The organism is Bacillus sp. FSL M8-0256 (genome assembly GCF_038005765.1).
In the GTDB taxonomy this organism is placed as follows: Bacteria; Bacillota; Bacilli; order Bacillales; family Bacillaceae; genus Bacillus; species Bacillus safensis.
The window spans coordinates 1-57,671 of record NZ_JBBOTU010000001.1; the positions used below are offsets into that span (position 1 = coordinate 1).

48 protein-coding genes, 5 tRNA genes, 6 rRNA genes, 1 other RNA gene, 1 pseudogene and 1 other annotated feature (1 of these 62 running past the window's edge) are annotated in these 57,671 nt (G+C 42.8%); of the genes and pseudogenes, 54 read left to right on the forward strand and 7 right to left on the reverse strand.

The window, feature by feature from the left end; translation table 11 throughout:
• The 12 genes from dnaA (at position 1) to rrf (NSQ76_RS00060) (ending at position 14,522) form a co-directional block, all read left to right on the forward strand.
• Positions 1–1,341: a chromosomal replication initiator protein DnaA gene (gene dnaA / locus NSQ76_RS00005; protein WP_024424073.1), complete on the forward strand. Its 1,341-nt coding sequence runs from the start codon at positions 1–3 to the stop codon at positions 1,339–1,341.
• 196 nt (positions 1,342–1,537) lie between these two features.
• On the forward strand, positions 1,538–2,674 hold the full coding sequence (dnaN, locus tag NSQ76_RS00010) for a DNA polymerase III subunit beta (protein ID WP_024424074.1): 1,137 nt from the start codon (positions 1,538–1,540) through the stop codon (positions 2,672–2,674).
• A 150-nt stretch (positions 2,675–2,824) separates the two neighbouring features.
• Complete coding sequence (gene yaaA, locus NSQ76_RS00015; RefSeq protein ID WP_008360916.1) at positions 2,825–3,040, forward strand: S4 domain-containing protein YaaA; 216 nt, start codon at positions 2,825–2,827, stop codon at positions 3,038–3,040.
• 16 nt (positions 3,041–3,056) lie between these two features.
• On the forward strand, positions 3,057–4,169 hold the full coding sequence (gene recF, locus NSQ76_RS00020; protein WP_024424075.1) for a DNA replication/repair protein RecF: 1,113 nt from the start codon (positions 3,057–3,059) through the stop codon (positions 4,167–4,169).
• A gap of 17 nt (positions 4,170–4,186) precedes the next feature.
• On the forward strand, positions 4,187–4,432 hold the full coding sequence (gene remB / locus NSQ76_RS00025; protein ID WP_056766786.1) for an extracellular matrix regulator RemB: 246 nt from the start codon (positions 4,187–4,189) through the stop codon (positions 4,430–4,432).
• 57 nt (positions 4,433–4,489) lie between these two features.
• On the forward strand, positions 4,490–6,406 hold the full coding sequence (gene gyrB, locus NSQ76_RS00030; RefSeq protein WP_024424077.1) for a DNA topoisomerase (ATP-hydrolyzing) subunit B: 1,917 nt from the start codon (positions 4,490–4,492) through the stop codon (positions 6,404–6,406).
• A gap of 232 nt (positions 6,407–6,638) precedes the next feature.
• Entirely contained in the window at positions 6,639–9,128 is a 2,490-nt protein-coding gene (gene gyrA / locus NSQ76_RS00035; protein ID WP_341051654.1) for a DNA gyrase subunit A, read from the forward strand.
• 377 nt (positions 9,129–9,505) lie between these two features.
• Positions 9,506–11,054, forward strand: a 16S ribosomal RNA gene (locus NSQ76_RS00040).
• 95 nt (positions 11,055–11,149) lie between these two features.
• Positions 11,150–11,226 (forward strand) — tRNA-Ile (locus tag NSQ76_RS00045).
• A 14-nt stretch (positions 11,227–11,240) separates the two neighbouring features.
• Positions 11,241–11,316, forward strand: a tRNA-Ala gene (locus NSQ76_RS00050).
• Between the two features lie 98 nt (positions 11,317–11,414).
• Positions 11,415–14,345: ribosomal RNA gene (locus tag NSQ76_RS00055) — 23S ribosomal RNA — on the forward strand.
• Between the two features lie 61 nt (positions 14,346–14,406).
• Positions 14,407–14,522: ribosomal RNA gene (gene rrf, locus NSQ76_RS00060) — 5S ribosomal RNA — on the forward strand.
• Together the 16S, 23S and 5S rRNA genes with 2 tRNA genes alongside form the textbook arrangement of a ribosomal RNA operon.
• 11 nt (positions 14,523–14,533) lie before the next feature.
• On the opposite strand, the gene NSQ76_RS00065 is transcribed toward rrf (NSQ76_RS00060), so the two are convergent.
• On the reverse strand, positions 14,534–15,502 hold the full coding sequence (locus NSQ76_RS00065) for a YaaC family protein (protein ID WP_025092696.1): 969 nt from the start codon (positions 15,500–15,502) through the stop codon (positions 14,534–14,536).
• A gap of 121 nt (positions 15,503–15,623) precedes the next feature.
• Between NSQ76_RS00065 and guaB the strand changes: the two genes are divergently transcribed.
• Entirely contained in the window at positions 15,624–17,090 is a 1,467-nt protein-coding gene (gene guaB / locus NSQ76_RS00070) for an IMP dehydrogenase (RefSeq protein WP_025092697.1), read from the forward strand.
• Positions 17,091–17,250: 160 nt separating this feature from the next.
• A complete protein-coding gene (locus NSQ76_RS00075) occupies positions 17,251–18,576 on the forward strand; it encodes a D-alanyl-D-alanine carboxypeptidase family protein (protein WP_024425754.1) in 1,326 nt (441 codons plus the stop codon).
• A gap of 42 nt (positions 18,577–18,618) precedes the next feature.
• Here NSQ76_RS00075 and pdxR read toward each other — a convergent pair whose 3' ends face one another.
• Complete coding sequence (gene pdxR, locus NSQ76_RS00080) at positions 18,619–20,097, reverse strand: MocR-like pyridoxine biosynthesis transcription factor PdxR (RefSeq protein WP_171463868.1); 1,479 nt, start codon at positions 20,095–20,097, stop codon at positions 18,619–18,621.
• A gap of 246 nt (positions 20,098–20,343) precedes the next feature.
• On the opposite strand from pdxR, the gene pdxS reads away from it, so the two are divergent.
• The 5 genes and pseudogenes from pdxS (at position 20,344) to NSQ76_RS00105 (ending at position 24,783) form a co-directional block, all read left to right on the forward strand.
• A complete protein-coding gene (pdxS, locus tag NSQ76_RS00085; RefSeq protein WP_024425756.1) occupies positions 20,344–21,228 on the forward strand; it encodes a pyridoxal 5'-phosphate synthase lyase subunit PdxS in 885 nt (294 codons plus the stop codon).
• Positions 21,229–21,248: 20 nt separating this feature from the next.
• Positions 21,249–21,839: a pyridoxal 5'-phosphate synthase glutaminase subunit PdxT gene (pdxT, locus tag NSQ76_RS00090; protein WP_025092700.1), complete on the forward strand. Its 591-nt coding sequence runs from the start codon at positions 21,249–21,251 to the stop codon at positions 21,837–21,839.
• Positions 21,840–21,892: 53 nt separating this feature from the next.
• Positions 21,893–22,109 (forward strand) — a binding site (T-box leader).
• 49 nt (positions 22,110–22,158) lie between these two features.
• Positions 22,159–23,433, forward strand: coding sequence for a serine--tRNA ligase (gene serS, locus NSQ76_RS00095; protein ID WP_024426746.1), 1,275 nt, complete (start codon positions 22,159–22,161; stop codon positions 23,431–23,433).
• A gap of 599 nt (positions 23,434–24,032) precedes the next feature.
• A pseudogene (locus NSQ76_RS20925) lies at positions 24,033–24,365 on the forward strand (methyl-accepting chemotaxis protein); the annotation flags it as partial.
• Positions 24,366–24,690: 325 nt separating this feature from the next.
• A tRNA-Ser gene (locus NSQ76_RS00105) sits at positions 24,691–24,783 on the forward strand.
• 88 nt (positions 24,784–24,871) lie between these two features.
• Here NSQ76_RS00105 and NSQ76_RS00110 read toward each other — a convergent pair.
• From NSQ76_RS00110 to NSQ76_RS00125, 4 genes are all read right to left on the reverse strand, one after another.
• Positions 24,872–25,531, reverse strand: coding sequence for a deoxynucleoside kinase (locus NSQ76_RS00110; protein ID WP_149126080.1), 660 nt, complete (start codon positions 25,529–25,531; stop codon positions 24,872–24,874).
• The gene (locus NSQ76_RS00115; RefSeq protein WP_024425759.1) at positions 25,528–26,151 is read right to left on the reverse strand and encodes a deoxynucleoside kinase; all 624 of its coding nucleotides are present in this window, start codon (positions 26,149–26,151) and stop codon (positions 25,528–25,530) included. The genes NSQ76_RS00110 and NSQ76_RS00115 overlap by 4 nt, the downstream gene beginning before the upstream one ends.
• Before the next feature lie 85 nt (positions 26,152–26,236).
• A complete protein-coding gene (locus NSQ76_RS00120; RefSeq protein ID WP_229137482.1) occupies positions 26,237–27,484 on the reverse strand; it encodes a glycoside hydrolase family 18 protein in 1,248 nt (415 codons plus the stop codon).
• A 99-nt stretch (positions 27,485–27,583) separates the two neighbouring features.
• Complete coding sequence (locus tag NSQ76_RS00125) at positions 27,584–28,138, reverse strand: isochorismatase family cysteine hydrolase (protein ID WP_024426742.1); 555 nt, start codon at positions 28,136–28,138, stop codon at positions 27,584–27,586.
• A gap of 79 nt (positions 28,139–28,217) precedes the next feature.
• Between NSQ76_RS00125 and tadA the strand changes: the two genes are divergently transcribed.
• The 25 genes from tadA to rsmI all read left to right on the forward strand — a co-directional run bounded on the left by tadA (position 28,218) and on the right by rsmI (position 47,262).
• Positions 28,218–28,694 (forward strand): tRNA adenosine(34) deaminase TadA, encoded by a 477-nt coding sequence (tadA, locus tag NSQ76_RS00130; RefSeq protein ID WP_024426741.1) that lies wholly within the window; start codon positions 28,218–28,220, stop codon positions 28,692–28,694.
• Between the two features lie 76 nt (positions 28,695–28,770).
• Positions 28,771–29,035, forward strand: an RNA gene (gene ffs, locus NSQ76_RS00135) — signal recognition particle sRNA large type.
• Between the two features lie 330 nt (positions 29,036–29,365).
• Positions 29,366–31,078 (forward strand): DNA polymerase III subunit gamma/tau, encoded by a 1,713-nt coding sequence (dnaX, locus tag NSQ76_RS00140; RefSeq protein ID WP_025092703.1) that lies wholly within the window; start codon positions 29,366–29,368, stop codon positions 31,076–31,078.
• A gap of 26 nt (positions 31,079–31,104) precedes the next feature.
• Positions 31,105–31,428 carry a YbaB/EbfC family nucleoid-associated protein gene (locus NSQ76_RS00145; protein ID WP_008342011.1) on the forward strand — a complete coding sequence of 108 codons (324 nt, stop codon included), beginning with the start codon at positions 31,105–31,107 and terminating at the stop codon, positions 31,426–31,428.
• A 15-nt stretch (positions 31,429–31,443) separates the two neighbouring features.
• Positions 31,444–32,040: a recombination protein RecR gene (gene recR / locus NSQ76_RS00150; protein WP_003218094.1), complete on the forward strand. Its 597-nt coding sequence runs from the start codon at positions 31,444–31,446 to the stop codon at positions 32,038–32,040.
• Positions 32,041–32,058: 18 nt separating this feature from the next.
• Entirely contained in the window at positions 32,059–32,283 is a 225-nt protein-coding gene (locus NSQ76_RS00155; protein ID WP_024425764.1) for a YaaL family protein, read from the forward strand.
• A 66-nt stretch (positions 32,284–32,349) separates the two neighbouring features.
• Positions 32,350–32,613 carry a pro-sigmaK processing inhibitor BofA family protein gene (locus NSQ76_RS00160; protein WP_024425765.1) on the forward strand — a complete coding sequence of 88 codons (264 nt, stop codon included), beginning with the start codon at positions 32,350–32,352 and terminating at the stop codon, positions 32,611–32,613.
• Positions 32,614–32,932: 319 nt separating this feature from the next.
• Positions 32,933–34,481: ribosomal RNA gene (locus NSQ76_RS00165) — 16S ribosomal RNA — on the forward strand.
• A gap of 95 nt (positions 34,482–34,576) precedes the next feature.
• Positions 34,577–34,653, forward strand: a tRNA-Ile gene (locus NSQ76_RS00170).
• A 14-nt stretch (positions 34,654–34,667) separates the two neighbouring features.
• Positions 34,668–34,743: transfer RNA gene (locus NSQ76_RS00175), tRNA-Ala, on the forward strand.
• A gap of 98 nt (positions 34,744–34,841) precedes the next feature.
• A 23S ribosomal RNA gene (locus NSQ76_RS00180) occupies positions 34,842–37,772 on the forward strand.
• Positions 37,773–37,833: 61 nt separating this feature from the next.
• Positions 37,834–37,949 (forward strand): 5S ribosomal RNA (gene rrf, locus NSQ76_RS00185).
• A gap of 171 nt (positions 37,950–38,120) precedes the next feature.
• On the forward strand, positions 38,121–38,312 hold the full coding sequence (locus NSQ76_RS00190) for a sigma factor G inhibitor Gin (RefSeq protein ID WP_024425620.1): 192 nt from the start codon (positions 38,121–38,123) through the stop codon (positions 38,310–38,312).
• A 128-nt stretch (positions 38,313–38,440) separates the two neighbouring features.
• Positions 38,441–39,055 (forward strand): 5-bromo-4-chloroindolyl phosphate hydrolysis family protein, encoded by a 615-nt coding sequence (locus NSQ76_RS00195; protein ID WP_034624452.1) that lies wholly within the window; start codon positions 38,441–38,443, stop codon positions 39,053–39,055.
• Positions 39,056–39,073: 18 nt separating this feature from the next.
• Positions 39,074–40,138, forward strand: a complete 1,065-nt coding sequence (locus NSQ76_RS00200; protein ID WP_327823327.1) for a toxic anion resistance protein — start codon at positions 39,074–39,076, stop codon at positions 40,136–40,138.
• Positions 40,139–40,215: 77 nt separating this feature from the next.
• Positions 40,216–41,625: an aminotransferase class I/II-fold pyridoxal phosphate-dependent enzyme gene (locus NSQ76_RS00205; protein ID WP_327823328.1), complete on the forward strand. Its 1,410-nt coding sequence runs from the start codon at positions 40,216–40,218 to the stop codon at positions 41,623–41,625.
• Positions 41,622–42,260 (forward strand): dTMP kinase, encoded by a 639-nt coding sequence (tmk, locus tag NSQ76_RS00210; RefSeq protein WP_024427207.1) that lies wholly within the window; start codon positions 41,622–41,624, stop codon positions 42,258–42,260. The genes NSQ76_RS00205 and tmk overlap by 4 nt, the downstream gene beginning before the upstream one ends.
• Positions 42,261–42,339: 79 nt before the next feature.
• Positions 42,340–42,669 carry a cyclic-di-AMP receptor gene (locus NSQ76_RS00215; RefSeq protein ID WP_024425625.1) on the forward strand — a complete coding sequence of 110 codons (330 nt, stop codon included), beginning with the start codon at positions 42,340–42,342 and terminating at the stop codon, positions 42,667–42,669.
• A gap of 12 nt (positions 42,670–42,681) precedes the next feature.
• Positions 42,682–43,122 (forward strand): YaaR family protein, encoded by a 441-nt coding sequence (locus tag NSQ76_RS00220; RefSeq protein WP_024425626.1) that lies wholly within the window; start codon positions 42,682–42,684, stop codon positions 43,120–43,122.
• Between the two features lie 11 nt (positions 43,123–43,133).
• Positions 43,134–44,123: a DNA polymerase III subunit delta' gene (gene holB, locus NSQ76_RS00225; RefSeq protein WP_327823329.1), complete on the forward strand. Its 990-nt coding sequence runs from the start codon at positions 43,134–43,136 to the stop codon at positions 44,121–44,123.
• Between the two features lie 2 nt (positions 44,124–44,125).
• Complete coding sequence (locus NSQ76_RS00230) at positions 44,126–44,953, forward strand: PSP1 domain-containing protein (protein ID WP_327823330.1); 828 nt, start codon at positions 44,126–44,128, stop codon at positions 44,951–44,953.
• Between the two features lie 14 nt (positions 44,954–44,967).
• Positions 44,968–45,321: a DNA replication initiation control protein YabA gene (yabA, locus tag NSQ76_RS00235; RefSeq protein ID WP_024425629.1), complete on the forward strand. Its 354-nt coding sequence runs from the start codon at positions 44,968–44,970 to the stop codon at positions 45,319–45,321.
• 55 nt (positions 45,322–45,376) lie between these two features.
• On the forward strand, positions 45,377–46,120 hold the full coding sequence (locus NSQ76_RS00240; RefSeq protein WP_024427205.1) for a tRNA1(Val) (adenine(37)-N6)-methyltransferase: 744 nt from the start codon (positions 45,377–45,379) through the stop codon (positions 46,118–46,120).
• A complete protein-coding gene (locus NSQ76_RS00245) occupies positions 46,107–46,406 on the forward strand; it encodes a GIY-YIG nuclease family protein (protein WP_024425631.1) in 300 nt (99 codons plus the stop codon). Before NSQ76_RS00240 ends, NSQ76_RS00245 begins: the two co-directional genes overlap by 14 nt.
• Positions 46,381–47,262, forward strand: coding sequence for a 16S rRNA (cytidine(1402)-2'-O)-methyltransferase (gene rsmI / locus NSQ76_RS00250; protein ID WP_172881266.1), 882 nt, complete (start codon positions 46,381–46,383; stop codon positions 47,260–47,262). The genes NSQ76_RS00245 and rsmI overlap by 26 nt, the downstream gene beginning before the upstream one ends.
• Positions 47,263–47,307: 45 nt before the next feature.
• Here the strand turns inward: rsmI and NSQ76_RS00255 are convergent, their stop codons facing one another.
• Entirely contained in the window at positions 47,308–47,598 is a 291-nt protein-coding gene (locus NSQ76_RS00255; protein WP_087975202.1) for an AbrB/MazE/SpoVT family DNA-binding domain-containing protein, read from the reverse strand.
• Between the two features lie 520 nt (positions 47,599–48,118).
• Between NSQ76_RS00255 and metG the strand changes: the two genes are divergently transcribed.
• The 10 genes from metG to purR all read left to right on the forward strand — a co-directional run.
• Entirely contained in the window at positions 48,119–50,119 is a 2,001-nt protein-coding gene (gene metG, locus NSQ76_RS00260; RefSeq protein ID WP_341051689.1) for a methionine--tRNA ligase, read from the forward strand.
• A gap of 81 nt (positions 50,120–50,200) precedes the next feature.
• Positions 50,201–50,968, forward strand: a complete 768-nt coding sequence (locus NSQ76_RS00265) for a TatD family hydrolase (RefSeq protein ID WP_135033207.1) — start codon at positions 50,201–50,203, stop codon at positions 50,966–50,968.
• A gap of 244 nt (positions 50,969–51,212) precedes the next feature.
• Positions 51,213–52,415: a G5 and 3D domain-containing protein gene (locus NSQ76_RS00270; protein ID WP_135033208.1), complete on the forward strand. Its 1,203-nt coding sequence runs from the start codon at positions 51,213–51,215 to the stop codon at positions 52,413–52,415.
• Positions 52,416–52,576: 161 nt separating this feature from the next.
• Positions 52,577–53,137, forward strand: coding sequence for a ribonuclease M5 (rnmV, locus tag NSQ76_RS00275; protein ID WP_017359323.1), 561 nt, complete (start codon positions 52,577–52,579; stop codon positions 53,135–53,137).
• Positions 53,130–54,008 (forward strand): 16S rRNA (adenine(1518)-N(6)/adenine(1519)-N(6))-dimethyltransferase RsmA, encoded by an 879-nt coding sequence (gene rsmA / locus NSQ76_RS00280; protein WP_025093515.1) that lies wholly within the window; start codon positions 53,130–53,132, stop codon positions 54,006–54,008. The genes rnmV and rsmA overlap by 8 nt, the downstream gene beginning before the upstream one ends.
• 134 nt (positions 54,009–54,142) lie before the next feature.
• Entirely contained in the window at positions 54,143–55,027 is an 885-nt protein-coding gene (gene yabG, locus NSQ76_RS00285) for a sporulation peptidase YabG (RefSeq protein WP_024427198.1), read from the forward strand.
• A 213-nt stretch (positions 55,028–55,240) separates the two neighbouring features.
• A complete protein-coding gene (veg, locus tag NSQ76_RS00290) occupies positions 55,241–55,498 on the forward strand; it encodes a biofilm formation stimulator Veg (RefSeq protein WP_024425637.1) in 258 nt (85 codons plus the stop codon).
• 163 nt (positions 55,499–55,661) lie between these two features.
• The gene (locus NSQ76_RS00295; RefSeq protein ID WP_017366434.1) at positions 55,662–55,847 is read left to right on the forward strand and encodes a small, acid-soluble spore protein, alpha/beta type; all 186 of its coding nucleotides are present in this window, start codon (positions 55,662–55,664) and stop codon (positions 55,845–55,847) included.
• 146 nt (positions 55,848–55,993) lie between these two features.
• The gene (gene ispE / locus NSQ76_RS00300) at positions 55,994–56,863 is read left to right on the forward strand and encodes a 4-(cytidine 5'-diphospho)-2-C-methyl-D-erythritol kinase (protein ID WP_019743558.1); all 870 of its coding nucleotides are present in this window, start codon (positions 55,994–55,996) and stop codon (positions 56,861–56,863) included.
• Positions 56,864–56,918: 55 nt separating this feature from the next.
• A protein-coding gene (gene purR / locus NSQ76_RS00305; protein ID WP_024425638.1) for a pur operon repressor crosses the window boundary here: on the forward strand, positions 56,919–57,671 show its 5' portion. The gene runs 81 nt beyond the window's last position; 753 of the gene's 834 nt are visible here — the first part of the coding sequence; the start codon lies at positions 56,919–56,921; the stop codon falls past the right edge of the window.

Below are 57,671 nucleotides of genomic sequence, written 5' to 3' on the forward strand. Positions count from 1 at the left end.
ATGGAAAATATTTTGGATCTGTGGAATAAAGCACTTCAAAAAATAGAGACAAAATTGAGCAAACCCAGTTTTGAGACATGGATGAAATCGACAAAAGCCCATTCTCTTCAGGGAGATACGCTTACAATTACGGCACCTAATGAATTTGCTAGAGATTGGCTAGAGTCAAGATATCTTCACTTAATTGCTGATACCATCTATGAACTAACAGGTGAAGAGCTCAGCATTAAATTTATTATTCCTCAAAATCAGGATGAAGAGGAAGCCATGCCAAAGTCTCCTATCAAAAAAATGTCTAAAGAAGAGCCCGTTGACATTCCACAAAATATGCTGAATCCAAAATATACATTTGATACTTTTGTTATTGGTTCAGGCAACCGTTTTGCTCATGCCGCTTCACTTGCAGTCGCGGAAGCACCAGCAAAAGCATATAACCCGCTTTTTATTTATGGGGGCGTTGGTTTAGGAAAGACTCACTTGATGCATGCGATTGGTCATTACGTGATCGACCATAATCCATCAGCCAAAGTGGTCTATCTATCATCTGAAAAATTTACTAATGAATTTATCAACTCAATCCGAGATAACAAAGCTGTCGACTTCCGTAACCGCTATCGGAATGTAGATGTGCTTTTGATAGATGATATTCAATTTTTAGCAGGAAAAGAACAAACACAAGAAGAGTTTTTCCATACATTCAACACACTTCACGAAGAAAGTAAGCAAATCGTCATTTCTAGTGACCGGCCTCCGAAGGAAATTCCGACACTTGAAGACAGATTACGCTCTCGATTTGAATGGGGCTTAATTACAGACATTACCCCGCCAGATCTAGAAACGCGTATCGCGATCCTTCGAAAAAAAGCAAAGGCAGAAGGCTTAGACATTCCAAATGAAGTCATGCTGTACATTGCCAATCAAATCGACAGCAACATTCGTGAGCTGGAGGGTGCTTTGATTCGTGTCGTTGCTTACTCATCTTTAATTAATAAAGACATTAATGCAGATCTAGCAGCTGAGGCGCTAAAGGACATCATTCCTTCATCAAAGCCTAAGGTCATTACAATTAAAGATATTCAAAGAATTGTAGGGCAGCAATTTAATATTCGATTAGAGGATTTCAAAGCAAAGAAACGAACAAAGTCAGTTGCTTATCCAAGACAAATTGCCATGTACCTCTCTAGAGAAATGACCGATTCCTCTCTGCCTAAAATCGGAGAAGAATTTGGCGGTCGTGATCATACGACTGTCATTCATGCTCATGAGAAGATTTCGAAATTAATTGTTGAAGATGAACAGCTTCAGCAGCATGTCAAAGAGATCAAAGAACAATTAAAATAATCAAGCTGATATAATGAGTACGGGAAAATGTGAATAACTAGAGCATAGTCATACACAGTCTGTCCACATGTGGATAGGCTGTCTTTCCTTTCTTTTTCTCGACTTATCCACATATTCACAAGCCCTACTATTACTTCTACGATTTTTATTAATAAAATATATATACATGTCATTAAGAAAATTTAGGAGGACCACTATGAAATTCACGATTCAAAAAGATCGTCTTGTCCAAAGTGTCCAAGATGTATTAAAGGCCGTATCCTCTAGAACAACGATTCCTATTTTGACAGGGATTAAAATTGTTGCGTCTGATGAAGGGGTTTCTCTAACAGGAAGCGATTCTGATATCTCAATTGAATCTTTCATTCCTCAAAGAGATGGAGATTTAGAGGTTATCACCATTGATCGTCCGGGAAGTATTGTGCTTCAAGCCCGCTTCTTTAGTGAAATTGTAAAGAAACTGCCTATGTCTACTGTCGAAATTGAAGTAGAACAAAATCACCTGACGATCATCCGCTCTGGTTCAGCGGAATTTAACTTAAACGGCTTAGATGCTGAAGAATATCCGCATCTTCCACAAATTGAAGAGCATCATGCATTTCAAATTCCGACAGATCTGCTTAAAAACTTAATTCGTCAAACTGTTTTTGCAGTGTCCACCTCAGAAACACGACCTATCTTGACAGGTGTAAACTGGAAGGTTGAAAAAGGTGAATTAATATGCACAGCAACGGATAGCCACCGTCTTGCTTTAAGAAAAGCGAAGTTAGATATTAACGAGGAAAGTTCGTATAATGTCGTGATTCCAGGGAAGAGTTTAACTGAGCTAAGTAAAATTCTTGATGATGGACAAGATCTTGTGAGCATCGTCATTACAGAAACACAAGTTCTTTTTAAAGCACAAAACGTGCTGTTCTTCTCAAGGTTGCTGGATGGAAATTATCCAGATACGGCCCGTCTGATCCCGCAAGAAAGTAAAACGGATGTCGTGGTCAACACGAAAGAGTTCCTTCAAGCCATTGATCGTGCATCACTTTTGGCAAGAGAAGGACGTAATAATGTCGTGAAACTGTCAGCTGATCCTGAACAAAGCCTTGAAATCTCTTCTAACTCGCCTGAGATCGGTAAAGTGGTGGAGACGGTTCAAGCAGATGACATTAAAGGGGAAGATCTTAAAATCTCCTTCAGTCCAAAATATATGCTGGATGCGTTAAAAGTATTAGAGGGAACAGATATTCATGTAAGCTTCACTGGTGCAATGAGACCGTTCCTGCTGCGTACGCCGAATGATGATTCTATCTTGCAATTGATTCTTCCGGTAAGAACGTATTAATTCAATCTAAAATGGCTGCTGTGTGAGTGCACAGCAGCTTTTCTTCTCGTTTTCCATGCTTTCTTTCATCCCAGTTCGCTTTCCCCCTTTCCTTCTTGTCTTGTTTTTTAGTACAATTAGATATTAGTGATATTGAAAGAGGTCGATACAATGCCTAATCTTATAACCATTGAAACAGAAATGATTACATTAGGGCAGTTTTTGAAATTAGCCGAAGTCATCCAATCTGGCGGAATGGCGAAATGGTTTTTAAGTGAACATGAGGTGTTCATTAATCAAGAGCCAGATAATAGACGGGGACGCAAACTATACCCAGGAGATGTTGTCGAGATTGAAGGTTACGGCACATTTCAAGTTGTGAATTAGAAACGGGTGACAATACATGTACATTCAAAGTCTGGCGTTAACTTCATACCGAAACTATGAACACACCGAGCTTCAATTCGACAATAAGGTGAATGTCATGATCGGTGAGAATGCCCAAGGTAAAACGAACTTGATGGAAGCGATCTATGTATTGTCGATGGCAAAGTCTCATCGTACGTCAAATGATAAAGAACTTATCCGATGGGACCAAGACTATGCTAAAATAGAAGGTAGAGTCATTAAAAAAAATGGTCCACTCCCAATGCAGCTCGTGATCTCAAAAAAAGGGAAAAAGGGCAAGGTCAATCACATTGAACAACAGAAGCTCAGTCATTATGTTGGTGCGTTAAACACCATTATGTTTGCGCCAGAGGACTTAAGTCTTGTGAAGGGCAGCCCGCAAATCCGCAGAAGATTCCTCGACATGGAGATTGGACAAGTTTCTGCTGTCTACTTGCATGATTTATCGCTCTATCAAAAAATCCTCTCTCAGCGGAATCATTACTTGAAACAATTGCAGACAAGAAAGCAAACGGATCAAGCGATGCTGGAGATTTTAACAGAGCAGTTGATTGATGCGGCAGCGAAAGTGGTCAAAAGACGACTGACTTTTACGAAACAGCTCGAAAAATGGGCGCAGCCGCTGCATTTTGGGATTTCTAGAGAGCTAGAAACACTTACGCTCCAATACCAGACGGCAATAGAGGTATCAGAAGCGTCAGACTTGTCGAAAATAAAGAATAGCTATGAAGAATCGTTTCAGAAACTAAGAGAGAGAGAAATCGACCGAGGGGTGACACTGTGGGGACCTCACAGAGATGACCTGCTTTTCTTTGTGAATGGTCGGGATGTTCAGACATATGGCTCTCAAGGGCAGCAAAGAACAACAGCTCTTTCACTAAAGCTGGCAGAAATTGATCTGATACATGAAGAAATCGGAGAATATCCTATTCTTCTACTTGATGATGTGTTATCTGAACTTGATGATTACAGACAGTCTCATTTGCTCCATACCATTCAGGGACGTGTACAGACCTTCGTCACCACAACAAGTGTTGAAGGCATTGATCACGCCACCCTGAAAGAAGCGGAAATTTTCAGAGTAGCCAGTGGAAAAGTAATTGACTGATAAATGAGGTGTGAGTCTTGTATATTCATTTAGGTGATGATTGTGTTGTTTCTACACGAGAGATTGTCGCAATTGTTGATTACAAAATGAGGTCGTCTTCTGTTGTAGAAGAATTTCTACAAAAACAAGAGAAACATATCATTTCGTTATCACAAGGGACACCCAAATCCATTGTCGTCACAACTGAATCTGTTTATTACTCTCCTCTTTCCTCAAGCACGCTCAAAAAACGTGCTTCGTTTGTGGTTGAAATTGAAGTCTAAAAACTCAATTCATATAAATATATCGTTTAAGAAAAGTGTAGGTGAATGTACGTGGCAATGGAACAGCAACATAATAGTTATGATGAAAATCAGATACAGGTGCTTGAAGGATTAGAAGCTGTTAGAAAACGTCCAGGAATGTACATTGGGTCAACCAATGCAAAAGGGCTTCACCATCTTGTATGGGAAATTGTCGACAACAGTATTGATGAGGCATTAGCTGGTTATTGTACAGACATTACAGTGCAAATTGAAAAAGATAACAGCATTACAGTAAAAGATAATGGCCGCGGGATTCCTGTTGGAATTCATGAGAAAATGGGGCGTCCTGCCGTAGAGGTCATTATGACTGTTCTTCACGCTGGCGGTAAATTTGACGGCAGCGGTTATAAAGTATCAGGCGGTCTGCATGGTGTAGGGGCATCTGTTGTAAATGCATTATCTACTACCTTAGACGTGACTGTATACCGTGACGGGAAAATCCATTATCAGCAGTTCAAACGCGGCGTTCCAGTGGGAGATTTAGAGGTTATTGGTGAAACTGATGTAACCGGGACAACCACTCACTTTGTGCCAGATCCAGAAATTTTCACGGAAACCATTGAATTTGATTACGATACACTTGCTAACCGTGTTCGTGAGTTAGCCTTCTTAACAAAAGGTGTAAACATCATCATAGAAGACTTGCGTGAAGGCAAAGAGCGGAGAAATGAATACTGCTACGAAGGCGGTATTAAGAGCTATGTAGAACATTTAAACCGCTCAAAAGAAGTCGTTCATGAAGAGCCTGTGTACATCGAAGGTGAGAAAGACGGAATCACGGTTGAAGTAGCATTACAATATAACGATTCCTATACAAGCAATATCTATTCCTTCGCCAACAATATCAACACGTATGAAGGCGGAACACATGAAGCTGGTTTTAAAACCGGTCTAACGCGTGTCATCAATGACTATGCTCGTAAAAATGGCGTATTCAAGGATGGGGATGCGAATTTAAGTGGTGAAGATGTGCGAGAAGGCTTAACAGCCATTATCTCCATCAAACATCCAGACCCTCAATTCGAAGGACAAACGAAGACAAAGCTTGGGAACTCAGAAGCGAGAACCATCACAGACTCCCTTTTCTCTGAAGCACTTGAGAAATTCTTGCTTGAAAATCCTGATTCTGCGAAAAAAATTGTGGAAAAAGGACTGATGGCGGCTCGTGCAAGAATGGCTGCCAAAAAGGCTCGTGAGCTGACAAGACGTAAAAGTGCACTGGAAGTCTCCAGCTTACCTGGGAAACTAGCGGACTGTTCTTCTAAAGATCCTTCCATCTCTGAACTCTATATTGTAGAGGGAGATTCTGCGGGCGGATCTGCTAAGCAGGGCCGTGATCGCCACTTCCAAGCGATCTTACCGTTAAGAGGGAAGATCCTAAACGTAGAAAAAGCTCGTTTAGATAAAATTTTATCGAACAACGAGGTTCGTTCAATGATTACAGCGTTAGGAACTGGAATCGGAGAAGACTTTACTTTAGAGAAAGCACGCTATCACAAAATTGTGATCATGACAGATGCCGATGTGGATGGAGCACACATTCGAACGCTGCTCTTAACATTCTTCTATCGCTACATGCGTGAAATCATTGAAAACGGTTATGTGTATATTGCGCAGCCGCCTTTATATAAAGTGCAGCAAGGAAAACGTGTGGAGTACGTGTATAACGATAAACAGCTGGATGAGCTGTTAAAATCACTTCCTCAAACACCAAAGCCTGGACTTCAGCGTTATAAAGGTCTTGGAGAAATGAATGCTGCTCAGCTTTGGGAAACAACAATGGACCCTGATGCGAGAACACTTCTTCAAGTCACACTTGAGGATGCGATCGATGCTGATGAGACATTTGAAATGCTGATGGGAGATAAAGTAGAACCGAGACGAAACTTTATCGAAGAAAATGCGCAATACGTGAAAAACCTTGATATTTAGATAGATCCCTCCTGAGAACAACCTTATTTCTTGTTTGGAATAAGGTTGTTTTTCAAGAAATAGGGGCGTGTAACGAATGTCCTGGTTTTCCGTGTTTTCGTTGATTTTCTAGTAAATAAATGTGTATAAAGCCGAGATTATTGATATAATGGAGAATAGTCTTGTGAAGATAAATACATATTTTACTCCCACATAATTTATTTCATGTGATACGTAAAGGGAGGTTCTTATAGTGAGTGAACAACATACACCAAATGTACGCGAAGTAAATATTAGTCAAGAAATGCGTACGTCCTTTTTAGATTATGCAATGAGTGTTATTGTTTCGCGTGCATTACCAGATGTGCGAGACGGATTGAAGCCCGTGCATCGAAGAATTTTGTATGCGATGAATGACCTAGGTATGACAAGTGATAAACCATTTAAGAAATCTGCACGTATCGTTGGGGAAGTTATCGGTAAGTACCACCCTCACGGTGACAGCGCTGTATACGAAGCGATGGTTCGTATGGCGCAAGACTTCAACTATCGAAATATGCTGGTTGAAGGTCACGGAAACTTTGGTTCTGTCGATGGAGACGGTGCAGCGGCAATGCGTTATACTGAGGCGCGTCTATCTAAAATTTCAATGGAAATCCTGCGTGATATCACTAAGGATACGATTGATTATCAAGATAACTACGATGGCAGTGAAAGAGAACCAATCGTCATGCCTGCTCGTTTCCCGAACTTATTAGTCAACGGGGCAACAGGTATCGCTGTAGGGATGGCAACAAACATTCCGCCTCACCAGCTAGGTGAAGTGATTGATGGGGTACTGGCGATAAGTCAAAACCCAGAAATGACTACACAGGAACTAATGGAGATCATTCCAGGACCAGACTTCCCAACTGCGGGACAAATCATTGGCCGAAGCGGAATCCGCAAAGCATATGAAACAGGCCGAGGTTCTATTACATTACGTGCAAAGTCTATCATCGAAGAAACATCCAGCGGTAAGCAGCGGATTGTCATCAATGAAATTCCATATCAGGTCAACAAAGCACGTTTGATCGAAAAAATCGCTGATCTTGTGCGCGATAAAAAGATCGATGGCATTACAGATCTCCGTGACGAGTCTGATCGTAATGGAATGCGGATCGTGATTGAACTGCGAAGAGACGCGAACGCCCACGTTCTATTAAACAATCTTTATAAACAAACGACACTTCAAACGTCATTTGGGATCAACTTATTGGCACTAGTTGATGGACAGCCGAAAGTCTTGTCCCTCAAACAATGTCTTGAATATTATTTAGAGCATCAAAAAGTGATTATTCGCAGAAGAACAGCATATGAACTTCGTAAAGCCGAAGCAAGAGCTCATATTCTAGAAGGTTTAAGAATCGCTCTTGACCACTTAGATGAAGTCATTGCATTAATTAGAAGCTCTCAAACTGCTGAAATCGCGAGAAATGGCTTAATGGAGAACTATAGCTTGTCCGAAAAACAAGCACAGGCCATTCTTGATATGCGTCTTCAGCGCTTAACTGGTTTGGAAAGAGAAAAGATAGAAGAAGAATACAAAGGACTTGTTGATTTGATTGCTGAGTTGAAAGCCATTTTAGCAGACAATGAAAAAGTTCTTGAAATCATTAGAGAAGAGTTAACAGAAATCAAAGAACGTTTCAATGATACGCGCCGTACTGAAATTGTGACAGCAGGTATTGAAACAATTGAAGACGAAGATTTGATTCCTGTTGAAAACATCGTGATTACGCTGACTCATAATGGTTATATCAAGCGTCTGCCTGCATCAACATACCGCAGTCAAAAAAGAGGCGGTAAAGGTGTTCAAGGGATGGGAACCAATGAGGATGATTTCGTAGAACAGCTGATTTCAACATCTACCCATGATACGATCCTCTTCTTCTCTAATAAAGGGAAGGTTTATCGTGCGAAGGGATATGAGATTCCTGAATTCGGACGGACAGCGAAAGGGATTCCGATTATTAACCTGCTTGAAGTAGAAAAGGGAGAGTGGATTAATGCCATTATTCCGGTAAGCGAATTTGATGAAGATTCGTATCTCTTCTTTACAACAAGACACGGTGTATCAAAACGAACGTCATTGTCTCAGTTTGCCAACATTCGAAACAATGGACTTATCGCATTAAGTCTTCGTGACGAAGATGAACTGATGGCTGTCCGTTTAACCAATGGAGAAAAACAAATCATCATTGGAACGAAAAAAGGTATGCTGATTCGTTTCGACGAGACAGATGTTCGTGAAATGGGGCGTACGGCAGCTGGCGTGAAAGGAATTACGCTTTCTGAAGATGACATCGTCGTTGGGATGGAAATCCTTGAGCCAGATGCAAACGTATTGATCGTCACCGAAAAAGGGTATGGTAAGTTAACACCTGAAAAAGAATACCGTGTTCAAAGTCGGGGCGGTAAAGGTCTTAAAACATGTAAAATCACTGACAACAACGGTCCGCTTGTCGCGGTGAAGGCGACGAATGCTGAAGCTGAAGAGGACTTGATGATTATTACAGGAAGCGGCGTGATCATTCGTATGGCCGTTTCAGATATTTCAACAACAGGTCGAGTCACTCAAGGTGTCCGCCTGATTCGTCTAGGTGATGATGAACATGTCGCTACAGTGGCATTAGTTGAACAATCACAAGAAGATGATGAAGAGAATAGTGAAGAAAACGTAGAAACTATAGAGTCAGATTAAGAGCAATCTGAGTAAAAATAAAGCCGGTTCTTCACCGGCTTTATTTTTTTCTAAAAAAACATGAGTTTTTTTGAAATTTATAATGCTTTTTTCATAGATATGTGTTAATCTTTCAAAGGAGCAAAAAGAGGCTCTATTTTTTATCTCTTTTACAGTGGAAACTTCTTAAAAAATAAAATGTTTTTCAAGAAAAATGTTGACTGTTGATAGAGATATATGATATATTTAAGTGGTCGCTTTGAGAGAGTGACACACAAGTTCTTTGAAAACTAAACAAGACAAAACGTACCTGTTAATTCGAGTTTTTATAAAAAATCCTATGATACTTCATAGGTAGTCAGTCAAACTGGCGAAAAGCAAAACTTCGGTTTTGTACTTTTTCGGAGAGTTTGATCCTGGCTCAGGACGAACGCTGGCGGCGTGCCTAATACATGCAAGTCGAGCGGACAGAAGGGAGCTTGCTCCCGGATGTTAGCGGCGGACGGGTGAGTAACACGTGGGTAACCTGCCTGTAAGACTGGGATAACTCCGGGAAACCGGAGCTAATACCGGATAGTTCCTTGAACCGCATGGTTCAAGGATGAAAGACGGTTTCGGCTGTCACTTACAGATGGACCCGCGGCGCATTAGCTAGTTGGTGGGGTAATGGCTCACCAAGGCGACGATGCGTAGCCGACCTGAGAGGGTGATCGGCCACACTGGGACTGAGACACGGCCCAGACTCCTACGGGAGGCAGCAGTAGGGAATCTTCCGCAATGGACGAAAGTCTGACGGAGCAACGCCGCGTGAGTGATGAAGGTTTTCGGATCGTAAAGCTCTGTTGTTAGGGAAGAACAAGTGCGAGAGTAACTGCTCGCACCTTGACGGTACCTAACCAGAAAGCCACGGCTAACTACGTGCCAGCAGCCGCGGTAATACGTAGGTGGCAAGCGTTGTCCGGAATTATTGGGCGTAAAGGGCTCGCAGGCGGTTTCTTAAGTCTGATGTGAAAGCCCCCGGCTCAACCGGGGAGGGTCATTGGAAACTGGGAAACTTGAGTGCAGAAGAGGAGAGTGGAATTCCACGTGTAGCGGTGAAATGCGTAGAGATGTGGAGGAACACCAGTGGCGAAGGCGACTCTCTGGTCTGTAACTGACGCTGAGGAGCGAAAGCGTGGGGAGCGAACAGGATTAGATACCCTGGTAGTCCACGCCGTAAACGATGAGTGCTAAGTGTTAGGGGGTTTCCGCCCCTTAGTGCTGCAGCTAACGCATTAAGCACTCCGCCTGGGGAGTACGGTCGCAAGACTGAAACTCAAAGGAATTGACGGGGGCCCGCACAAGCGGTGGAGCATGTGGTTTAATTCGAAGCAACGCGAAGAACCTTACCAGGTCTTGACATCCTCTGACAACCCTAGAGATAGGGCTTTCCCTTCGGGGACAGAGTGACAGGTGGTGCATGGTTGTCGTCAGCTCGTGTCGTGAGATGTTGGGTTAAGTCCCGCAACGAGCGCAACCCTTGATCTTAGTTGCCAGCATTCAGTTGGGCACTCTAAGGTGACTGCCGGTGACAAACCGGAGGAAGGTGGGGATGACGTCAAATCATCATGCCCCTTATGACCTGGGCTACACACGTGCTACAATGGACAGAACAAAGGGCTGCAAGACCGCAAGGTTTAGCCAATCCCATAAATCTGTTCTCAGTTCGGATCGCAGTCTGCAACTCGACTGCGTGAAGCTGGAATCGCTAGTAATCGCGGATCAGCATGCCGCGGTGAATACGTTCCCGGGCCTTGTACACACCGCCCGTCACACCACGAGAGTTTGCAACACCCGAAGTCGGTGAGGTAACCTTTATGGAGCCAGCCGCCGAAGGTGGGGCAGATGATTGGGGTGAAGTCGTAACAAGGTAGCCGTATCGGAAGGTGCGGCTGGATCACCTCCTTTCTAAGGATATATGGAGCAGCGTGCGTTTTCGTCTTGTTTAGTTTTGAAGGAACTTGCAAAAGATCCTACAACATCATATCTTCGATATGAAAGATGGGCCTGTAGCTCAGCTGGTTAGAGCGCACGCCTGATAAGCGTGAGGTCGGTGGTTCGAGTCCACTCAGGCCCACCATCTTCTATTAAATTGGGGCCTTAGCTCAGCTGGGAGAGCGCCTGCCTTGCACGCAGGAGGTCAGCGGTTCGATCCCGCTAGGCTCCACCAACGTGTTCTTTGAAAACTAGATAACAATAAGTAATACATTCACATTGAATGCAATGCAAAGTTCATCACACATAGTGATTCTTTCTAAAGTAAGAAATGGTTAAGTTAGAAAGGGCGCACGGTGGATGCCTTGGCACTAGGAGCCGATGAAGGACGGGACGAACACCGATATGCTTCGGGGAGCTGTAAGCAAGCTTTGATCCGGAGATTTCCGAATGGGGAAACCCACTGCTCGTAATGGAGTAGTATCCATACTTGAATACATAGAGTATGAGAAGGCATACCCGGGGAACTGAAACATCTAAGTACCCGGAGGAAGAGAAAGCAAATGCGATTCCCTGAGTAGCGGCGAGCGAAACGGGAACAGCCCAAACCAAGAGGCTTGCCTCTTGGGGTTGTAGGACACTCTATACGGAGTTACAAAGGAATGATATAAGCGAAGAGGTCTGGAAAGGCCCGCCAAAGAAGGTAACAGCCCTGTAACTGAAATGTTATTCTCTCCAGAGTGGATCCTGAGTACGGCGGAACACGTGAAATTCCGTCGGAATCCGGGAGGACCATCTCCCAAGGCTAAATACTCCCTAGTGACCGATAGTGAACCAGTACCGTGAGGGAAAGGTGAAAAGCACCCCGGAAGGGGAGTGAAATAGATCCTGAAACCGTGTGCCTACAAGTAGTCAGAGCCCGTTAACGGGTGATGGCGTGCCTTTTGTAGAATGAACCGGCGAGTTACGATCCCGTGCAAGGTTAAGCAGAAGATGCGGAGCCGCAGCGAAAGCGAGTCTGAATAGGGCGCATGAGTACGTGGTCGTAGACCCGAAACCAGGTGATCTACCCATGTCCAGGGTGAAGTTCAGGTAACACTGAATGGAGGCCCGAACCCACGCACGTTGAAAAGTGCGGGGATGAGGTGTGGGTAGGGGTGAAATGCCAATCGAACCTGGAGATAGCTGGTTCTCTCCGAAATAGCTTTAGGGCTAGCCTCAAGGTAAGAGTCTCGGAGGTAGAGCACTGATTGGACTAGGGGCCCCTACCGGGTTACCGAATTCAGTCAAACTCCGAATGCCGATGACTTATCCTTGGGAGTCAGACTGCGAGTGATAAGATCCGTAGTCGAAAGGGAAACAGCCCAGACCGCCAGCTAAGGTCCCAAAGTATACGTTAAGTGGAAAAGGATGTGGAGTTGCTTAGACAACCAGGATGTTGGCTTAGAAGCAGCCACCATTTAAAGAGTGCGTAATAGCTCACTGGTCGAGTGACTCTGCGCCGAAAATGTACCGGGGCTAAACGTATCACCGAAGCTGCGGACTGTTCTTACGAACAGTGGTAGGAGAGCGTTCTAAGGGCTGTGAAGCCAGACCGGAAGGACTGGTGGAGCGCTTAGAAGTGAGAATGCCGGTATGAGTAGCGAAAGACGGGTGAGAATCCCGTCCACCGAATGCCTAAGGTTTCCTGAGGAAGGCTCGTCCGCTCAGGGTTAGTCGGGACCTAAGCCGAGGCCGAAAGGCGTAGGCGATGGACAACAGGTTGATATTCCTGTACCACCTCCTCACCATTTGAGCAATGGGGGGACGCAGGAGGATAGGGTAAGCGCGGTATTGGATATCCGCGTCCAAGCAGTTAGGCTGGGAAATAGGCAAATCCGTTTCCCGTGAAGGCTGAGCTGTGATGGCGAGCGAAATTTAGTAGCGAAGTTCCTGATTCCACACTGCCAAGAAAAGCCTCTAGCGAGGTGAGAGGTGCCCGTACCGCAAACCGACACAGGTAGGCGAGGAGAGAATCCTAAGGTGATCGAGAGAACTCTCGTTAAGGAACTCGGCAAAATGACCCCGTAACTTCGGGAGAAGGGGTGCTTCTTAGGGTGTTAAAGCCCCGAGAAGCCGCAGTGAATAGGCCCAGGCGACTGTTTAGCAAAAACACAGGTCTCTGCGAAGCCGTAAGGCGAAGTATAGGGGCTGACGCCTGCCCGGTGCTGGAAGGTTAAGAGGAGCGCTTAGCGTAAGCGAAGGTGCGAATTGAAGCCCCAGTAAACGGCGGCCGTAACTATAACGGTCCTAAGGTAGCGAAATTCCTTGTCGGGTAAGTTCCGACCCGCACGAAAGGCGCAACGATCTGGGCACTGTCTCAACGAGAGACTCGGTGAAATTATAGTACCTGTGAAGATGCAGGTTACCCGCGACAGGACGGAAAGACCCCGTGGAGCTTTACTGCAGCCTGATATTGAATGTTGGTACAGCTTGTACAGGATAGGTAGGAGCCTTGGAAACCGGAGCGCTAGCTTCGGTGGAGGCATCGGTGGGATACTACCCTGGCTGTATTGACCTTCTAACCCGCTGCCCTTATCGGGCAGGGAGACAGTGTCAGGTGGGCAGTTTGACTGGGGCGGTCGCCTCCTAAAATGTAACGGAGGCGCCCAAAGGTTCCCTCAGAATGGTTGGAAATCATTCGCAGAGTGTAAAGGCACAAGGGAGCTTGACTGCGAGACCTACAAGTCGAGCAGGGACGAAAGTCGGGCTTAGTGATCCGGTGGTTCCGCATGGAAGGGCCATCGCTCAACGGATAAAAGCTACCCCGGGGATAACAGGCTTATCTCCCCCAAGAGTCCACATCGACGGGGAGGTTTGGCACCTCGATGTCGGCTCATCGCATCCTGGGGCTGTAGTCGGTCCCAAGGGTTGGGCTGTTCGCCCATTAAAGCGGTACGCGAGCTGGGTTCAGAACGTCGTGAGACAGTTCGGTCCCTATCCGTCGCGGGCGCAGGAAATTTGAGAGGAGCTGTCCTTAGTACGAGAGGACCGGGATGGACGCACCGCTGGTGTACCAGTTGTTCTGCCAAGGGCATCGCTGGGTAGCTATGTGCGGACGGGATAAGTGCTGAAAGCATCTAAGCATGAAGCCCCCCTCAAGATGAGATTTCCCATTCCGCAAGGAAGTAAGATCCCTGAAAGATGATCAGGTTGATAGGTCTGAGGTGGAAGCGTGGTGACACGTGGAGCTGACAGATACTAATAGATCGAGGACTTAACCTATATTCTAATGTGAAACATGAACATTGTTATCTAGTTTTGAGAGAACATTCTCTCCATCAGGTTTGGTGGCGATAGCGAAGAGGTCACACCCGTTCCCATACCGAACACGGAAGTTAAGCTCTTCAGCGCCGATGGTAGTTGGGGGTTTCCCCCTGTGAGAGTAGGACGCCGCCAAGCTTCTATAAGGATCAGTTCCAGTCGGAACTGGTCTTTTTTGTGTTTTCTTCTAACAGCATCATGATGTAAGCTGGGAACTTCTCTTCTGCAATCTCCATGTAGCGTTCAATCATGACGTAATCATCGCTAATGTACTGAGACAGCAGCTCGTACCACCATTCTGTTTCGTAGCGGGCAATCATACTAAGGTTATACATCAACAAGTAATGGCTGATGATCTCAGGAATCCCTAGAAAAGCATCTCGTGTTGAGGGTATAAACCATTGATCCATTTCTAAATCATAATGAAGATGAGTAGCAAGTGCTGGGTTTTCTTCCAGAAATACATCAAACGTCAGTTTTTTAGCCTCTCTCTGTTTGAGTTTCCAGCTTGTATGAAACTCAAAGTATTCAATAAAGCGTTCAGCAGACATGTTATAAAGTAATGGAATATGATCTTGAATCATCATTCCATTAGCCTTTTCTACTTTAACTAAAGTCGAGGGCTGCTTTTGAAACTCCAGAATATGACTCATTTCAGGTATTTTAGACAGGAGATGGATCATCGTAAATCGCTCATCTTCAAGACCATTTAATTGAAATAGATGCTTTAACACATGCATACACAGCCCATTTCTTTGGATTTTCACCTCATCTTCACTAAAACGGTAATGCTGTTTCTTCCTCTTTCTCGATGTTACGCCATGAGCTAAAACAGAGGTTTGAGAAGGATAATGGGGGTCCACTGTCAGCAAACATGCTTTTAGCAGCTGTGCCATTCCATAAAACAATAAAATAGGTTTAAGTTCTAGAGGCGCGATCGCAGCCTGTTCATAAAACGTGTGGCCATGTTTTAGAAAGTAAATAAATCGTTCACAGTTTTTATAGGCTTGCTGGTTTGCATCTTGAATGTTCCGTTTCTCATATTGTTGAAATAGAAACTTTTGGGAGGTTTCGAGCGAGTAAAAACGTTTTAAATCCTTCCATCCTGAACTTTTCATCTTCTTCCTCAACTCTCTTTATATTTTCTAAAAATTGCAACTGTTTGTTGCTTCCTTGACATGCTGTTTGCTAGTTGATAATCTACATATAATATTTTGCCGAAAAGAGGGGGATTTACTAATGTGGGAAAGTAAATTTTCAAAAGAAGGTTTGACGTTTGACGATGTTTTGCTTGTTCCAGCAAAGTCTGAAGTACTTCCGCGTGATGTCGATTTATCAGTGGAGCTAACAAGCACATTAAAGCTAAACATTCCAATTATCAGTGCGGGAATGGACACAGTGACGGAATCACAAATGGCGATTGCAATGGCACGTCAAGGTGGTCTTGGTATTATTCATAAGAACATGTCCATTGAACAGCAAGCAGAACAGGTGGATAAAGTAAAACGTTCAGAGCGCGGCGTTATTACAAATCCATTCTTCTTAACACCAGAGCATCAAGTATTTGATGCAGAGCATTTGATGGGTAAATACCGTATTTCAGGTGTGCCGATTGTCAACAACGAACAAGACCAAAAGCTTGTTGGTATTATTACGAACCGTGACCTTCGTTTTATTTCGGATTATTCAATGAAGATTAGCGACGTGATGACAAAAGAGGAACTTGTGACAGCTTCTGTTGGTACAACATTAGAAGAAGCTGAAAAAATCCTACAGCAGTACAAGATTGAAAAATTACCTCTTTTAGATGACGAAGGAACGTTAAAAGGTCTTATCACAATCAAAGATATTGAAAAAGTGATTGAATTCCCTAACTCCTCTAAAGATGCACATGGCCGTTTAATTGTTGGTGCCGCTGTTGGTGTCACTGGCGATACAATGACACGTGTGAAAAAATTAGTTGAAGCCAATGTGGATGTCATTGTCATTGATACAGCACACGGTCATTCTCAAGGTGTTCTAAACACTGTATCGAAAATCCGTGAAACGTATCCTTCTCTTAACATCATTGCTGGTAATGTTGCAACAGCCGAAGCAACAAAAGCATTGTTTGAAGCAGGAGCAGATATTGTAAAAGTAGGTATCGGACCAGGATCTATTTGTACAACACGTGTTGTTGCAGGTGTCGGTGTACCACAAATCACAGCGATCTATGACTGTGCAACAGAAGCAAGAAAACATGGTAAAGCTATTATTGCAGATGGTGGAATTAAATATTCAGGTGATATCGTGAAAGCATTAGCATCTGGCGGACATGCTGTTATGCTGGGAAGCCTTCTAGCTGGTACATCTGAAAGCCCAGGCGAAACAGAAATTTTCCAAGGTAGACGATTTAAAGTTTACCGTGGTATGGGTTCTGTCGCTGCAATGGAAAAAGGAAGTAAAGATCGTTACTTCCAAGAAGATAATAAAAAATTCGTTCCTGAAGGTATTGAAGGCCGTACACCATACAAAGGGCCGGTCGTTGATACAGTGTATCAACTAGTTGGCGGTATTCGTTCTGGTATGGGTTATTGTGGAACAAAGGATTTACGCACTCTTAGAGAAGAAGCACAGTTCATTCGTATGACGGGTGCAGGACTTCGTGAGAGTCATCCACATGATGTACAAATTACAAAAGAATCACCAAACTACACAATTTCTTGATAAATTGTGACAATCAAATTACATTTGACAGGGTCTATGACTCTGTCTATTTTTTTTGTCTTTATTGTGATAAAATTTATACTGTTGTGTTGAGATAAGCCCTTGTGGATTACATATATATGAAAAACGTCGAAAAAAGATGAATACGGAGGTATGACGATTGAACAGCAAGATGTTGAAACAGCTTATGGTCTCTATCCTTGCATTGGCATTGATTGTTACAGCATTTACACCAATGTCCAAAGCAAAAGCTGCTGAAGATCCATTCAGTGTGAATGCGAAAGCAGCGATCCTTATTGAAGCTTCTACAGGTAAAATTCTTTATAGTAAAAACGCAGATCAAAGACTGCCTATTGCAAGTATGGCAAAAATGATGACAGAGTATCTATTACTAGAGGCAATTGCTGAAGGAAAAGTGAAATGGGATCAAAAGTATACGCCAGATGATTATGTATACGAAATTTCTCAGGACCGCAGCTTATCCAACGTTCCTTTGAGAAAAGATGGTTCGTATACAGTAAAAGAACTTTATCAAGCAACGGCTATTTATTCGGCAAATGCAGCAGCGATTGGTTTAGCAGAAGTGATCGCTGGATCAGAATCAAAGTTTGTTGAAAAAATGAACGCAAAAGCAAAAGAACTTGGTTTAACAAACTACAAATTCGTGAATGCAACTGGTCTGGAAAATAAAGACTTACATGGCCAACAGCCAAAAGGTACAGGTCCTGATGAAGAAAGTGAAGTATCTGCAAAAGATATGGCTTTGCTTGCACAGCATCTCATCAAAGACCATCCAGAAATTCTTGAAACAGCAAGTATTGCGAAAACAAAGTTCAGAGAAGGCACGGACGATGAAATGGACATGCCTAACTGGAACTTCATGCTTAAAGGACTTGTGAAGGAATATAAAGGTGTTGACGGTCTAAAAACAGGATCTACAGATTCAGCCGGTTCTAGCTTCACAGGTACAGCAAAACAAGGTGACATGCGTGTCATCGCAGTTATCTTGAATGCAAAAGGTAATCTTCATACAGCACGTTTCGACGTGGCAAAAAAACTGTTCGACTATGCGTTTAAAAACTTCACGATGAAAGAAATGTACAAAAAAGGTCAACAAATTAAAGGACATGAAAACATCGAAGTGGATAAAGGCAAAGATAAAGAAGTACCTGTTGTGACGAAAGAAGCATTTTCTGTGCCAGTAAAAAATGGTGACGAAAAGAGCTATAAAGCAAAAGTAAATATCGAGAAAAAGAACCTAGAAGCTCCTATTAAAAAAGGAACGAAGGTTGGCATGCTGACGACTTCTTATTCTGGTGATGAGAAGGACTACGGCTATTTAAATAAAGACCAATCAGGTGTTGAGCTTGTGACGAAAACAGGCGATGAAAAAGCAAACTGGTTCATCCTTGCAATGCGCGGTGTAGGTGGATTCTTCGCTGGCATTTGGGGCGGAATCGTTGACACAGTAAAAGGCTGGTTCTAATAAAAAAACTGCTCTCTATTCATGAGAGCAGTTTTTTTATCGTTAAAAGAAGAGCGATTGCTTCTGATTTTGAGGAGTGGACAAGGCTTGCTGAAAAATATCACATAACTTTTCCACGCCTTCGGTCAGTGCTTTTTCATTCACATAGGAAAAGCTGAGGCGGATATAATTCTGTTTCGGCTCTCCAGGATAGCAGACAGAGCCAGGCAGAAAAGTAATTTGCTGCTTACGTGCTTCATGTAAAAGTGCTCGTGTATCGACCCATGAAGGAAAGCTGAGCCATAAATTGAGCCCGCCCTGTGGAATTTGCCACGTTACATCTTTCGGTGCGTGCTTCGTTAACACATCCATCATCAAATCGCGTCTCACCTTCAAGGCGGTTCTTAGCTTCTTCGTATGATCAATCATTTTCTTCGATGTCAGAAACGGCAATATGGCCTTTTGTGTGAGGAGAGGGCTGCCTAAGTCATTATTGGCCTTTGCAGCTAATAAACGGTTAAATATCGAGCCTGAAGCAGTGATAATCCCTATTCTGCATCCTGGAGCCAGTGTTTTACTTAATCCTCGTAAATAAATGACGTGTCCATCATGATCCAAGCTTTTAATAGGTGCTGGCGGCTTCTTTTCAAAATAAAGCTCACGATATGGGTCATCTTCTACAATGAGACAATCTATGCTTTGAGCCAGTAAGAGAAGCTGTTTTCTGCGTTTCATCGACATACTGGCCCCTGTCGGACTGTGGAAAGTAGGAATCGTATAGATCAGCTTCGGTTTATATTTATCACAAATGCTTTGAAGCTGCTTCATGTTCATTCCTTCATGATCGACAGGGACGGTAATGATTCTTGCTCCTCTGCCCATAAAGACATCAATGGCCCCGGGATAGGTCGGTGCTTCCATGACAACCACATCATCCGGCCCAATAAACGTACGTGCCACCAAATCAAGCCCTTGCTGAGAACCACTTGTTACAAGGATATTTTCAGGGGTAGACGGCACATCCAACTTTTCTAAAAAGGACTGAATGACTTGTCGCAGCTGAAGATCACCTTGTATTTCACCATACTTCGACATGATTTGAGGATGTCTGGCTAGCACATGCTGCATTTCTTTTTCTAAATACCGGTTTGGCAAAAGACCTGGATCGATCATAGAGGAAGAAAGGTTAATGGCTTCTTCGACATAGTGATACTGGGCGAATTGAGACCGTGGTAAATAATCTGGAATCGACAACTGCCAATCGAAAGAAGTAGATGATGGAACCGGGGTCTCTGCCTGCTCTTGCTGCTCATCCACAAAAGTTCCTTTACCTTGCACTGTCGTTAAATATCCATCGTCCTTTAATCGGGTATATGCCTTAGCTGCCGTGACAAGACTCACATTGAGCTGCTTAGCTAAATCACGGACAGTTGGCAGCTTTTCTCCTTGCTGAAGCAAACCCGATTGAATGTGATCGATGATTGAAAAGTAAATTTGATTTGAAAGAGATGTATCAGAGTGCCGATGGATATCAATATGCATGAAACTCCTCCATAGAATGCAAAATTGTTATACATGAATTTTAATTGTTATAGTTGCATTATAGCATGTAAATCACACTTGAAAGAGAAAATGACATGTTTTTAGCTAAAAATCCTTTATATACAAGGGTTTATTCTTTTTTATCCGCTGGTTGAATTGTTATACTATTCTCTTTATTGTTATACTTCCTCGCTTGTATGATAAAGATGTTGAATGAATCGAATAGACAAATGGGAGGAAACTATTGTGAGCAATAAGGGAACTGAACGAGTGAAACGTGGAATGGCAGAAATGCAAAAGGGCGGCGTCATTATGGATGTCGTCAATGCGGAGCAGGCAAAAATTGCAGAAGAAGCAGGTGCGGTGGCAGTCATGGCACTAGAACGAGTACCAGCTGATATCCGTGCAGCAGGCGGTGTTGCCCGTATGGCAGACCCAAGAATCGTAGAGGAAGTACAAAATGCAGTAACGATTCCAGTCATGGCAAAAGCACGTATCGGCCACATCGTCGAGGCTCGTGTTCTTGAAGCACTTGGTGTTGATTATATCGATGAGAGTGAAGTGCTGACGCCCGCAGATGAGGAATTCCATTTAAATAAAAATGAATACACAGTACCTTTTGTCTGTGGATGCCGCGATTTAGGTGAGGCAACCCGCCGTATCGCAGAAGGCGCTTCTATGCTTCGTACAAAAGGAGAACCTGGGACAGGCAACATCGTAGAAGCTGTGCGTCATATGAGAAAGGTCAATGCTCAGATTCGTAAAGTATCGGCTATGAGTGAAGATGAACTGATGACAGAAGCCAAGAATCTTGGCGCGCCTTATGAATTATTGCTGCAAATCAAAAGAGATGGCAAGCTGCCAGTTGTGAACTTTGCTGCAGGAGGCGTTGCGACACCAGCAGATGCTGCGTTAATGATGCAGCTTGGAGCAGACGGTGTATTTGTCGGATCTGGTATTTTCAAATCAGACAATCCAGCTAAATTTGCAAAAGCAATTGTTGAAGCAACGACTCATTACACTGATTACCGTCTCATTGCAGACCTTTCAAAAGAGCTTGGAACAGCTATGAAAGGAATTGAAATTTCAAATCTACTGCCAGAAGAACGTATGCAAGAGCGTGGCTGGTAATTAAGGGAGCGCAAACGAACATGCTGACAATTGGTGTACTTGGGCTTCAAGGAGCGGTGAGAGAGCATATTCAATCGATTGAAGCCTGCGGCGCAGAAGGAAAGATCATCAAACGTGTAGAAGAGCTAGAATCCGTTGACGGTTTGATTATCCCTGGTGGAGAAAGTACGACGATGAGGAGACTTATGGATACGTACCAATTCATTGAACCGATCAAAGCGTTCGCTGCTAAAGGGAAACCGATTTTCGGGACATGTGCCGGTTTGATTATGCTGGCAAAGCATATCGAAGATCGAGAAGATGCTCATCTTGGCCTGTTAAATGTATCTGTTGCACGGAACTCTTTTGGCAGACAGGTAGACAGTTTTGAAGCAGATTTAAAAGTAAAAGGACTGGATGCGCCGTTTACAGGGGTATTTATCCGTGCGCCTCATATCATCAGCGCAGATAATGACGTAGAAATTATGGCTGAATATGATGGCAGGATTGTGATGGCGAAAGAAAACAATATCTTAGGCTGCTCTTTTCATCCAGAGCTGACAGACGATCACCGGTTAACACAGCTGTTTGTAGACATGGTGAAGTCCTACAAAACGAAGCTTGCTGTATAAAACGGTTGAAAAGAGATAAAACTTATAGTACATTAAAATCACAATCAAAGATCGAAAAAGCGTTGACGGGAAATAGTAAGAAGCCCCTCTTTCTCAGAGAGCCGATGGTTGGTGAGAATCGGTGAAAGATGCATTCTGAATCCATCCTTGAGCGAAATGCTGAAACACGAGAAGTAAGCATTTACGGTGATACCGTTACAGAGGAAAGAGGAAAGCGTGCTTCTGCATGTTTTCAATCAGGGTGGCAACGCGAGAGCTCTCGTCCCTTTCATGGGATGAGGGCTCTTTTTATTTTTCGATAAAAAAAGGAGTGTTACACATGCTTGATATTAAACAACTGCGCACGGACTTTGATCAAATCAAAGAAAAATTAGCACACCGAGGCGAAGATTTAGCGGATTTTGATAAGTTTGGTGAGCTAGATCAAAAAAGAAGAGAATTAATCGGGAAAACAGAAGAATTAAAGAGCCGAAGAAATGAAGTATCACAGCAAGTGGCCGTTCTAAAAAGAGAAAAGAAAGACGCCGATCACATTATTCAAGAAATGCGTGAGGTAGGAGATGAGATCAAGAAGCTGGATGATGAGCTAAGAACAGTAGAAGAAAGCCTGCAGCACATCCTGTTCTCAATTCCAAATATCCCTCATGACTCTGTACCAGTTGGTGAAACAGAAGACGACAACGTGGAAGTGAGAAAATGGGGCGAACAGCCAGCCTTCTCATTTGAGCCAAAACCACATTGGGACGTAGCTGATGAGCTAAAAATCCTTGATTTTGAACGTGCAGGAAAAGTGACAGGAAGCCGTTTCGTTTTTTATAAAGGGCTTGGTGCCCGCTTAGAGCGCGCATTGTATAACTTTATGCTCGATTTACATGTGGATGAGTTTGGTTTTACTGAAGTGCTTCCACCTTATATGGTCAACAGAGCAAGCATGACAGGAACTGGTCAGCTTCCAAAATTCGAAGAGGATGCCTTTAAAATACGTGAAGAAGATTACTTCCTCATTCCAACAGCTGAAGTGCCAATTACGAACATGCATCGTGACGAAATTCTCGAAGGTGAACAGCTGCCAATCAACTATGCAGCATTCAGTGCTTGCTTCAGATCAGAAGCTGGATCTGCTGGAAGAGATACACGTGGACTCATCCGTCAGCATCAATTTAACAAGGTAGAGCTTGTGAAATTTGTCAGACCAGAAGATTCTTATGAAGAATTAGAGAAACTAACAAATCAAGCAGAAAAAGTTCTTCAGCTATTGAACCTGCCATACCGTGTCATGAGCATGTGTACGGGAGATTTAGGATTCACAGCTGCGAAGAAATACGATATCGAAGTGTGGATTCCGAGCCAGAATACGTACCGTGAAATTTCTTCTTGCAGTAACTTCGAAGCATTCCAGGCAAGACGTGCAAACATTCGTTTCCGTCCAGAACCTAAAGCGAAGCCAGAACATGTCCACACATTAAATGGATCTGGATTAGCGGTAGGAAGAACTGTAGCGGCTATTTTAGAAAACTATCAACAAGAGGACGGCACAGTGATCATTCCTGAAGTACTGCGTCCTTATATGGGAAATAAAGAAGTGATGAAATAAGATGCCGTCAAGGCATCTTTTTCTTTTTACCAAAAGTCCTACAGTTTTCCTGAATTTAGCCGATAAAAAAATTAAAAGCTTCTAGGAAAGAAGGAATAACCTTGAATAGGCTTGACTATTATGTTGAAATGGCTCATTTACTTAGAAAGGTACTAGATGAAAGTATTCTTTTCGGCATCACAGATACAGAGAAGATACTTTGTTATTACCCGTCTAACACAATAGATTTTGGTATGAAAGTTGGAGACCCATTGAACCCAGAAGACCAAAATGTGGCGACGACATTAAGAGGACAAGAATATGACGGTCATTTACCAGAGCATTTATATGGTTATGAAATTGCTGTAAAAGGTTACCCGATTTTTGATGAAGATAGAAAAGTAATTGGCTCTTTTTTAGTGGCATTTTCACATCATCGTGAAAAGAAATTAAGCGGTTATATGGAGCAAATCAATAAAGTAGCAAAAGAACTCCAAGGTGGAATTGAGCAAATTGCTGCACATTCTCAAGAACTGGCTGCCACAAGTTTAGAAATAAGCGAACAGGCAGGAAGAGCGGAAGAGAAATCTGCGAATATTGAAGAAGTCGTCAAAACCATTGGCGGGATCGCTAGACAAACAAATCTGCTCGGTTTAAACGCTGCAATTGAAGCCGCAAGAGCAGGCGAGAACGGAAAAGGGTTTGCTGTCGTTGCTGATGAAGTTCGCAAATTATCAGATGGCTCGAAGGAAGCGGCTGAAACCATTAATACATTTTTAAAAGAAATCCAAGACAGCATTGGCACTTTGTCTGAAAACATCTCACAAATCAGCAGTTCAACAAATGAACAAGCCAAACAAGTGACAGACTTTACGAAGATTATCGAGTCATTAAATGACTTTAAAGTAGAGATGAATCAGTTTATTGAAGAAATTAGACAGGATACGAAATAGATCAAGAGCAGCCGTCAATGGCTACTTCAGCGTGTAGTCAAACCCTCGCATTCGTTGTCAGGTCTGCGCTTCGGTGCTCACGAATGTCAAATTCGCTCCGCTCCGGTGCTCGCCCTTCCTAGACTGCAAAGGTTTTCTATCACGCTGAAAAGAAGACAAAGGGCTAAAATCAAAATCATTTTAGCCCTTTGTCAACAATTTGGAGCAGCCATCAATGGCTGCTTTTTTATAGGCAAATATCATGCCGAAATCACATATTGAAATTTTTTTCGAAAAGATGTTGACTTCAAATAAAATGATATGGTATATTAATTCTTGTCGATACGGAGGAATACCCAAGTCCGGCTGAAGGGATCGGTCTTGAAAACCGACAGGGGTGTCAAAGCCCGCGGGGGTTCGAATCCCTCTTCCTCCGCCATATTGATTTTTTACCTTAGTTGAATTGAACGCAAGCATAAAAATTGGAAATTGTCAAACCGCTGCATTTCGCGAATGCAGCGGTTTTTTTATTTTGTTTTAGAGCGATTTTTTTGAATAACAGAAGCTATTTCATGAAGAATGGGATCAAGTGAGCTTTCATCATGAAGTAAGTCGTAATCTTCAATATTAATTTTAATCACTGGGCATATATCAAATTGTTCGATCCATTCCGTGTATCGAGTGTACATTTCTTCCCAATAAGCCCGGTCAGTTTGAGTTTCCATCTCTCTGCCGCGTTCCTCAATACGATGTAAAATATGATCTAAATCCCCGTGTAGATAGATGAGGACATCAGGGTGAGGGAAGTAAGGTGTCATCACCATCGCCTCAAATAGGCTTGTATACGTTTCATAATCAACCTCAGACATCGTACCTTTGTCCGCATGCATTTTTGCAAAAATGCCAGTATCCTCATAAATGGAACGATCTTGTACATATCCTCCGCCAGATTCAAAAATCCGCTTTTGCTCCTTAAAACGCTCAGCTAGGAAATAGACCTGTAAGTGGAAGCTCCATCTTTGGAAATCTGAATAAAAAGGCTCTAAATATGGGTTATCATCTACTTTTTCAAGAGAGGTTTGAAACCCTAGCTTGTCCGCTATTGTTTTGGTCATAGTTGATTTGCCGACACCAACAGTCCCGGCAATTGTGATGACTGCGTCCTTTGGTATTTCGATATTGTTCATAGCACTTGCTCCTTTATGTTCTGTACAATTTGCTGGTAATCTTGCTGTGAGGAAACGAAGTCTGTATGATCTCCTTCAATTGTAATGATAGGAAGCCCTGGCTCAGTCTGTTTTAAATGTTCAATAGCCAGCTCGTAATCTTCAATGAGTGTTTTTAAATAAGCTGGGTCAATGTCTTCTTCAAAAGAGCGTCCTCTCATCTGTATTCTTTCAAGTAAGGTGGGAAGGCTGGCTTTTATATAGATCATGGCATTTGGTTTAGGAAGATCGTCTGTTAGCAGGTGATAGATCTTTCTGTATTTATCCATGTGCTTTTTTGATAATGTTCTTTCTGCAAATATCATATTTTTATAGACGTGATAATCAGTGACAACTGGCTGCTGTTTATTCACATAGTTTTCTTCAATTGATTCTAACTGTTTGAACCGATTGCATAAAAAGAACATCTCAAGCTGAAAGCTCCATTGTTCCATATCTTCATAAAATTTATCTAAGAATGGATTTTCTTCTACAATCTCTTTTACTAAAGGAAATTGAAATTCCTTCGCAAGCATTGTAGCCAAAGTTGTTTTTCCGGCTCCAATCGGGCCTTCCACTGCAATAAAAGGGGCAGGATACATAGGCGTTCTCCTCTATCTATAAAGTTAAAGTTGTCAAACCAATGTATATTGTACCATACCCCTTCTAATAGATAGAGTGAATGGATTACGATGTCGTTCTTTTTTCAATATTAAATTGATCTGATAATAAGAGCCAATTTTGTGGGAAAGATAGACCTAATTTCCAATAAGCAATGCCGTTCAAATTTAGCTCTTTGATGAGGTTGAACTTTGCTTGAATTGATCTAGCGTCTTCGAACCAGACCTCATGCTCTTTGTTGTTGGCATCTGTATAACGAAAATGGGGTGCTTGTGCTGTTTCGTCGTATAAGATAGAGACATTGTGCTCTCTAGCAAGTGCAATTGCTTGTTGAGGACTGACGGCTTTGGCTATGGGGCCGCCCTGGACGAAAGGAAGTGTCCAATCATAGCCGTATAAATTCTGCCCCATTACAATTTTATTGGCAGGTATGACAGTTAGTGCATATTCAATGACTTGGCGGACAGGTCCAATTGGAGAGACAGCTTGTGGAGGGCCGCCGCTGTACCCCCATTCATAGGTCATCAACACAACGTGATCGACGATCTTACCGATCGCTTCATAGTCATGGGCTTCATACCATTTGCCCTTTTGCTGACTACTTGTTTTTGGTGCAAGTGCAACAGATATTGTCCATCCTTCTTGATGGAAACGGGCTGTTGCTTCTCTTAAAAATTGAATATAAGCATCTTTATCAGCAGGGCGTAAATATTCAAAATCAAAATGGATTTCCTTGAATTGATACTTTTTGGCAACACGAACAATTTCATTTAAAAATGCCGTTTTGACAGATTGATTAGTTAAAAGAATACGCCCAAGTTCATCACTGAATTTTTCATTCTCTAGATTTGTCACCACCATGGTTAATACAGTTCTGTTCTGAGCGGCAATCTGGGGTAGTTGGTCTAACGGTGGTTCTCGCAGTGTCCCATCTCTTTGTGCTTGAAAACTAAAGACGTCTAAATGGGTTAAGTATGGGGAGGCCTCTCTAGCTGCCTGCTTTAAGTTTTCACTGACTTGATTTCCCCGTGGTTCAATATAAGCATTGGAATTAATGTTCCTTTTCGGCCTTTGTGGAATATAGAGCAAGAAACGAATAGGCAGTATCGCTTCAGGCCGAATTCTGTTCACGCGTGCCAATTCTTCCACTGAGATTTGAAACCGTCTGCCAATTTGATATAGTGTGTCATTTTGTTTGACCTCATAAAATTGACCTCTAATTGGAATGACAATTGTTTGTCCAATGACGAGTTGATTTGGTGTTTCGATTTCGTTAGTACGGATGATTTCATTGACTGTCGTTTTAAAACGCATAGCAATGTCGTTTAAAGTATCTCCTCTTTTGACAACATAAATTTGAATAGTCAACGCCCCCTTTGTTATTGCTAACAATTTATGAGGGTTATAGCTAAATCATGTTTGATTTTCATTCGTGATTTCCTTAGCGGTAGTGATTTTGGCTAGAAGAACGTTCTCCATCATCGTTAAAGCGTAGTCGTTATCTCTGTCGTCGTTTGAAGCGATACAATCTTTAGGTACAATTAGATTGTATTCTCGCATGTATGCGTCATTTGCAGTGAATAAAACGCAAATGTTTCCGGCAATCCCAGTTAGAATAATGTCCTCAACACCTAATTCATTTAAGAGTGTCTCTAGTGCAGTACCGTAGAAGGCAGAATGCTTAGGTTTGATTAAGAAGTAATTATCTTTAGATGGTGTCATTTTCTCTAAAATAGGAGCGCTTCTTTCGTTTTTGCATGTTTCCATAACAGCTTGGATATCAGCCTTCCAAAGTCCGTAGTGATCGTTGATATAAATGATTGGCCAATTTTCCTTGAAAGCATGTTGTTTAAGAGCTAAAATTTTATTGGTCATTTGCTCTGTTTTTTCTGCAAGCACATGTCCCATTTCAAAATCAAAATCATTAATCATGTCGATAATAAGCAGCGCCTTTTTTTGCTTTGACAAAATAAGACCCCCTTTAAAAGATTGTGATAATATGTTAACCTCAATTTCCTTTTAAAAAACATGAAAAGAGAGCCGTGCCATGACGAAAGATGAAAAGTTTATGCAAGAAGCCATTTCTGAAGCCTTAAAAGCAGAACAAATAGGGGAAGTGCCGATTGGTGCGATCATTGTTGTTGATGATCAAATCGTGAGCCGGGCTCATAATTTAAGGGAAAGTGAGCAGCGTTCGATTGCACATGCAGAATTACTTGCTATTGATGAAGCATGTAAAGCGACAGGGAGCTGGCGTTTAGAAGATGCTGTGCTTTACGTTACGCTTGAGCCATGCCCAATGTGTGCGGGTGCTATTGTTCTCTCTAGAGTGAAAAAGGTCGTTTTTGGTGCATACGATCCAAAAGGTGGATGCGCAGGTACTTTAATGAATTTACTGGATGATGAACGGTTCAATCATCAGTCTGAAGTCATCGGTGGTGTACTTGAAAATCAGTGTGGTGAGCTGTTAAGTCAGTTCTTCAGAAATCTCCGTCAGCGAAAGAAACAAGCCAAAAGTAAATGAATGGATGTCGTTTGCAATTTGAGCTATAAGAAGGTATACTTATGTCTGCGTCACTAACAATTTAATATTCATTTTGCCGTGCTAAGCGGGGAGGTAGCGGTGCCCTGTACTCGCAATCCGCTCTAGCGAGGCCGAATCCCTTCTCGAGGTTCGTTTACTTCAAGGTCTGCCTTAAATAAGTGGTGTTGACGTCTGGGTCCTGCGCAATGGGAATTCATGAACCATGTCAGGTCCGGAAGGAAGCAGCATTAAGTGAAACCTCTCATGTGCCGCAGGGTTGCCTGGGCCGAGCTAACTGTTTAAGTAACGCTTGGGGTAGCGAATCGACAGAAGGTGCACGGTAAATCAATATTAAATGTAACTCATCTAGTTTAACTAGGTGAGTTTTTTGTTGCTGTTCAAAGAATAGCTTAACTGCTTTGGTTATACAAATAGATAAAAAGTCTTTTTGGAGCCATTTGTTTTTTTCACTAATCGCAAAAAGAACTGGTGTTCTATTTGGAGTTTCAGGTCTTTTTACAAAGCTAGAAAATACGTTTTTAATACATGGAAAGTAGAAAATCTCTAGTTGAAATCATCTTTTTGGCATATTAGAAAATAAAGGTGTGCTTTTGAATTGATCGGTGCATCATGTATAATGAAAAGGATGATAAATGGAGGAGGGCGTATTTGTGAGTTATCAAGCTTTATATCGAGTGTTCAGACCTCAAGTTTTTGAGGATGTTGTTGGACAAGAACACATCACAAAAACGTTGCAAAATGCCCTTTTGCAGAAAAAGTTTTCTCATGCTTACTTATTTTCAGGTCCTAGAGGAACAGGTAAAACAAGTGCTGCCAAAATCTTTGCTAAGGCAGTGAACTGTGAAAAGTCACCTGTTAGCGAGCCGTGTAATGAATGTGATGCCTGTAAAGGGATTACAAACGGTTCAATTTCAGACGTGATTGAAATAGATGCTGCCTCGAATAACGGGGTAGATGAAATCCGGGATATACGTGATAAAGTGAAATTTGCTCCTTCGGCGGTTACATATAAGGTTTATATTATAGATGAAGTACATATGCTCTCTATCGGTGCATTTAATGCTCTCCTTAAAACGCTGGAAGAACCGCCTGCTCATTGTATCTTTATTTTGGCTACCACAGAGCCTCATAAGATTCCTCTTACCATCATATCTCGTTGTCAGCGATTTGATTTTAAACGAATCACGACTAAAGATATTGTTGGAAGAATGGAGAAAATTGTAGATGCAGAAGGCCTTGACGTACAGGAGGGTTCGCTCGAGATTATTGCTAGTGCAGCTGATGGCGGTATGCGTGATGCACTAAGTCTCTTGGATCAAGCGATCTCATTTAGTGGTGAACAATTGACAATTGATGATGCGCTGCTCATTACAGGTGCTGTATCTCAGCATTTCATTAGTCAGCTTGCTGAAGCAATTTTTGATCAAAATATTGCCACAGCGTTAGATACATTAAATGAATTGCTCCAGCAGGGGAAAGATGCTGCTAAATTAATAGAGGATATGATTTTTTACTTTAGAGATATGCTGCTTTATAAAACGGCACCAGATCTCGAGGGGGTCCTTGAAAAGGTAAAGGTCGACGAAAGTTTCGTGGCGCTGTCAGATCGTGTGACACCTCAGTTTCTGTATGAAACCATTGAAGTCCTGAATAAAAGCCACCAAGAAATGAAATGGACAAATCATCCAAGGATTTTCTTTGAGGTAGCTGTTGTAAAGCTGTGTCAGTCAACAGCAGGATTGACACAAGGCCATGCTGAAGCTGATTTAACGGCGCTAACAGATAAAATAAACAGGCTGGAACAGGAACTATCGAGGCTAAGAGCCGAAGGTGTACCAATGTCTCCATCTCATAGCCCTCAAGAAAAAAAGGAAGCGTCTCGACCACAAACGAGTAACAAAAATGGCTATCGTGCTCCTGTCGGCCGAATTCATGAGATTCTAAAAGAAGCGAAACGGCCTGAGTTAGAAAAAATTAAAGGCAAATGGGGAGAGCTCCTTGCCCAGTTGAAACAGCAGAATAAGGTGTCTCACGCTGCGTTATTAACGGACAGTGAGCCAGTTGCGGCTGCTTCGCATGCCTTTGTTTTAAAATTCAAATTTGAAATACATTGTAAAATGGTTGCTGAAGATAAAAGCGGTGTTCGGACCAATCTTGAACAACTGCTAGAGTCTATGTTAGGAAAAAGAGTGGAATTAGTTGGCGTTCCTGACGCTCAATGGGGTAAAATAAGAGAAGAATTTTTAAGAGATCATCAGCCGGATGAACAAGCAGATGGTCAGGGAACTTCTACTGAAGAGGATCCATTGATTGCGGAAGCAAAAAAATTAGTAGGAACTGATTTAATTGAAATTAAAGATTAATAAAAATGAAAGAGAGTGGTGTTCATATGCGCGGTGGAATGGGAAATATGCAAAAAATGATGAAACAAATGCAAAAAATGCAAAAGGATATGGCGAAGGCTCAAGAAGAGCTTGCAGAAAAAGTTCTTGAAGGTACAGCTGGTGGCGGTATGGTCACTGTCAAAGTAAATGGACAAAAAGAAGTCGTTGATGTAGCAATTAATGAAGAAGTTGTTGATCCAGAAGATATTGATATGCTTCAAGATCTTGTACTTGCTGCGACAAACGATGCATTGAAAAAAGTCGATGAGCTAACGAATGAAACGATGGGTCAATTCACAAAAGGAATGAACATGCCAGGTTTATTCTAGGAGGAATAACTGAAGATGCAATATCCTGAACCAATATCAAAGCTGATTGACAGCTTTATGAAATTGCCAGGAATCGGACCGAAAACTGCGGTCCGTCTGGCTTTTTTTGTTCTTAGTATGCAGGAAGATGTCGTACTAGATTTTGCGAAGGCGCTTGTAAATGCAAAGCGTAATTTAACTTATTGTTCGGTATGCGGTCATATCACAGACCAAGATCCTTGCTATATTTGTGAAGATACAAGAAGAGATCAATCTGTTATCTGTGTAGTGCAGGATCCAAAAGATGTAATCGCAATGGAAAAAATGAAAGAATACAACGGCTTATATCATGTGCTTCATGGTGCCATTTCGCCAATGGACGGAATTGGCCCAGAGGATATTAAAATTCCTGACCTATTAAAAAGATTGCAAGACGATCAAGTGACAGAGGTGATCCTTGCAACCAATCCAAACATTGAAGGAGAAGCAACAGCCATGTATATCTCCAGATTGTTAAAACCATCAGGAATTAAACTCTCTCGCATTGCTCACGGACTTCCAGTAGGCGGGGATTTAGAGTATGCGGATGAAGTTACACTGTCTAAGGCTCTAGAAGGCAGACGTGAGATGTAGGAAGGAGAAGTACGGTACATGGGTTTTCTTCGCAGAAAATCAATTCGAAAAGAATTCGATGAGAAATTAATTCAACAGCTTTTTAAGCAAAAGGAAGAATGGAACAGACAAAAAAAGCTTGTCGCAAATAGCGTTGAGCCTTCACCGGACATTCTATTCGAATTAAAGCTTGCTCAAGCGAAGTACTTTTTCTATCTGAGAGAAGCGAAAAAGAGGAATTTACGTTTAAACAACTGGAAATAGCAGGTCTATTATACATAGTCCTCTCATATGCTTGTACTATTCATATGAAGAGGAGATGAGAGGATTATGGAACCTGTTATTGTGATCGGGTCAATTTTGCTAGCTGTGCTATTGTTGTTTATGTCAGGTGTGCAGGCGAATCCATTCAAATGGTTAGGGCTTATCGGAGTGAAGTTTATAGCAGGCGCTCTTTTTTTATTTTGCCTCAACCTATTTGGCGAGAGTCTAGGATTACATGTCTCTATTAACCCTGTAACGAGTGGAATTAGTGGTTTATTGGGTATTCCGGGCGTAGCAGCTTTAATCGTTATTGAAAAGTTTATTATTTAATGAAAAATATTATTGACTTTGATTCGATAGGGTGGTAAATTAATATACGTCGCTGATGACGAAGAAACGAAAAAACATAATAACAAAAAAGTTGTTGACACTAACAACTTGGATGTGATAAGATGTTCTAGTCGCTTCTGAAGCGGTAAACAAGTTCTTTGAAAACTAAACAAGACAAAACGTACCTGTTAATTCGAGTTTTTATAAAAAAATCCTATGATACTTCATAGGTAGTCAGTCAAACTGGCGAGGCAGGAAATGATCACATGCTAAGTTCGCTACATCGTGTAGCAACGCATGTGTGATATGCATCCTGCATACCTCGGAGAGTTTGATCCTGGCTCAGGACGAACGCTGGCGGCGTGCCTAATACATGCAAGTCGAGCGGACAGAAGGGAGCTTGCTCCCGGATGTTAGCGGCGGACGGGTGAGTAACACGTGGGTAACCTGCCTGTAAGACTGGGATAACTCCGGGAAACCGGAGCTAATACCGGATAGTTCCTTGAACCGCATGGTTCAAGGATGAAAGACGGTTTCGGCTGTCACTTACAGATGGACCCGCGGCGCATTAGCTAGTTGGTGGGGTAATGGCTCACCAAGGCGACGATGCGTAGCCGACCTGAGAGGGTGATCGGCCACACTGGGACTGAGACACGGCCCAGACTCCTACGGGAGGCAGCAGTAGGGAATCTTCCGCAATGGACGAAAGTCTGACGGAGCAACGCCGCGTGAGTGATGAAGGTTTTCGGATCGTAAAGCTCTGTTGTTAGGGAAGAACAAGTGCGAGAGTAACTGCTCGCACCTTGACGGTACCTAACCAGAAAGCCACGGCTAACTACGTGCCAGCAGCCGCGGTAATACGTAGGTGGCAAGCGTTGTCCGGAATTATTGGGCGTAAAGGGCTCGCAGGCGGTTTCTTAAGTCTGATGTGAAAGCCCCCGGCTCAACCGGGGAGGGTCATTGGAAACTGGGAAACTTGAGTGCAGAAGAGGAGAGTGGAATTCCACGTGTAGCGGTGAAATGCGTAGAGATGTGGAGGAACACCAGTGGCGAAGGCGACTCTCTGGTCTGTAACTGACGCTGAGGAGCGAAAGCGTGGGGAGCGAACAGGATTAGATACCCTGGTAGTCCACGCCGTAAACGATGAGTGCTAAGTGTTAGGGGGTTTCCGCCCCTTAGTGCTGCAGCTAACGCATTAAGCACTCCGCCTGGGGAGTACGGTCGCAAGACTGAAACTCAAAGGAATTGACGGGGGCCCGCACAAGCGGTGGAGCATGTGGTTTAATTCGAAGCAACGCGAAGAACCTTACCAGGTCTTGACATCCTCTGACAACCCTAGAGATAGGGCTTTCCCTTCGGGGACAGAGTGACAGGTGGTGCATGGTTGTCGTCAGCTCGTGTCGTGAGATGTTGGGTTAAGTCCCGCAACGAGCGCAACCCTTGATCTTAGTTGCCAGCATTCAGTTGGGCACTCTAAGGTGACTGCCGGTGACAAACCGGAGGAAGGTGGGGATGACGTCAAATCATCATGCCCCTTATGACCTGGGCTACACACGTGCTACAATGGACAGAACAAAGGGCTGCAAGACCGCAAGGTTTAGCCAATCCCATAAATCTGTTCTCAGTTCGGATCGCAGTCTGCAACTCGACTGCGTGAAGCTGGAATCGCTAGTAATCGCGGATCAGCATGCCGCGGTGAATACGTTCCCGGGCCTTGTACACACCGCCCGTCACACCACGAGAGTTTGCAACACCCGAAGTCGGTGAGGTAACCTTTATGGAGCCAGCCGCCGAAGGTGGGGCAGATGATTGGGGTGAAGTCGTAACAAGGTAGCCGTATCGGAAGGTGCGGCTGGATCACCTCCTTTCTAAGGATATATGGAGCAGCGTGCGTTTTCGTCTTGTTTAGTTTTGAAGGAACTTGCAAAAGATCCTACAACATCATATCTTCGATATGAAAGATGGGCCTGTAGCTCAGCTGGTTAGAGCGCACGCCTGATAAGCGTGAGGTCGGTGGTTCGAGTCCACTCAGGCCCACCATCTTCTATTAAATTGGGGCCTTAGCTCAGCTGGGAGAGCGCCTGCCTTGCACGCAGGAGGTCAGCGGTTCGATCCCGCTAGGCTCCACCAACGTGTTCTTTGAAAACTAGATAACAATAAGTAATACATTCACATTGAATGCAATGCAAAGTTCATCACACATAGTGATTCTTTCTAAAGTAAGAAATGGTTAAGTTAGAAAGGGCGCACGGTGGATGCCTTGGCACTAGGAGCCGATGAAGGACGGGACGAACACCGATATGCTTCGGGGAGCTGTAAGCAAGCTTTGATCCGGAGATTTCCGAATGGGGAAACCCACTGCTCGTAATGGAGTAGTATCCATACTTGAATACATAGAGTATGAGAAGGCATACCCGGGGAACTGAAACATCTAAGTACCCGGAGGAAGAGAAAGCAAATGCGATTCCCTGAGTAGCGGCGAGCGAAACGGGAACAGCCCAAACCAAGAGGCTTGCCTCTTGGGGTTGTAGGACACTCTATACGGAGTTACAAAGGAACGATATAAGCGAAGAGGTCTGGAAAGGCCCGCCAAAGAAGGTAACAGCCCTGTAACTGAAATGTTGTTCTCTCCAGAGTGGATCCTGAGTACGGCGGAACACGTGAAATTCCGTCGGAATCCGGGAGGACCATCTCCCAAGGCTAAATACTCCCTAGTGACCGATAGTGAACCAGTACCGTGAGGGAAAGGTGAAAAGCACCCCGGAAGGGGAGTGAAATAGATCCTGAAACCGTGTGCCTACAAGTAGTCAGAGCCCGTTAACGGGTGATGGCGTGCCTTTTGTAGAATGAACCGGCGAGTTACGATCCCGTGCAAGGTTAAGCAGAAGATGCGGAGCCGCAGCGAAAGCGAGTCTGAATAGGGCGCATGAGTACGTGGTCGTAGACCCGAAACCAGGTGATCTACCCATGTCCAGGGTGAAGTTCAGGTAACACTGAATGGAGGCCCGAACCCACGCACGTTGAAAAGTGCGGGGATGAGGTGTGGGTAGGGGTGAAATGCCAATCGAACCTGGAGATAGCTGGTTCTCTCCGAAATAGCTTTAGGGCTAGCCTCAAGGTAAGAGTCTCGGAGGTAGAGCACTGATTGGACTAGGGGCCCCTACCGGGTTACCGAATTCAGTCAAACTCCGAATGCCGATGACTTATCCTTGGGAGTCAGACTGCGAGTGATAAGATCCGTAGTCGAAAGGGAAACAGCCCAGACCGCCAGCTAAGGTCCCAAAGTATACGTTAAGTGGAAAAGGATGTGGAGTTGCTTAGACAACCAGGATGTTGGCTTAGAAGCAGCCACCATTTAAAGAGTGCGTAATAGCTCACTGGTCGAGTGACTCTGCGCCGAAAATGTACCGGGGCTAAACGTATCACCGAAGCTGCGGACTGTTCTTACGAACAGTGGTAGGAGAGCGTTCTAAGGGCTGTGAAGCCAGACCGGAAGGACTGGTGGAGCGCTTAGAAGTGAGAATGCCGGTATGAGTAGCGAAAGACGGGTGAGAATCCCGTCCACCGAATGCCTAAGGTTTCCTGAGGAAGGCTCGTCCGCTCAGGGTTAGTCGGGACCTAAGCCGAGGCCGAAAGGCGTAGGCGATGGACAACAGGTTGATATTCCTGTACCACCTCCTCACCATTTGAGCAATGGGGGGACGCAGGAGGATAGGGTAAGCGCGGTATTGGATATCCGCGTCCAAGCAGTTAGGCTGGGAAATAGGCAAATCCGTTTCCCGTGAAGGCTGAGCTGTGATGGCGAGCGAAATTTAGTAGCGAAGTTCCTGATTCCACACTGCCAAGAAAAGCCTCTAGCGAGGTGAGAGGTGCCCGTACCGCAAACCGACACAGGTAGGCGAGGAGAGAATCCTAAGGTGATCGAGAGAACTCTCGTTAAGGAACTCGGCAAAATGACCCCGTAACTTCGGGAGAAGGGGTGCTTCTTAGGGTGTTAAAGCCCCGAGAAGCCGCAGTGAATAGGCCCAGGCGACTGTTTAGCAAAAACACAGGTCTCTGCGAAGCCGTAAGGCGAAGTATAGGGGCTGACGCCTGCCCGGTGCTGGAAGGTTAAGAGGAGCGCTTAGCGTAAGCGAAGGTGCGAATTGAAGCCCCAGTAAACGGCGGCCGTAACTATAACGGTCCTAAGGTAGCGAAATTCCTTGTCGGGTAAGTTCCGACCCGCACGAAAGGCGCAACGATCTGGGCACTGTCTCAACGAGAGACTCGGTGAAATTATAGTACCTGTGAAGATGCAGGTTACCCGCGACAGGACGGAAAGACCCCGTGGAGCTTTACTGCAGCCTGATATTGAATGTTGGTACAGCTTGTACAGGATAGGTAGGAGCCTTGGAAACCGGAGCGCTAGCTTCGGTGGAGGCATCGGTGGGATACTACCCTGGCTGTATTGACCTTCTAACCCGCTGCCCTTATCGGGCAGGGAGACAGTGTCAGGTGGGCAGTTTGACTGGGGCGGTCGCCTCCTAAAATGTAACGGAGGCGCCCAAAGGTTCCCTCAGAATGGTTGGAAATCATTCGCAGAGTGTAAAGGCACAAGGGAGCTTGACTGCGAGACCTACAAGTCGAGCAGGGACGAAAGTCGGGCTTAGTGATCCGGTGGTTCCGCATGGAAGGGCCATCGCTCAACGGATAAAAGCTACCCCGGGGATAACAGGCTTATCTCCCCCAAGAGTCCACATCGACGGGGAGGTTTGGCACCTCGATGTCGGCTCATCGCATCCTGGGGCTGTAGTCGGTCCCAAGGGTTGGGCTGTTCGCCCATTAAAGCGGTACGCGAGCTGGGTTCAGAACGTCGTGAGACAGTTCGGTCCCTATCCGTCGCGGGCGCAGGAAATTTGAGAGGAGCTGTCCTTAGTACGAGAGGACCGGGATGGACGCACCGCTGGTGTACCAGTTGTTCTGCCAAGGGCATCGCTGGGTAGCTATGTGCGGACGGGATAAGTGCTGAAAGCATCTAAGCATGAAGCCCCCCTCAAGATGAGATTTCCCATTCCGCAAGGAAGTAAGATCCCTGAAAGATGATCAGGTTGATAGGTCTGAGGTGGAAGCGTGGTGACACGTGGAGCTGACAGATACTAATAGATCGAGGACTTAACCTATATTCTATTGTGAAGCATGAACATTGTTATCTAGTTTTGAGAGAACATTCTCTCCATCAGGTTTGGTGGCGATAGCGAAGAGGTCACACCCGTTCCCATACCGAACACGGAAGTTAAGCTCTTCAGCGCCGATGGTAGTTGGGGGTTTCCCCCTGTGAGAGTAGGACGCCGCCAAGCTTCTATAAGGATCAGTTCCAGTCGGAACTGGTCTTTTTTGTTTTTTAAGAAAAGGAACAAACACTCGATCTGACATGGATACATATACTAAACTACCATCTAAAACATTCTTAATTTTGTATACAATTGAAAGCGCTAGGGCATACTGAAGCTATAAGTGGAGGTGTCACAATGAGCAAAAAAGAGCGAGAAGCGATTTGTTTGATTTGTGAAGAGAAAAAAACAAAGGGAATTTATTTATATCATCAGTTTTTGTGCCGAGAATGTGAGAGAAAGTTAATTTCTACATCGACCTCGGATCCTAGCTATGCCGATTATGTTAGAAAGCTAAAAAATCTTCATACGCCGCCTTTGTATTCATAGACCATTAGATGGTCTTTTTTTATGAGCTATGGAGGATTGGGCCTGTTTTTTGGAACTTAGTTTGGACATCATCCGTAATTAATAATAAGATAAACAGAGAGCCTGATTATTCATAGGAGTCGATGAACATGAAATCAATCTTTTATACATTTATATGGGCCATCCTCTCTACTTTTTTTTCGCTTGTGATTTTAACCGTCAGTATTGGGGTTTTCCATCATCATGTTGGATTATCGATACTGTATGCGATGATGGGGTGGGGCGTGATGTTTGCAGGGAGCAGATGGATTGCTTTCCAGTTGTTTTTAAAGAAACACGGACTGTCTCGTAGTGATTATGTATATATCAAACAGCATTTAAAAGAAGCAGGACAAAAGCTCGTACGTTTAAAGAAGGCTTTATTTGCTGTGAAGAACGTACAGACGATCAAACATAATTATGAAATTCTCCGACTTGCACGACGAATCTATACGATTACAAAAAAAGAGCCGACCCGGTTTTATGATGCACAGCGTTTTTATTTTGAAAGCTTGGATTCTGTCGTTGAACTAACTGAAAAATATGCACTATTGTATAATCAGCCTGATCGCAGTCATGAGCTGGAAATGACACTCAGTCAAACTCGAGTGACGCTGACAGAACTGCAAAAGCAATTGACGAATGATTTGCAGCAAGTATTAGGAAGAGACATAGAAGCCCTTCATATTGAGCTTGAAGTGGCAGATAAGATGATAAAGAAATAATGAAAGGAGTCAAACGTAATGAAACCAGAAGATCACATCCCAACAGCATCTGCTTCCACTACAGATCTTCAGTTTCAGGTGTTTGATACCTTATCTGATGAGGAGAAACAAGAAGCCATACAGCGTGCTGAGCAGATCCCTGACAATCCGCAAAAGCTGCTTTTCTATGGTACACGTGTGCAGGAACGATTATTGGAACAATCACAACAAATGATAAAATATGTTGAGAAAAAAGATATCGATCAAATAGGAGACGTGCTTGAGGCCTTTTTGCACCAGCTGTATGTAGTAGAACCGGAGGACTTACTGCCAAAGAAGCGGGGTTTTTTTTCGAAGTTATTTCGGCGGGAGAAGCGTTCTACTCAGGAAATCATATCGCGTTTTCAACATGCAAAATCACAGATCGAAAGATTATCAGCAAGGCTTCGTTACGCAAAAGGCGGATTAATCTCGGATCATATGTTATTAGAGCGTTTATTTGAAGAAAATCAAACTTTTTTCCAAGAGATGACGCTGCAGGTTGCAGCAGTTGAAGCGAAAATGACCACTTTAGAGAAGCAGATCATATCAAAACCGGAGCAGATTGGTAATCGGACTATAGAGGAGCAATTGATGAGTCAGGAAGTCAATGCAGAAGAATATATGGAGAGGTTGAAAGAACGGAAATATGATTTGCTGCTAAGCCGGCAAATTGCGTTGCAATGTAATGCCCAAATTCGAATGATCCAGCATACGAATCATACATTGGCCAATCACATTCAATCAACAGTTTCTGCATCTATTCCTCTATGGATCAACCAAATGTCGATTGCATTAACGCATATTCAACAGCGTGCCAATTCAGCTCTTGAGAATCGAATCCAAAAAACATATGAAAAGGTATCAAAGCAGCAGGGGGAGCTTCTTGAAGAGGCAGCTTTTGCACCTATAGATACGTTGAAAAAGGTTCAACGCCAATTAGCTGAAACCTTACAGCAAACGTTACAGGTGAAAGAGCATGGAAGCCAAGAGCGAGCCCAATTGAAAAACAGCATGTATGAGGCAGAACAGCAGCTGGCGAATCACCAGCCAATAAAGGAATGAGAATCCATCTTTCGGTTCCCTTGTATGAACGTTATAATAGACATAAGATATCGTTAAAGTGAAAAGGGTCGATTTGTTTGAAAACACCTTTATATACAGCATTAGCACAACATGCGGAAAAGAAACCTTATTCTTTCCACGTTCCAGGACATCACAATGGAGATGTCTTTTTTGATGAGGCACGGTCTTATTATGACTCAATTCTTCAGCTGGATGTAACAGAACTTGAAGGGTTAGATGATCTCCATCATCCAACTGGTGTGATTCAAGAGGCTGAACATTTATTGGCAAAGCTATATGGATCAGATCATAGCTTTTTTCTTGTGAATGGGACAACTGTCGGAAATTTAGCGATGGTGATGGCAGCCTGTCGTGCGGGAGATGAGATTTTCGTCCAGCGAAATTGTCATAAGTCTATTTACCATGCGATTGAGCTTGCAGGAGCCACGCCTATTATGGTAGAAGCTGAGGTAGATCCACACCTGCATGTTCCAACACATGTGACGGATGAAACAGTCAAAAAAGCCATTGCCAAACATCCTAATTGCAGGGCGATCGTTTTGACTTATCCAAACTACTACGGACATGCAGCTGATTTATCAAAGCTGATTGACATGTGCCACGAAGCAGGCATGATCGTTTTAGTTGATGAGGCACATGGGGCACATTTTGTATTAGGCGGCGCTTTTCCTCCATCTGCTCTTTCCTATGGAGCTGACGTGGTGGTACAATCAGCACATAAAACCCTTCCGGCCATGACGATGGGATCCTACCTTCATCTACAGGGAGGGCGAATGGATGCAAAACGTTTGAAAACATTCCTCACGATGCTTCAAAGCAGTTCTCCATCCTATCCAATTATGGCCTCATTAGATGTGGCAAGGGCCTATGTCGAGGAGATCAAGAAAAAAGGGATTTTGGATGGAATCATGAAAGGGCTGGCAGAGCTGAAAAATGAGTTCAATCGTATACCTCAGCTTGAAGTGGTCGAGTCTGAATTGCTTTCTAACGATCCATTAAAATGTGTGATTCGATCAACCAAAGGGCTGACTGGTTATGAACTAAAACGAGTACTTGAATCAGTGGAGGTTCACCCAGAGCTTGCGGACGAACATCAGGTTTTACTTGTCTTTGGTTTAGAACAGAAGAAGGATATCCCTTTTAAACGAATAGAGCAGGCCCTTAATCAAAGCAATTTATTGCTCAAAGGAAAAGATCATTTCCTAAGAGAGGCGCTGGCTGATGACAACGAGGAGCATAGACAGGATATAGAAGCCGTCCCATTTGAACATGCAGCAGGACGGGTTAGTGCAGAATCGGTTATTCCATATCCACCGGGTATTCCTTTGATCGTTAAGGGAGAGCGTATTGAAATCGATCAGATTGCGACTTTAAGCCGTTTGCTTGGACATCAGGTTCATGTTCAAGCCAGTCAGGTGATTCATCAGAGAAAATTATATGTTTATATAGAAGAGGAGACACTATGAGCGGTATGTTTATTACGTTTGAAGGGCCAGAGGGTGCTGGAAAAACGACAGTGATTCGAAAAGTGTATGAAGAAATGGAACGCCAAGGATATGCAGTGATGGCGACACGTGAGCCTGGCGGCATTGACATTGCAGAGCAGATTCGTGAAGTCATTTTAAATGAAAAAAACACAAAAATGGATGCGAAAACAGAAGCTTTGCTGTATGCAGCCGCAAGAAGGCAGCATTTGGCTGAGAAGGTAGAACCGGCATTACAGCGCGGGCAGACGGTTTTATGTGATCGTTTTGTCGATAGCTCCCTTGCTTATCAAGGCTATGCGAGAGGGCTTGGGATTGAAGAAGTAAAGTCAATTAACGACTTTGCTATCAATGGCACGATGCCGCAAATGACCATTTATTTTTCAATTACACCTGAGGAAGGGCTAAAGCGAATTGATGCCAACCAGGGAAGAGAAAAGAATCGATTAGACATGGAGACGCTGAATTTCCACCAGCTTGTCAGAGAAGGCTATGAACTGCTTATTGCACAATCGCCAGAACGATTCCGTGTAGTGGATGCGTCTCAGCCGATGCAGGCTGTCTATGAAGAAGTCCTTCAATTGATTCAGGACACATTAAAGCAAAATCAAATATGACCTAATTCCCAATCGTTGTTATAATATAGAGGAAGACATCGGCATGTCATCTGTGCCTAAAATAAAGGAGGCCAATCAAATGAAATTAATTGTTGCCGTTGTACAGGACCAAGATAGCAGCAAGTTGTTGAAAATATTGACTGAACATCATTTCGGCGTGACAAAATTAGCTTCAACTGGTGGGTTTTTAAAGTCTGGGAATACGACTTTTATTATTGGTTGTGATGATGTCCGGGTGGATAAAGCATTACAGCTTATAAAAGAAAATTGCCGTAAACGTGATCAAATGATCGCGCCTGTCTCCCCAATGGGCGGAAATGCAGATTCATACGTACCATACCCTGTTGAGGTTGAAGTTGGCGGAGCTACTGTTTTTATTCTGCCAGTTGAACAATTTCATCAATTTTAAGGATGGGTTGCTGTGAAAATTAATCAAGATATGCGGCTGCGTTTAGAAAAGCGTGAACTTCAAGCGATGAAAGGAAGCCAGACATCTGCCTCCTTTAAAGCTTCGATGGAGACGCAAAGCGGCAAACTGCGCTTAGAACAGTTGACGGTCATGCTGAGTGATATCGAAGTGTTCGGAAAAAAGCTCGCAAAGTCACGAAACCTAAAGGATTTGGCTAGGTTTAAAGGACTGGTGAAGCGCTTTGTGAAAGAGACAGTCGATAATGGTTTAAATATAGAAACATCAAGGAGCTTTGACATTTATGGCAACACACGTACACTTGCTTTGGTCAAAGCCTTAGATGAAAAGCTGATTGAATTAACCGAGGAAATGATGGATCAAGAGAAACCATCTATTGATTTGCTTGAACGTATTGGAGAAATAAAAGGTTTATTGATTAACCTTTACACATAGAGAGTGATAACATGGCAATTAGCTGGGATGACATGAATGATTTGCAGCCGCGCGTCATGCGGCTGATTTTTAATAGTATTGATAAAGACCGACTTGCGCACGCCTACTTATTTGAAGGAAAAAAAGGAACCGGAAAACTGGATGCAGCGATGCTTTTGGCTAAGAGCTTTTTTTGTTTGGAATCAGGAGTGAAACCATGTGAATCCTGTCAAAACTGCAAAAGGATTGCATCAGGAAACCATCCCGATTTACATCTTGTGCAGCCCGATGGCCAATCAATTAAAAAGGCGCAAGTGCAGGAATTGCAAGAGGAATTTACAAAAGCAGGTGTAGAATCTCACCGGAAAATGTATATTATTCTTCATGCGGACAAAATGACGGTCAATGCCGCGAACAGTTTATTGAAGTTCCTAGAGGAGCCTAATCGGGAAACGATGGCGGTTTTAATCACTGAGCAATCGCATAAAATGCTGGATACGATTATTTCAAGATGTCAGATGCTCAGCTTTCAGCCGCTGCAGCCACAATCCTTAGAGCAGCAGCTTTTACAAGAAGGCGTATCTCAGCATCTCGCAAGGCTTTTGTCGAATTTAACCAATAATTTAGCAGAAGCACTCGAATTAAGTCGAAATGATCAGTTTGCAGAGTCTAGAGCGAAAGTGATAAAATTGTATGAAGTCTTACACCAGCGAAAAGAACATGCATTTTTTTATATACAGGATCAATGGATGCCTTTTTTCAAAGAGAAAGACCTTCAAGAAACAGGTCTGGATATGCTTTTATTTATATATCGTGATGTATTGTCGATTCAAATAGGAAATGAAGATAAAGTCATTTATCAAGACTTATTCCAGACAATGAAGCAGCATGCGCTGCATTCCACACAGCAGATGGTGACCAGCCAGATCCTTGCTGTATTAGAAGCGAAAAAGAGACTTCAATCCAACGTGAATGCCCAAGGGCTGATGGAGCAATTGGTGTTGATGTTGCAGGAGGGATAAGCTTGTACAACGTAATTGGTGTTCGCTTTAAAAAAGCGGGCAAAATCTATTATTTCGATCCTAATGGATTTCATATAGAAAATGATAGTTGTGTCATTGTAGAAACGGTTAGAGGGGTTGAGTACGGACAAGTGGTCATCGCCAACAAAAAAGTAGATGAACACGATGTGGTTCTCCCTCTGCGTAAAGTCATTCGTGTAGCAGACGAACGAGACCGGCTCATCGTTGAGGAAAACAAAGAAGCAGCGATGACAGCCTTTGATACATGTCTTCAGAAAGTAAGTGAACATGGGCTGGAAATGAAATTGGTTGATGTTGAATTTACATTTGACCGAAACAAGGTCATCTTCTACTTCACAGCAGATGGCAGAGTTGATTTCCGTGAGCTAGTGAAGGATCTTGCATCAATCTTCAAAACGAGAATTGAACTTCGCCAGATTGGCGTAAGAGACGAGGCAAAAATGCTTGGCGGCATTGGTCCTTGCGGGCGAATGCTTTGCTGTTCGACATTCTTAGGAGACTTTGAACCAGTGTCTATTAAGATGGCAAAGGATCAAAACCTGTCGTTAAATCCGACAAAAATTTCAGGCCTATGCGGACGTTTGATGTGCTGCTTGAAATATGAGAATGATGAGTATGAAACAGCGAAAGAACAATTACCGGATATCGGCGAAACGATTCAGACATCTAATGGCTCTGCAAAGGTAGTAGGGCTCAATATTTTAGAACGAATTTTGCAAGTTGAATTAACCGGGCAAGAAAAAGTGATAGAATATACATGGGATGAATTATTACAAGAAGGCGTTGTATCTGCACAAACAACTGAGTAACGAGGTGTGCCACCTTGGATAAAAAGGAACTATTTGATACGGTGATTAATTTAGAAGAACAAATCGGTTCTCTTTATCGCCAGTTAGGTGATTTGAAAAATCATATCGGTGAAGTGATTGAAGAAAATCATCAGCTGCAAATGGAGAATCAGCACTTGCGTGAACGTCTGGATCAGTCCGATCGAGACAAATCGTCTGAGGCAGAGAATGATTCTGCCCAGAAGCCAAGTCATTCTGATATAGGAGAAGGTCATGATAACCTGGCCCGGTTATATCAGGAGGGCTTCCATATTTGTAATGTACATTATGGGAGCATTCGTAAAGAGGGAGACTGTTTGTTCTGTCTGTCATTTTTAAATAAAAAATGAGAAAAGGCTTCCGCTGAATCGGGAGCCTTTTTCACAGGAAAAGAAAGGATACATCATGGTTTCGTTAAGAGAAGATGAACGTTTAGATTACCTGCTCGCCGAAGATATGAAGATTATTCAAAGTAAAACTGTGTTTGCCTTTTCATTGGACGCGGTGTTATTAGCTAAATTTGCGTATGTGCCAATCCAAAAAGGAGAGATCATTGATCTTTGTACCGGAAATGGCATCGTGCCATTACTGCTTTCAACTCGTTCTAAGGCCTCGATTACGGGTGTTGAAATTCAAGAACGGCTGTTTGATATGGCAAAAAGAAGTGTGGAGTATAATCAACTTGCGCACCAGATCGAATTGATTCATGGTGATTTGAATGATATGCCGGAACGCTACGGCAACCATAAAGTTGACGTGATTACATGTAACCCGCCGTATTTTAAAACACCCTCTAAGGATGAAATCAATGAAAATGAATATTTGGCGATTGCACGGCATGAAATTCATTGTACATTAGAAGATGTTATTCGTGTTTCTTCCACGCTGCTAAAGCAAGGGGGGAAACTGGCGATGGTTCATCGACCAGGAAGGCTGCTTGAGATTGTTGAATTAATGAAAAAATACCGAATTGAGCCGAAACGAATTCAATTTGTTTATCCCAAACAAGGAAAAGAAGCCAATACTATCTTGGTAGAGGGCATAAAAGATGGAAAACCAGATCTGAAAATTCTTCCGCCTCTTTTTGTTTATGGGGAAGATCAGGAGTATACAGATGAAATCAGGACGATACTGTATGGAGAAGCATAATCATTATTTCTATGTATTAAAATGTGCAGATGGCAGCCTGTATGCGGGTTATACAAATGATTTACAAAAAAGACTGATAACCCATAATAGTGGAAAGGGAGCAAAGTATACAAGAGCGAGACGGCCGGTTGAGCTTTTTTATCATGAATGTTTTGCAACCAAAAGAGAAGCCATGCAGCAAGAATATCGTTTCAAAACGTGGACGCGGAAAAAGAAAGATATTTATATAGAAGAAATGCGAATGGAAAAGGAGGCGGCACATGAAAAAGACACAGAAAAGCTTTGATGGTCAATCTGGCATGGGTATTCTTTATCTTGTCCCAACCCCGATCGGAAATCTAGAAGATATGACGTTCCGAGCGATACAAACATTAAAAGATGTAGACTATATTGCAGCAGAAGATACAAGGCAAACGAAAAAGCTTTGTCATGTATACGAAATTGATACACCCTTAACCAGTTATCATGAGCATAACAAAGACAGCAGCGGCCACAAGTTAATCGAATGGCTAAAAGAAGGGAAAAGTATCGCACTTGTGAGTGATGCCGGTTTACCAACGATTTCAGACCCAGGGGCTGAAGTGGTTCGAGATTTTACTAGCATTGGAGGCTATGTCATTCCGTTACCTGGCGCAAATGCTGCACTAACAGCACTCATTGCATCAGGAATCGCGCCTCAGCCATTTTTCTTTTATGGTTTTCTCGACCGTCAGAAAAAAGAAAAGAAAAAGCAGCTTGAAGCCTTGAAGAAACGTCAAGAAACGATCATTTTCTATGAAGCGCCCCATCGGTTAAAAGAAACGCTGACTTTAATGAAGGAAGTGTGGGGGAATCGGAACATCGCAATTACGAGAGAACTGACGAAAAAATTCGAAGAGTTTATTCGTGGGGATTTAGAATCTGTGCTGACATGGGCTGCGGAGAATCAAATTCGAGGTGAGTTCTGTCTTGTGGTACAAGGAAATGATCAAGCTGAAGAAGAGCTGAATGAAGATGCTTGGTGGACGTCCTTATCTGAAAAAGAACATGTGATCCATTACATAGAGGAAGGATTAACGTCGAAGGAAGCCATTAAACGTACAGCTGTCGAACGTGGTGTACCAAAGCGCACGATATACGATGCTTATCATATTGAACAATAAAGAAAGGTTCTTGCAAACGGTGCAAGAACCTTTTTTATATGAACCTTATTTTTGTGATTGAAGTTGGTTTTGGATTTCGTTAATGATTTGCTCTGCACCTTCACGGCTAAGAACTAATTTACCATTAGCAAGTTTAAGGTTATCGTCTGATACTTCACCTGTTACTTGGCAAGTCATGTTTGGTTTATATTTTTTTAAGATAATTTTTTCATCATCAACATAAATTTCCAAAGCGTCTTTTTCAGCGATTCCTAGCGTACGGCGAAGTTCGATTGGAATCACCACGCGTCCTAATTCGTCAACTTTACGTACAATACCTGTAGATTTCATCTTCATTCTCCTCCCAAAAAGTTCTTATTCTTAAAATAATATTATCTTCGTCATTATTCGACAAATTCCTTACATTCCTAGCATAACAAGGTTTCCATAAATCGTCAATCATTTTGTTTACTATTGTTTGTAAAATATGACTCTTAAAGTCAAAAGACCTTGAAACTACTGGTGTATAAGGATTTTGTAGGCTTTTCCTATGAAAATATAAGAAATGACGAGATCAGATTAACAAGACTTTTGCCCTAATTTAGCCAATTGTAAATCTGGAAATAGATTTCATACGACAATATTCGACAAAATGTCGACGGGTTTGTCGTTTTTTTCGAAAAACTCATCTTTTTCGATCATTTCAGCTTGTTCTATGTATATATGCTTGATCTTAAAGGCTAAGATGGTATCATAGAGAAAGCACAAGTGCAAAATTAAATGAATTGATCTGACACATTTTCATGTAATGATGATAACCGCTCTCGTCCATTGGGCGGGAGTTTTTGACATTTACACACACGCAGGAGGTTCCGACATGCCGGAAAAGAAAAAAACGTTTTATCTGACAACACCTATTTACTATCCGAGCGGAAAATTACATATTGGACATGCTTATACGACAGTAGCAGGAGATGCTATGGCTCGTTATAAACGTCTTCAAGGCTATGATGTGATGTATTTAACAGGTACAGATGAGCACGGGCAAAAAATTCAGCAAAAAGCTGAAGAACAAAATATCACACCGATCGAGTATTTAGATCCAGTCGTTGAAGACATTAAATCATTATGGAAGAAACTCGACATTTCGAATGATGACTTCATCCGTACAACAGAAAAAAGACATACGAAAATCATTGAGCAAGTCTTCCAAAAATTGCTTGATCAAGGCGATATTTATTTAGATCAATATGAGGGCTGGTACAGTATTCCTGATGAGACATTCTATACGGAAACACAGCTTGTTGATGTTGAGCGTAATGAGAAAGGGGAAGTCATTGGCGGAAAAAGCCCTGACAGCGGCCACCCTGTTGAATTAATTAAAGAGGAATCATATTTCTTCCGTATGAGTAAGTATGCGGACCGTTTGCTCAATTATTACGAAAAAAATCCATCGTTTATTCAGCCTGAATCAAGAAAGAATGAAATGATTAATAACTTCATTAAACCAGGTTTAGAGGATTTAGCAGTATCAAGAACAACCTTTGATTGGGGAATTAAAGTTCCTAACAATCCAAAACACGTCATTTATGTATGGATTGATGCGTTATTCAACTATTTAACTGCGATTGGCTATGGAACAGATCAAGATGATAAATATAAAAAATATTGGCCTGCCAACGTACATCTCGTAGGAAAAGAAATTGTACGCTTCCATACGATTTATTGGCCGATTATGTTGATGGCATTAGATCTGCCTCTGCCGAAACAAATTTTCGCACACGGCTGGCTGCTCATGAAAGATGGCAAAATGTCTAAATCAAAAGGGAATGTGGTAGATCCGGTCACATTAATTGATCGCTATGGTCTCGATGCCCTTCGTTATTACCTGCTTCGCGAAGTACCATTTGGTGCAGATGGTGTGTTTACACCAGAAGGATTCGTGGAACGTGTAAACTATGACCTTGCCAATGATTTAGGTAACTTGCTTAATCGTACAGTTGCGATGGTCCAAAAATATTTTGACGGCACATTAAGCAGCTATAAAGGCCCTGTTAATGAGTTTGATGAAGAGCTGAAAGCAGTAGCTGAACAAACAGTTAAAGCCTATGAAGAAGCGATGGAAAATCTTGAATTCTCTGTGGTTCTTTCAAATGTTTGGACATTAATCAGCAGAACCAATAAATATATTGATCAAACAGCTCCATGGGTGCTGGCAAAGGATGAAACAAAACGAAAAGAATTGCATTCTGTTATGTATCATTTAGCAGAATCACTTCGAATCACTGCAGTACTCTTAACGCCGTTCCTAACGAAAACACCTGAGAAAATCTTCTTCCAGCTTGGAATTGAAGAAGATAAGCTCAAAAGCTGGGATAGTATCCTATCATTTGGTGCGATTCAACAAGCAACGGTACAAAAGGGAGAGCCTTTGTTCCCGCGTTTAGAGGTTGAAGAAGAAGTAGCCTACATTAAAGGAAAAATGCAGGGAAGTGCACCTAAGGTAGAAGAAGAGAAAGTGGAAATCGAAGAAACTGAATTACCTGAGCTGGGAGCAGAAATTGCATTTGATGATTTCTCAAAAGTTGATCTTCGAGTTGCACAGGTATTGGAAGCAGCCCCAGTGAAAAAAGCCGATCGTCTTTTAAAGCTTCAGCTTGATTTTGGATTTGAAAAAAGACAAATCGTCTCTGGGATTGCCAAGCACTATCAACCAGAAGAATTAGTAGGGAAAAAGCTCGTTTGCGTAGCAAATCTTACCCCAGTTAAACTCAGAGGGGAAATTTCCCAGGGAATGATTTTAACTGGAGAAACAGGCGGGAAATTGCAGGTTCTTGAAGTAGATCAAACTCTAGCAAATGGAACAAAAATTTTATAAATCAACAAAGGTGTTCCACGTGTAACATTTCGTCGAACACCTTTTGTTTTTTAGCAGAATTGTCGAAAGGAGCAATCAACCATGTTATTTGATACACATGCCCACTTGAATGCAGAACAATACAATGAAGACTTAGAACAGGTGATCGAAAGAGCGAAAAGCGAAAAAGTTGAGAAAATCGTGGTGGTAGGGTTTGACCGCCCAACAATTACGAGAGCGATGGAATTAATTGAAGAGTATGATTTCATATATGCAGCTATCGGCTGGCATCCAGTCGATGCTATTGATATGACAGATGAGGATTTGGCTTGGATCAAAGATTTATCTCAACACCAAAAAGTGGTTGCGATTGGAGAAATGGGTCTGGATTACTATTGGGACAAGTCGCCAAAAGATGTGCAAAAGGAAGTCTTTAGACGCCAAATTGCTCTTGCGAAGGAAGTGAATCTTCCAATCGTTATTCATAATCGTGACGCAACGGAAGATGTCGTGACGATTTTAAAGGAAGAGGGAGCAGCTGAGGTTGGAGGTATTATGCACTGCTTTACTGGCAGTCTAGAAACTGCAAAAGCGTGTATGGAGATGAACTTTTATATTTCATTCGGTGGACCCGTGACATTTAAAAATGCCAAAAAGCCAAAGGAAGTTGTAAAGGAGATACCGAGTGACAAACTTTTGATTGAAACAGACTGCCCATACTTAACGCCAGTGCCATTTAGAGGGAAACGTAATGAGCCAAGTTATGTCAAATATATTGCAGAACAGATTGCGGAGCTGAGAGAAATCAGTTTTGAAGAGCTTGCTGAATTGACAACAAAAAATGCAAAAAAAGTTTTCCGTATAAACTGACAGTATATGATGTCAATCCTTGTTTAAGCTTGTCCAATTGTGAAACATAACGAAAAAGTTCTACACGTTTGCGCCTCCTCATAGGATAAGTTGTCGATAAGTCTTTCTTCCCTTCCTTCCATAAATCTCCCATAATAGGTTTACAATCGAGCATTTTTGTACAGTGGGTGGAAGGGTTGACAGGTTTTGAGATACTCTATATAATCTCTCCGAGGAGAAGGAGGCGTTTTTCATCGTACAAAAAATGAAAAATCTGTTTTCTGTGAAGCTAGGAAAAGGCAAGGTTTTATTACTCGTTGTTTGCTTGCTTTTAGCTGGAACTGGAACGGCTTACGGTGCGCATGAGCTCACTAAGCAGTCTATTACCATTTCAATCAATGGTAAAGAGAAGACAATTCGTACACATGAAGAGACAGTAGCTCAGCTGCTTTCAGAACTTGGCATAAGGACCAAGGCGGAGGATCATATCTCTCCAAGTCTAAATACAAAGATTCAAGACAACATGAACATTGTGTATGATGCGGCTATACCGGTTCATCTGACCCTAGATGGGAAAGAGAAAACGATATGGACAACAGATCAGACGGTTGGAGCATTATTGAAGAATGAGAAGATAGATATTGGGAAGCACGATCAAGTAACTCCAGGAAAGAATGACAAGTTAACAAAGGATATGAATCTTGTGGTTCAGCAGGCCTTCCAGGTCAGCTTAAATGATGGAGGAAAAGATAAAAAAGTGTGGACCACTTCGACTACGGTCGCTGACTTTTTAAAGCAACAAGAGCTAAAGCTCAAGAAGCACGATAAGATCAAGCCTGCGTTACATAGTAACCTTTCTAAAAAGAGCGCAGATATAAAGATCACTCGGGTGGAAAAAGTCACCGATGTAGTGGAAGAGAAAATTGCTTTTGATACCAAACATAAAAAGGATCATTCTCTTGAAAAAGGGAAAGAGAAGGTACTTAAAAAAGGTGAAGAAGGTAAATTGAAGAAGCACTATGCCATTGTGAAAGAAAACGGCAAAGTGGTGTCTAAAGAATTGATTAAAGAAGTGACTGAAAAAGATAGTAAGGACCGATTAGTGGCTATTGGTACACAAGTGGCCAAAAAGGAGCCTACAGTGTCCCCTGCGGTTTCACGAAGCAATGAATCGTCAGGAAAAGAATTTTATGTGGCGTCAACAGCCTATACAGCGAGCTGTGCTGGATGTACGGGCAGAACGTCTACAGGCTTTAATTTAAAAGCAAATCCGGGTGCAAAGGTCATAGCAGTTGATCCGAGTGTCATTCCGCTGGGCTCAAAAGTGTATGTGGAAGGCTATGGATATGCCGTTGCATCAGACACTGGATCTGCTATAAAAGGGAATAAAATTGATGTGTTCGTCCCAAGTAAGTCGGCAGCTTATCAATGGGGAAATAAACGAGTGAAGATTAGAGTACTCAAATAAACACATCAAATCATTTATATGAACAGAGGGCTTTGCGCACCCTCTGTTTTTTTGGTTATAATAGAAGCACTGTTTTCTAATTAATTAGACGCAAAAGCAGCATGAAAGGTTTCGTTTTTTTAACCAAAAAATGTAGATTGTTTTTGCAAGCGGAGGAATACATGAAAATCAAAGAAATCATTGTGGTGGAGGGTCGTGATGACACTGCCAGAGTGAAGATGGCGGTTGATGCAGATACGATCGAAACAAACGGATCCGCCATTGGCGATACAGTCATTCAACAAGTGCGTCTTGCGCAGGAGACGAGAGGGGTCATTATTTTAACAGATCCTGATTTTCCTGGTGAGAAGATCCGTAAAACCATCGCAGAGGCAGTTCCTGGCTGTAAGCACGCTTTTTTGCCAAAACATCTTGCGAAGGCGAAGCGGGATAAAGGAATTGGTGTCGAGCATGCTTCCTTGGACAGTATTCGGGAATGTCTTGCCCATGTCCATGAAGAAATGGAAGAATCGGAAAGTGACATTACATTAGACGACTTATTTGACGCAGGCCTTATCGGTGGCGAAGCATCGAAACGCCGCCGCGAACGACTAGGAGTGCTTTTAAATATAGGATATACCAATGCGAAGCAGCTGCAAAAGCGCCTTCACATGTTCCAAATAACCAAACATGATTTTATTGCGGCCTTAAAGACCGTCATGCAGGAGGAAGCCGATGAATAAAGATATTGCGACACCCGTCAGAACGAAGGAAATACTGAAGAAGTACGGTTTCTCTTTTAAAAAGAGCTTAGGGCAGAACTTCTTAATTGATACAAATATTTTAGATCGCATTGTCGATCACGCGGAGGTTACAGATGAGACCGGCGTCATTGAAATTGGACCTGGTATCGGCGCATTGACAGAGCAGCTTGCTAAACGTGCAAAGAAAGTCACCGCTTTTGAAATCGATCAGCGTTTATTGCCTATTTTAAACGATACGCTTTCTCCATATGATAATGTCACGATCATTCATCAAGATGTATTAAAGGCGGATGTGAGAAAGGTCATCGAGGAAAATTTTGCTGACTGTAAAGAAGTGATGGTCGTAGCCAACCTTCCATATTACGTGACAACACCGATTATTATGAAATTGCTTGAAGAAAACCTTCCATTGAAAGGGATTGTGGTCATGCTGCAAAAAGAAGTAGCAGATCGTATGGCAGCTGTCCCTTCATCTAAGGAATACAATTCACTGTCTATCGCAGTTCAATTTTACACAGAAGCAAAAACGGTGATGGTTGTGCCTAAAACGGTTTTTGTTCCTCAGCCAAATGTCGATTCGGCTGTGATTAAGCTGACTGTTCGTGAAACGCCTGCTGTCTCAGTAGAAAATGATGCGTTTTTCTTTCAATTGATCCGAGCGAGCTTTGGCCAGCGCCGGAAAACATTGATGAATAATTTGATGAATAATCTACCTGATGGAAAAAAACATAAAGCGATCATCGAAGAAGCACTTCAAACAGCAGATATTGATGGAAAGCGCCGCGGAGAATCATTATCCATTGAGGAATTTGCCCGTTTGTCGAATGTTTTACAAAAAGCCCTATCGTAAGGGCTTTTTTCTTTTGTTTTTCACCACTTCAACTGTTCGGGCATAGGCTAGAAAGAACAGCATATATGAAAGGCGATCATGTGTAGTGCAAGACGATACCAACAGGATATGAGCCTGATTGTGGAGTGAACAGCATGCAATTTCAAATAGGAGATATGGTGACGAGGGCATCCTATCAAATGGATATTATGTTTCGAATCATTCGAATTGATGAGACAGATCAGCACGAAGCCACTGCCATATTGCATGGGAATGAAGTGAGGCTGATTGCTGATGCTAAGATGTCGGATCTCGTCTTAATTCAAAAAGAGGAGCAGCTGACAAGGGAGAAGGACGACGAACGGAAAATTAACGAATCGCTCGACTTACTAAGACAGGATTATCAGCTGCTGCGTGAAAAACAAGAGTATTATACTTCTGGACAATATCAGCATCAGGAGCAGTATTTTCACATGCCTGGAAAGGTCCTTCATTTAGATGGAGATGCTTCATACTTAAAGAAATGCTTAGATGTATATGAACGAATTGGTGTGCCTGTATATGGAGTACATTGCCATGAGAAGAAAATGCCAAGCGTGATCGATTCGTTACTTGATCAATATCGGCCTGATATTTTGGTCATTACAGGGCATGATGCGTATTCCAAGCAAAAGGGCGGCGTAAATGATATCGGTGCCTATCGCCATTCTCGTCATTTCGTTGAGACGGTTCAAAAAGCAAGAAAGAAAATTCCTCATTTAGATCAACTTGTGATCTTTGCAGGCGCCTGTCAATCTCATTTCGAATCATTGATCCAAGCAGGTGCCAATTTTGCAAGCTCACCTTCACGTGTGAACATCCATGCGCTCGATCCCGTCTATATCGTTGCGAAGATCAGCTTCACTCCATTTGTAGATCGAATCAACGTATGGGATGTGCTTCGTAATACATTAACAAGAGAAAAAGGACTCGGAGGCATCGAGACGAAGGGTGTTTTAAGGGTAGGTATGCCATATAAAAAAGACCATGAATCGACATAACCCGACTGATTTCAGTCTGGTTTTTTTTATGTGTAAAAAGAAATTTCAAACGGATACATAATTCACCGGAATTTGAGAAAAATAGGGAGGAGAAAAGGTAGAAGTTTGTCAAAATTATTTTGTTGACAATGGCTCGTGTTGGTTGATATAATTTAATTTTTATTTGACAAAAATGGGCCGTTGTTGTATAATTATCTCAGTGAGGTGGATGCAATGGCGAAGACTTTGTCCGACATCAAAAGATCGCTTGATGGTAACTTAGGTAAACGTTTGACGTTAAAGGCTAACGGAGGCCGCCGTAAAACAATTGAGCGTTCGGGCATTTTAGCTGAAACGTACCCTTCTGTATTTGTGATTCAATTAGATCAAGATGAGAATTCGTTTGAAAGAGTTTCTTACAGTTATGCAGATATACTGACTGAGACGGTCGAATTAACGTTCGATGATGCCGCTAGCTCAGTCGCCTATTAATGGGCAGTGAACTTCTTGTTTACTGCTTTTTGTTTTGCCTTTTTTTCTGAATGGGAGTCTGTCCATTTTTTGAAAGGGGTAAAAGAAAGGATTCGATACAAAATAAGAAAGCCACAAAAGCAGTGGCACTGATTCGAATTCTCGACTAAAGGGGCTGTTTCGTTTGGGTAGACGCCGAGGCATTATGTCAGATGAGTTCAAATACGAGCTGGCGAAGGATCTTGGATTTTATGATACCGTCAAAAATGGAGGCTGGGGGGAAATTCGTGCGCGTGACGCGGGTAATATGGTCAAACGTGCCATCGAATTAGCTCAGCAGCACATGGCTCAGGAAGAGAATCAACGATAGAAAAATGGTCAGGGATACCTCAGGTGTCTCTGGCTTTTTTTGTTGGAAAAGTCAGTGTGCTGGGCGTAAAAGCCAATATTCATCAGATCCATCAAATGTGATACAATATTGATACTTATGTTTAGATGGAGAAGTAGGTGAAATGTTTGCGTATTTTAGAAAAAGCACCGGCAAAAATTAATCTCTCACTTGATGTCCATGGAAAAAGACCGGATGGATATCACGAAGTAGAGATGGTGATGACAACAATAGACCTTGCAGATCGACTTGAGCTGACGGAGCTGGACAAAGACGAAATCCGTGTATCATCTCATAATCGATTTGTGCCAGATGATCAGCGTAACCTGGCTTATCAGGCGGCTAAATTACTCAAAACAAGGTTCGGTATTCAAAAAGGAGTATCGATTGTCATCACAAAAGCAATCCCTGTTGCAGCAGGTTTAGCTGGAGGCAGCAGTGATGCTGCAGCAGCGCTTCGCGGTTTAAACCGTTTGTGGAAGTTGAATCTCACGTTAGATGAACTGGCTGAGCTTGGAGCGGAGATCGGCTCAGATGTGTCTTTTTGTGTACACGGAGGCACAGCACTAGCGACAGGACGTGGAGAAAAACTGAAGCATATCGCGACACCGCCGCATTGCTGGGTGATTTTAGCGAAGCCGGTGATTGGGGTATCTACAGCTGAAGTTTATAGACAATATGACGCAAGCAAAGTAGAACACCCAAATGTACAGCGTATGATTGAAGCCATTGAAGCGAAAGATTATAAAGAGATGTGCGGCTCACTCGGTAACGTTCTGGAGTCAGTGACATTAAAGATGTATCCAGAAGTAGATATGATCAAAAGACAGATGAAGCGTTTCGGTGCTGATGCTGTATTAATGAGTGGAAGCGGCCCAACGGTATTTGGCTTGATTCAATATGAATCGAAGGTACAAAGAATATATAACGGACTGAGAGGATTTTGTGATCAAGTATACGCTGTCCGCATGATCGGCGAACAAAATGCCCTTGATTAAATCCGTATATTAAGTTATATTATTCATAAATTATTCGGGTTCTGGGGGTAAGTTCATGAAGTTTCGTCGAAGCGGCAGATTGGTGGACTTAACAAATTATTTGTTAGCCCACCCGCACGTACTAGTACCTTTAACTTTTTTTGCAGAGCGATATCAATCTGCAAAGTCCTCCATTAGTGAAGACTTAACGATTATCAAACAGACCTTCGAACAGCAGGGAATAGGCACATTGCTTACTGTACCTGGCGCTGCTGGCGGAGTGAAATATATTCCAAAAATACACCTAAAAGAAGCAGATGACGTAGTAAACGATATCGGAGAGGCATTATCAACTCCTGAACGTGTACTTCCTGGCGGTTATTTATATTTAACCGATGTTTTAGGCAATCCATCGATACTTGCGAAAATCGGTAAGCTGTTTGCGACCATCTTTGCGGACCGTGCGATTGATGTCGTCATGACCGTTGCGACAAAAGGTATTCCGATTGCCTATTCTGTTGCGGGTTATTTAAATGTGCCTGTTGTGATCGTTAGAAAAGATAATAAGGTAACCGAAGGATCAACTGTCAGTATTAATTATGCGTCAGGTTCTTCTAACCGAATTCAAACCATGTCCCTTGCAAAGCGAAGCTTAGATAAAGGCTCCAATGTGTTGATCATTGATGACTTTATGAAAGCGGGCGGAACCATTAACGGCATGATGAATTTGCTTGAGGAATTTAATGCAAATGTTGCAGGGATCGGTGTTCTTTTAGAAGATGAAGGCGTAGATGAACGTCTTGTCGATGAATATGTCTCGTTGTTAAAG

Excerpts from the sequence above, each read along its gene's own strand:
- dnaA (WP_024424073.1), top strand. The coding sequence starts at position 1 with ATGGAAAATATTTTGGATCTGTGGAATAAAGCACTTCAAAAAATAGAG.
- dnaN (WP_024424074.1), top strand. The coding sequence starts at position 1,538 with ATGAAATTCACGATTCAAAAAGATCGTCTTGTCCAAAGTGTCCAAGAT.
- yaaA (WP_008360916.1), top strand. The coding sequence starts at position 2,825 with ATGCCTAATCTTATAACCATTGAAACAGAAATGATTACATTAGGGCAG.
- recF (WP_024424075.1), top strand. The coding sequence starts at position 3,057 with ATGTACATTCAAAGTCTGGCGTTAACTTCATACCGAAACTATGAACAC.
- gyrB (WP_024424077.1), top strand. The coding sequence starts at position 4,490 with ATGGAACAGCAACATAATAGTTATGATGAAAATCAGATACAGGTGCTT.
- NSQ76_RS00065 (WP_025092696.1), bottom strand. The coding sequence starts at position 15,502 with ATGAAAAGTTCAGGATGGAAGGATTTAAAACGTTTTTACTCGCTCGAA.
- guaB (WP_025092697.1), top strand. The coding sequence starts at position 15,624 with ATGTGGGAAAGTAAATTTTCAAAAGAAGGTTTGACGTTTGACGATGTT.
- pdxR (WP_171463868.1), bottom strand. The coding sequence starts at position 20,097 with ATGCATATTGATATCCATCGGCACTCTGATACATCTCTTTCAAATCAA.
- pdxT (WP_025092700.1), top strand. The coding sequence starts at position 21,249 with ATGCTGACAATTGGTGTACTTGGGCTTCAAGGAGCGGTGAGAGAGCAT.
- serS (WP_024426746.1), top strand. The coding sequence starts at position 22,159 with ATGCTTGATATTAAACAACTGCGCACGGACTTTGATCAAATCAAAGAA.
- NSQ76_RS00110 (WP_149126080.1), bottom strand. The coding sequence starts at position 25,531 with ATGAACAATATCGAAATACCAAAGGACGCAGTCATCACAATTGCCGGG.
- NSQ76_RS00115 (WP_024425759.1), bottom strand. The coding sequence starts at position 26,151 with ATGTATCCTGCCCCTTTTATTGCAGTGGAAGGCCCGATTGGAGCCGGA.
- NSQ76_RS00120 (WP_229137482.1), bottom strand. The coding sequence starts at position 27,484 with ATGCGTTTTAAAACGACAGTCAATGAAATCATCCGTACTAACGAAATC.
- tadA (WP_024426741.1), top strand. The coding sequence starts at position 28,218 with ATGACGAAAGATGAAAAGTTTATGCAAGAAGCCATTTCTGAAGCCTTA.
- NSQ76_RS00145 (WP_008342011.1), top strand. The coding sequence starts at position 31,105 with ATGCGCGGTGGAATGGGAAATATGCAAAAAATGATGAAACAAATGCAA.
- recR (WP_003218094.1), top strand. The coding sequence starts at position 31,444 with ATGCAATATCCTGAACCAATATCAAAGCTGATTGACAGCTTTATGAAA.
- NSQ76_RS00155 (WP_024425764.1), top strand. The coding sequence starts at position 32,059 with ATGGGTTTTCTTCGCAGAAAATCAATTCGAAAAGAATTCGATGAGAAA.
- NSQ76_RS00160 (WP_024425765.1), top strand. The coding sequence starts at position 32,350 with ATGGAACCTGTTATTGTGATCGGGTCAATTTTGCTAGCTGTGCTATTG.
- NSQ76_RS00190 (WP_024425620.1), top strand. The coding sequence starts at position 38,121 with ATGAGCAAAAAAGAGCGAGAAGCGATTTGTTTGATTTGTGAAGAGAAA.
- NSQ76_RS00195 (WP_034624452.1), top strand. The coding sequence starts at position 38,441 with ATGAAATCAATCTTTTATACATTTATATGGGCCATCCTCTCTACTTTT.
- NSQ76_RS00200 (WP_327823327.1), top strand. The coding sequence starts at position 39,074 with ATGAAACCAGAAGATCACATCCCAACAGCATCTGCTTCCACTACAGAT.
- tmk (WP_024427207.1), top strand. The coding sequence starts at position 41,622 with ATGAGCGGTATGTTTATTACGTTTGAAGGGCCAGAGGGTGCTGGAAAA.
- NSQ76_RS00215 (WP_024425625.1), top strand. The coding sequence starts at position 42,340 with ATGAAATTAATTGTTGCCGTTGTACAGGACCAAGATAGCAGCAAGTTG.
- holB (WP_327823329.1), top strand. The coding sequence starts at position 43,134 with ATGGCAATTAGCTGGGATGACATGAATGATTTGCAGCCGCGCGTCATG.
- NSQ76_RS00240 (WP_024427205.1), top strand. The coding sequence starts at position 45,377 with ATGGTTTCGTTAAGAGAAGATGAACGTTTAGATTACCTGCTCGCCGAA.
- NSQ76_RS00245 (WP_024425631.1), top strand. The coding sequence starts at position 46,107 with ATGGAGAAGCATAATCATTATTTCTATGTATTAAAATGTGCAGATGGC.
- rsmI (WP_172881266.1), top strand. The coding sequence starts at position 46,381 with ATGAAAAAGACACAGAAAAGCTTTGATGGTCAATCTGGCATGGGTATT.
- NSQ76_RS00255 (WP_087975202.1), bottom strand. The coding sequence starts at position 47,598 with ATGAAGATGAAATCTACAGGTATTGTACGTAAAGTTGACGAATTAGGA.
- metG (WP_341051689.1), top strand. The coding sequence starts at position 48,119 with ATGCCGGAAAAGAAAAAAACGTTTTATCTGACAACACCTATTTACTAT.
- NSQ76_RS00265 (WP_135033207.1), top strand. The coding sequence starts at position 50,201 with ATGTTATTTGATACACATGCCCACTTGAATGCAGAACAATACAATGAA.
- NSQ76_RS00270 (WP_135033208.1), top strand. The coding sequence starts at position 51,213 with ATGAAAAATCTGTTTTCTGTGAAGCTAGGAAAAGGCAAGGTTTTATTA.
- rnmV (WP_017359323.1), top strand. The coding sequence starts at position 52,577 with ATGAAAATCAAAGAAATCATTGTGGTGGAGGGTCGTGATGACACTGCC.
- rsmA (WP_025093515.1), top strand. The coding sequence starts at position 53,130 with ATGAATAAAGATATTGCGACACCCGTCAGAACGAAGGAAATACTGAAG.
- yabG (WP_024427198.1), top strand. The coding sequence starts at position 54,143 with ATGCAATTTCAAATAGGAGATATGGTGACGAGGGCATCCTATCAAATG.
- veg (WP_024425637.1), top strand. The coding sequence starts at position 55,241 with ATGGCGAAGACTTTGTCCGACATCAAAAGATCGCTTGATGGTAACTTA.